Below are 49,670 nucleotides of genomic sequence, written 5' to 3'. Positions count from 1 at the left end.
CCGGACGGGCTGGATTGGCCGCTGCGCGGCGGGTCTGGGGCTGTGCCCCAGGCGGGTCCGGGGCACAGCCCCGGGGAACGGGCGAAGGGCGGGTAGGGGACCTGCCCCGCGCAGCGGCAGCCGGCCCACTCGGCGTTACGCCGGGGCCGACGTCGCCTTCAGGGCGAGCCACAGCTCCATGCGGACGTCCGGGTCGTCCAGGGAGCGGCCGAGGATCTCCTCCACGCGGCGCATGCGGTAGCGCAGGGTGTGGCGGTGGACGCCCAGGTCGGCGGCGGCCGCGTCCCACTGGCCGTGCCGGGAGAGCCAGGCCTGGAGGGAGGCCACCAGGTCGCCCCGGCCCTTCTCGTCGTGCTCGCGCAGCGCCCGCAGCGTGCCGTCCGCGAAGGCCCGTACCGCGTCGTCGGCGAGGAGGGGGAGGACCGAGCCCGCAGCCAGGTCCTCGTGTTCGACCATGGGGCGGCCGCGCCGCCGGGCCACGGCCAGGGCTTGGTCGGCCTGCTTGAACGCCGCCGCCACGCCGGAGGCCGCCGCGGGCGCCGACAGCCCGAGGACCAGCTCGTCCGGCTCCGGTTCGGCCGACTCCCGGCCGCGGCGCGATTCCAGGGCCTCCGCGTGTTCCGCGCAGGCCTGGACCGCCGAGCCCCCGTCGGCCGCCAGGACCACGAGCCGGCCGGGCTCCGGCACCACCAGCAGGGTCTCCCCCGTGCGCGCCGCCGCCGATTCCACGGCGTCGGCCAGCAGCGCCAGTCCCTCCGGCTGGGCCGTGCCCGCCAGGGCGGGTTCCGCCACGAGGATCCGGAACGGTGCGTCGAGCAGGGCCCCGTACAGGTCCCCGGCCACGGCCTGGGCGTGCTCCGCCTGGCCGGCGAGCAGCATGCGCAGCACGGCGGCGCCGAGCCGGGACTCCGCGTCGTGCAGGGAGCGGGAGCGTTCCGTGGTGAGGGTCAGCAGGGCCACCGCGGAGTGGACGGCGTACCGCTCCGCCGTGCCGAGCGGGGCCCCGGTGCCGACCGCGAGGGCTCCGCGCGCCCGCCGCCCCGTGCCCAGCGACTGGAGTTCCACCCGGTCCTCGGAGCCGCCGACCACGGCGCTGGCCGGCGCGGGCCGCTCCCGCAGCCGTTCCACGTCGGGGGTGAGCCGGGCGGCCCGGCGCGCGGCCCAGTCGGGCGCGGCCGCGACGACGGCGCCCGAGGTGTCGTAGAGCGCGGCCCAGCCGTGCACGTGCGCGGCCAGCTTCGTCAGCAGTTCGGCGGGCCCGTCGGCGGACAGCGCGGCCCGGGTCAGCTCGCGCTGCGCCTCGAAGCCGGCGGTGACGGCCCGGTACTGGTCGGCGGCGAGGGCGGCGGAGACGGCCTTGCTGATGGCGAGGAACGGGGTGCGCCGGGGCACCTCCAACAGCGGCAGGTCCTCGGCCGTGGCGGCTTCCACGAGCGCCTCGGGCACGGCGTCGTAGTTCACGCCGATGGCGAAGCCGATGCCGACGACCCCGGCCGCCGCGAGCCGGCGCACGTAGCGCCGCATCTCCTCGGGGTCCTCCGCGTCCAGCTTCATCGCGGTGATGAGGAGGAGCTCCCCGCCCTCCATGTACGGCACGGGGTCGGCGAGCTCACTGACGTGGGCCCAGCGCACGGGGGTGTCGAGGCGGCCCTCCCCGGCCCGGACGCTGAGTTTGAGCGCCGAGTGCTGGACGAGCGAGGCGAGGGTGAGCGGCATGGGTACCGGGGCGCCTTAGGGAGAGGAGGGGGTTCGGCGGCGAGGTGCCGACGGAGGATTCTCGCCGTGGACCACCACCGCGGTTTTCGCCGTGTCGTACGAACGGCTCCCTTGATTCTGCCACCCCGTACGGATTCCCTCCCTCTGGTCGCCTTCCCCCCTCCCCGGCCTTCAGCCCTGCCCCCCGAGCCGCACCAGCAGCGGGGCGGCCCGCTCGCCGCGGACGGAGGTCAGGGAGAGCACGGCGTGGCCGGGAGGCACGGTGTTGGCGAGGGCGGAGGCCGACCAGCGCTCCCGCTCCACCTTCCGCACGGTGACGGCGTCCGTGGTGACCGCCTTGCCGGTGATCACCTTGCGTACCGCGTGCACGGCCCGGGTGAAGGGCTGGTCGGCGTAGACCGTGCGGCTCGTGACGTCCCGCGTCTCGACCAGCTCGGTTCCCCAGGCGTCGGCGAACCACTTGCCGTCCCACGTGGTGACCCCGGAAAAGGCCATCCGGCAGCCGACCGTTCCGAGGAGCGGGGTACGCAGCCCTTCGGGTACGTCGTCCAGGGTGCGCAGCGCCAACAGAACGCCCGCGTTGGCCGACCGGAGACCCTGCATGCTGCGCACGGCCTCGGCGGTGAGGGTGTGCGAAGCGTCGTCGAGGGCCAGGAAGGCGAACAGGGAGCGGTCGCCGCGGGCCGCGGCCGCCGCGTTGAACTGGGCGAGGAGCAGCCGGGCCAGCAGCCGGGAGGCGTCCGGATGGCCGCGTTCGGGGAGGTCCACACGTACCCGGACGGGGTGTCCCAAGGCGCGGAGGGAGAAGGGCCGCCCGCCGCCGGTGGTGTCGAAGAAGCCGTGGAACGCCGGCCGGTCGAGCAGCGCCGCCCTGTCGGCGAGGGCCGGTCCCGGGTCGCCGTGGACGGCGTGCTGCCGTGCCCGGGCATCGAGCTCCCGCAGCATGCCCTGCTGCCCGGAGTTCTCCAGCTCCTGACGCAGCGCCCCGACCGCCGCGGGCAACTGCTCGAGCAGTGCGCGCAGCTCGGGCACGGTCGGGAAGCGGCCGTACGCGGCATGGAACGGCCCGAGGATCTGGGCGAGAGCCGTTGCCGCCCGGCGTACGTCGACGCCCGGCAGGTCGCCCACGAAGGCTTCGGCGAGGAAGGAAGCCGCCTCGTCGGAGTCGCCGGTCCCGCCATAGAGGTCGAGATCGTGCACGGATGCCGGGTCACCCGGGCGCACCACGATGTCGTAGGCGTCGTCGGGTCCGAGCCGGGATCCGGCGGCGCCGACGGCGATCACGGCCGCCTGCCCGGCCAGTGCCTGGAGGGCGAGCGACTCCACGACCGGCCTGACCAGCCCGTGCGTCTTGCCCGAGCCCGAGGGGCCGACGGCGAGGACCGATGTGCCCAGCACGCCGGGGTCGAGGGCCAGCCCGGTCCCGCGGCGTTCGTGGGGGTTCGGCTCGGCACCGGTGACCTTGCCGAGCCAGACCTGGCCGACGGTCAGGTCGTGGGAGGCGGTACGGACGGGCAGATCACGGGCGCCCGAGGGGTGGCCGCAGGCGGCCGCGCCCTTGTTCCGTACGGCTTCCACGAAGGCGGGGCGCCGCGCGGGGTCGGCCTTCACGGACTCCCAGGCCCGCCGGATCCGGGCGTGGTCGACGTCGTTCATCCGCCCCTGCCGGGCTTCTGTCGCCAGCCGGTCCGCGGTCTCCGCCAGCCCGGCGGCACGCAGCTGCGGCCAGCCGGCCGGCGAGTCCGGGCCGTCCGGGTTCGCTGCCTGCGGGGCATCGGCGGGCAGGGCGGAGGACCGGAGGCCGGTCAGCAAGCCGGCCCAGCCGCCGAGGCGGGCGAAGAGAACGACGACCGGGGCGTAGATCAGTACGTAGAGGGCGTTGGTGACCACCGAGCCACCCGTTTCGCCGAGCTCCGCGTACGGCAGGTGACCGAAGACCAGGGGGTAGACCACCAGGGTCTGGCTCTGGATCAGCAGCACCACGGCGAAGGCTCCTGCTGCGGCGCCCAGCGCGCGGTACCAGGGGCCGCGGGCCGCGATCAGCTGGTCGAAGGCGGTCCGCCAGCCGCCCATCTTGGCGAATGCGATGAACAGACCCACGGTGACCAGCAGCACGTAGACCTCGAGGGCCGCCTGGCCGCGGTGGTCGATCGGGCCGTTGGTCAGTCCCCCCTCCCACCAACTGTCGGGGGTGAAGTAGTAGAGCGGAGCTCCGAGAAAGGGGAGGTTCCCGTCGAGGAAGGCTTGCCAGCACACGAAGAAGACGAGGAAGGAGACCACGACCCGCGTGATCAGCGACCGGCCGTTGGTTTCGGGCTTCGGTGCGGCCGGGGTGTAGGCGTAGCGCCAGATGCCGGGCTTCGCCTCCGGTCGCGGGGCGCTCAGCCAAGCGGTGAAGGCAGTCGCTGCGGGAGCCGTGGTCACGCCTGCGACGGGACTTCCCGGGGCGTACGCGGGCGGCGGCGGGGCCGTGACCGGTCGCGGCGGCATGGGCGGAGGGCCGGCCGGCCGGGGGATGTGGGGACCGCCGGCCCCCACATCGGGCGAGCCGCCGTAACTGCTGCGGTCCCCGCCGTGCGTGCCGTCGGTGTCCATGAACCCTCTGCCCCCTGCCCGTTACCGCACTGCGCTGCAACTGCCCTGCACTGGTCCTGCGCGCTCAATCTAGTGGCCGTCGCGGCCCCGCGGCCCGTACCCGGTCATGATCCACAAGACAGGCGCGGATTCCTTCCTATGGCCGTCACGGACAAGGACACGCGGGCATCACTCCCGAACGGAGCATGCAGGACCCCGCCTCCCGGGCCTAGCCTGCGGACAAAGACACAAGTGCGTCCGAAAACACCCCCCAGGAGCCCCCTATGACCGCTGTCCCGCAGGAGCGCCGCATCGTCACCGCGATCCCCGGCCCCAAGTCGCAGGAGCTGCAGGCCCGCCGTCTGTCGACGGTGGCCGGCGGCGTGGGCTCCGTGCTCCCCGTCTTCACGGCCCGCGCGGGCGGCGGCATCATCGAGGACGTCGACGGCAACCGCATGATCGACTTCGGTTCCGGCATCGCCGTGACCTCGGTCGGCGCCTCCGCCGAGGCCGTCGTGCGCCGCGCCGCCGCGCAGCTCGCCGACTTCACCCACACCTGTTTCATGGTGACCCCCTACGAGGGCTACGTGGAGGTCTGCGAGGCCCTCGCCGAGCTCACCCCGGGTGACCACGCGAAGAAGTCGGCGCTGTTCAACTCCGGCGCCGAGGCCGTCGAGAACGCCGTCAAGATCGCCCGTTCGTACACCAAGCGCCAGGCCGTCGTCGTCTTCGACCACGGCTACCACGGCCGTACGAACCTCACGATGGCCCTGACCTCGAAGAACATGCCGTACAAGCAGGGCTTCGGCCCGTTCGCCCCCGAGGTCTACCGCGTCCCGGTCGCCTACGGCTACCGCTGGCCGACCGGCGCCGAGAACTGCGGCCCCGAGGCCGCCGCCCAGGCGATCGACAACATCGTCAAGCAGATCGGCGCCGAGAACGTCGCCGCGATCATCATCGAGCCGGTCCTCGGCGAGGGCGGCTTCATCGAGCCGGCCAAGGGCTTCCTCCCGGCGATCGTGAAGTTCGCCAACGACAACGGCATCGTCTTCGTCGCCGACGAGATCCAGTCCGGCTTCTGCCGCACCGGCCAGTGGTTCGCGTGCGAGGACGAGGGCATCGTCCCCGACCTCATCACGACCGCCAAGGGCATCGCGGGCGGCCTGCCGCTCGCCGCCGTGACCGGCCGCGCCGAGATGATGGACTCCGTGCACGGCGGCGGCCTGGGCGGCACCTACGGCGGCAACCCGGTGGCCTGCGCCGGTGCGCTCGGCTCCATCGAGACCATGAAGGAGCTCGACCTCAACGCCGCGGCGAAGAAGATCGAGTCCATCATGAAGGCCCGCCTGACGGCCATCCAGGAGAAGTACGACATCGTCGGCGACATCCGCGGCCGCGGCGCCATGATCGCGATCGAGCTCGTCAAGACCGACACTCCTGAAAACGTCTCGTCCAAGACCCCGAACCCGGAGGCGGCCGCCGCGCTCGCCAAGGCCTGCCACGCCGAGGGCGTCCTCGTCCTCACCTGCGGCACCTACGGCAACGTGCTCCGCTTCCTGCCGCCGCTCGTCATCGGCGAGGACCTGCTGAACGAGGGCCTGGACGTCATCGAGGCCGCGTTCGCCACCCTCTGATCGAACGTCTGACACAGGCGCTAGAACGCGGGGCCGCGATCCTCGATCACCGCGCGTTCACTACCGGGGGTAACGGTCGGGCACTGTGAAGAAGGTGTGGGGGGCCGATGGCGGGAGCGTTTTCCCGCTGTCGGTCCCCCTTCCGCTGCCGTACGGTTTCTGCAGATGAGTGAGACACCCCGCTCCCGGGAAACCGGAGGCGACACCAGTACCGGGCTTCCCCAGCGCCGCACTGGGCATGCGTTCGCGCACACTCCTCACCGATCGGACGGCCGCACGCCCCAAACCCCCCGGGGCGCCCGGCACCCCGATCCGGGCGGCCGCCCCGGAACCACCCCCCCTGTTCCGGGGCGGCCGGCCACTCTCTTCTCCGGGATCCGGCCGACCGCACCGCTCTCGCCGGTCTCCGCGGCCTACGCGCTCTCCGCACTCTGCGTCGCGCTCTTCGCCCTGACCACCTGGCAGGTCCTCGCGTCCGGGCCCCTGCTGGTCCCGGACACGGCCCTCAGCCGGGCGCTCGTGCGCACCGTCCCCGATGCGGTCACCCAGCGTCTCTCCGACCTCGGCAACGTCCCGGTCGCGGTCCCCGTCCTGCTCCTCGCGGTCGTCTACGCCGCCCGGCGCGGCAACCGACGGGGCGCGGCGGCCGCGGCCCTGGCCATGGCCTTGGTGCCGGCCCTGATCGTCCCGCTGAAGGAGTGGACCGGCCGGTCGGGCCCCCTGGAGCCCTGGGCCTCCGGCTACTACCCCTCCGGCCACACGGCCACCGCGTACGTGGCGTACGCGGGCGCCGCCCTGCTCGTGCGCCCGTACGCCCGGGGCCGCTGGCCCCTCCCCCTCGCGGCCGCCCTCACCGCCCTGACGGCGACGGGACTGATCCTGCGCGGCTACCACTGGCCCCTGGACGTCCTGGCCAGCTTCCTGATGTGCACGCCGCTGCTGCTCGGGGTGCAGTGGGCCACGGGACACCGCCGCCCCGGCTAAGGTCGCGGCATGGCGCAGGAACGGCTGAAGTATTCCGTCACGCACGGCGGGCGGGCTCACGAACTGACCCCGTCGGGGGGCGAGGTGATCCTCCCGCGCAGCGGCGTCAAGATCCACCACAGCGAGTCCTGTTGGCACCTCACCGATTCCGGAGACCTCCCGAGGCATCCCGACCCCGCCGGGGTTCTGTGGCGCCAGCTCCTCGACGCCTCCGATCCCGCCGCGTTCTCCGCTTCCCGCGGGCTGGTCAACGGTGTGGGCAAGCCCCTCACCGGTGTGTGCTCCTGCGCGTTGCGGGCGGTCACCGACGACCACGCCGACAGCCTCCCCTACTGGCCCCTCGACGCCGCGTTCGCGGCCTTCGACCCGGACGCGCACCGCTCCGCGGTGGAGGCCGCCGACCGCGAGGCCGCGCGGTTCCGCGAGCGGTTCCCGTGGGAGGAGTGGCCGGCGCTGTCCCTGGACCGGTACGCGCTGGGGCAGCAGCCCGGGCTCCCCGGGCCCTTCTACAGCCGGGACCTGGAGTACGGCAGCAAGCCGCTCGGCAGCATCACCGGCGGGTCGGCGTACAAGCACTTCGTCTTCCGTCGCAGGGACGGCAGCTGGTGGCACGATGCCAAGTACCCCGATGCCGCGACGGCGTGGGAGGCGGTCCGGGCCGGCATCCTCGAGGCGGTCGAGGCGGCGCGGGCGGGCCGGGTCGCGGAGATCGACGACATCGCGGCGGTCGCCTCCGGCGTCACGGTCGTCGCCAAGACGCTGCGGATCTACGCACCGGACGCCATCCTGCCGGTGTACGCCGACCACCTCACGCGGCACTACCTGTCGCTCGCGGGCGGCGACGCGTACGGCGGGCTCAGGCCGTTCGCCCGCAAGCAGGCCCTGCGCCGGCTGTTCCAGGACCGGGAGGGGTCCAAGGACTGGCCGCCGCAGCTGGTCCTGCGGTTCCTCCTCTGGTGGGCGCCCCCGCGGGTGGCCCCCCGCATCGTCCGCATCGGGATCGAGGACGGCGTCCGGAGGTGGCCGCAGTGCCTGGCGGGCGGCTACCTGGCCGTCGGCCACGACACGCTCGGCGATCTGCACGGCTTCGCCGGCTCGGAGGAGTTCACCGAGGCATCCGGCTCCGACGGCGCCCCCGGCACCCCCGGGTCCGGCGCCTCCCTCGACGACCTCGGCCTGTGGGACCTGATCGGGCTGCGCGCGGGCGACCGGATCGTGGCGATGGCCGGCCGCGACACCGTGCTCGGGGTCGGCCAGGTCACCGGCGAGGGATACCGCTGGCGCCCCGACCTCACCGGCCATCGGCACACCGTCTCCGTGGACTGGGCCGGCACCTACGCCGGAGTGCTCGACCCCTCGGCCGGCGACTGGGGCCCGTGGCTCGTCACCGACGTACGGCCCAAGCTCTGGTCGCGGATCCAGGCCCTGCGCACCGGGAGCGCCCCGGAGGCCGTGGAGGTGGAAGCCGACCTGCTCCCGCCCCTCGGTGCCGGGCTCCAACGGATCTCCGACGCCCTGGACCGGCGCGGCCAGGCCGTCCTCTACGGTCCGCCCGGAACCGGCAAGACCCGGCAGGCCCTGCGCTTCGCGGTCCGCCGGCTCGGCGAGCTGTCCGACGACCTGCCCGGCCTGTACCCGGCCGCCGAGCCGGGCGACGAAAACTTCGACCACACCGTGCGGGCCCTCACCGCCGCCGGCCGGCTGACCCTGGTCACCTTCCACCCCGGCTACGGCTACGAGGACTTCATCGAAGGCCTGCGCCCGCGGCCGGGCAGCGCCGGCCTCTCGCTCGAAACGACCGCCGGCGTGTTCAAGGAGGTGTGCGCCAGGGCGGCCGCCGACCCCGGCCACCCGTACCTGGTCGTCGTCGACGAACTCAACCGGGCCGACCTCCCCAAGGTCCTCGGAGAGCTGATCACGGTGATCGAGAAGGACAAGCGGGGCATGGCCGTCACCCTCCCCCTGTCCAAGGAGGCGTTCTGCGTCCCGCGCAACGTCCAGCTGCTCGGCACCATGAACACCGCCGACCGCTCGATCCGGCAGCTCGACTCGGCCGTCCGGCGCCGCTTCGCCTTCCTGGAACTGCTCCCCGACGCGGGACCGCTGCGCGGTTCCCCGGTGGACGAACTCGACCTCGGCGTGTTCCTGGACGCGCTCAACCACCGGATCCGGCGGGAGCTGGACCGGGAGAAGCAGATAGGCCAGGCCTTCTTCCTGCCCGGCGGCAAGCCCCTCGCGACCGCCGCGGAACTGGCCTCCGTGATCAGGGACGAGATCTGGCCGCTGCTCCAGGAGTACGCCTACGACGACTACGGGCTGCTCACGGGCTTCCTCGGGGAGGCCCTGGTCGACCCCGTGTCGCACACGCTGCGGGCGCTGCCCGACGAGGATCTGGTGGCCGCCCTGTACGAGGAGTTCCAGGACTGCGCCGATGCCCAGCCTGCGTGAGTACGACAGGGCGGTCCTGCCCGGTGTCCGGCTGACCGACGCCGACCGCCGGCTGCTCGCGGACGGCGCCCTGGACCCGGTGCTGCGGATCCGGGAGCTGGCCGGCGACTGCCTGGAAGTCGAGGCGAGGGCGTACGTGGGAGTCGTGCGGCTGGACACGTGCGAGATCCGGGTCCTGCCGAAACACCTCGGCGACGGCCTGGACGTGCTGCGGATGCTGGAGTACGCAGCGGGCGGCCGGGTGCGGATGCCGGCGGCCGGCCGGTGGCTCGAGCAGGGCGACGCGGACCTGCGCGACCTCGTCGCGCTGATGGTCACCGAGCACTGCGAGCGGCTGCTGCGGCACGGGGTCCGGAAGGACTACGCCACCCGCGAGGAGGATCTGCCGGTCGTCCGGGGCCGGCTGCTGGCCGACCGGCAGGTGCTGCGCCACCACGGACGCCTGGACCGGCTCGCGTGCCGCTTCGACGAGCACGACACGGACGTCGTCGACAACCGGCTGTGCGCCGCGGCCGTGGAACGGGCCGCCCGCACGGCCGGTTCTCCCCAGGTGCGGGCCCGGGCGCGGCGGGCCGCCGCACAGTTCGGAACGCTGGCGCCGACCCCGCTCGGGGATCTGCGCCAGGCCGTTTCCACGCTGGCCTACCACCGGCACAACGAGCACTACCGGCCCGCTCACCGGTGGGCCCGGCTGCTGTTGTCGGGCGGCGGGATCGACGGGCTGTTCACCACAGGCCCGCTGGCCTCCCGGGCGTTCTTCGTCGACATGAACGGGCTGTTCGAGGATTTCGTGACGCGGCTGCTCAGGGACGGCGCGGCGGGCAGCGGGCTGACGGTGACCGGCCAGTCGGCGCAGCGGCGGGTGCTCGTCGACGAAGACACGCAGAAGCACTACAGCGAGGTGCGGCCCGACGTCCTGGTCCGCGGGGTGCGCGGCGGGGTGCCGTTCCGGCTGCCGGTGGACGCGAAGTACAAGCTGTACGAGGGGAAGAAGCTCTCGACACAGGACATCTACCAGGCGTTCCTCTACGCCCACGCGCTGGGCAGTCCTGCCGAGTGCGTGCTGGTCCATCCCGCCGGACCGGACGCCTCGGGGGCGCGCGTCGCCGTACGGAACCACGCGGGCACCACCTCGGCACGCGTCCGGTCCGTTCCGCTGGACCTCCGGTCGGTCCTGGGCCGGCTGACCGGGCCGCAGCCCCTGGAGGCTGCGGCCCGGGTGTGGCGCGAGGTCGTCGGTCAGCCGCCGAAGTAGGCGTCGAAGTTCTTCGAGAACTCCCAGCTGCCGAAGCGGTCCCAGTTGATCGACCAGGTCATCAGCCCGCGCAGGGCGGGCCAGGTGCCGTGGGTCTGGTAGGTGCCACAGGTCGTGCCGGACTTCTTCGTCAGGCAGTCCAGCGCCTTGGTGACCTCCGCCGGGGAGGTGTGGCCGTTGCCCGCGTTGGTCGTGGCCGGCAGGCCGATGGCGACCTGGTCGGCGCGCAGCGGCGGGAAGACCCGGGCGGTGTTGCCGGCCACGGGGAAGCCCGTGAGCAGCATGTCCGTCATGGCGATGTGGAAGTCGGCTCCGCCCATGGAGTGGTACTGGTTGTCGAGGCCCATGATCGAGCCCGAGTTGTAGTCCTGGACGTGGAGCAGGGTGAGGTCGTCGCGCAGGGCGTGGATGACCGGGAGGTAGGCGCCGGCGCGCGGGTCCTGGCCGCCCCAGGGACCGGATCCGTAGTACTGGTAGCCGAGCTGTACGAAGAAGGTCTCGGGGGCCATCGTCAGGATGAAGTCCGGGCCGTACTTGGCCTTCAGGGTCTTCACGGCCGAGATCAGGTTGACGATCACCGGGGTGGTGGGGGCGCGGAAGTCGGTGTCGCCCGTGGCCAGGGAGAGGGAGTGGCCCTCGAAGTCGATGTCGAGGCCGTTGAGCCCGTACTCGTCGATGATCTTGCCGACCGAGGAGACGAAGGTGTCGCGGGCCGCCGTGGTGCCGAGCTGGACCTGGCCGTTCTGGCCGCCGATCGAGATCAGGACCTTCTTGCCCGCGGCCTGCTTGGCCTTGATGGCCGCCTTGAACTCCGCGGCCGATTCGACGGTCGGGCATTCGCTGATCGGGCAGAGCTGGAAGCGGATGTCGCCCGAGGTCACCGAGGTGGGCTCGCCGAAGGCCAGGTTGATGACGTCCCACGAGGCGGGTACGTCGGCCATCCGAACGTAGCCGGAGCCGTTGGCGAAGCTGGCGTGCAGGTAGCCGACCAGGGCGTGGGCGGGCAGGCCGGGGTTGCCCGGGTTGCCGCCCCCGCTCGGGGTGGTCACGGGGACGGCGGCGCTCTTGGGGGATTCGCCGGCCGCGTTCACGGCGCTGACCTGGAAGGAGTACGCGGTGGAGGCGGTGAGTCCGGTGACCGTCGCCGACGTGCCGCTGACGGCGGTCGGGTTCGCGCCGTCCCGGTAGACCTTGTACGAGGTGGCCCCGGTCGCGGCCGCCCAGGAGAGGCCGACGGTGGTGGCGGAGGAGGCGGACGCGGTGAGCCCGGCGGGGGCGGCCGGGACCTGGGGGCCGGGTCCGGAGCCGCCGGGGTCCGGGCCGACGAGGGTCACGTCGTCGGTGAACTGCGGCGGCTGGCCGTACCAGCCCTGCGTGTAGACGGTCACCGAGGTGGTGGCCGCGCCGGTACGGAAGCTCGTGCTCAGCTGCTTCCAGGCACCCGGGGTCTGGGTCCAGGTCTGCGGGTCCGTGGTCCCGGTGCCGGTCGCGCCGAGGTAGACGTACGCGCCCTGCACCCAGGCGCTCAGCGTGTACGCGGAGTCGGGCTTGACGGTGACGGTCTGGGAGCAGCGGGCGTTGTCCTGCCCGGCCGGGGTGCCCTTGAGGGCGGAAGCGCCGCCGTGCACGGGGGTGCTGACGGCGGCTCCGCTGCCGGCCGAGCAGCTCCAGCCGTCGAGGCCGGCTTCGAAGCCGCCGTTGCGGATGAGGTCGGCGTCGGCCGCGGCGGCCGGTTGTCCGACGGCGAGGAGGCCGGCCGCCGCGAGGGCGGCGGCGGTAAGGAGGGACAGCGCGGAGCGTATGACGGTGGGTCTGGCGGGGCGGGTGGGGCGAGCAGGACGGGTGGGGCGCACAACTGCCTCCGGTACATGGGGGGATGGAGCCGGGCCGCGCACGGGGAAGCGGTGGGGGAAGGCGCAGCGGCGCCCAAGATGGTCCAGACCAATGTCCTTGTCAAGACTTCCCGCCTCCCCGCCCCACGACGCGCGCCGCCGCCTCGTGCATCGCGAGCTCCAGCACCACCGGATCGGTGAGCGTGCCCTGCCCGTCCGGGACCACCAGCCAGCGGACCCCGCCCGTGGCCCGGCCGGGGTACGGGACCACGATCCAGGTCCCGTGCCCGGCCCCCCGCACTCCCGTGCCGACCCAGCGGGACGCCGTCCCCGGGGGCACGAAGAAGCCCAGCCTGGAGTCGCCGAAATCGGCGAGCACCGGGCCGGGCCGGTCGAGCAGCGCGTCCAGTACTTCGAGGGTGGCGTGTCCCAGCTCCCCCGGCAGGATCAGCACGTCCCACCGCCGGCCGGCGGGCAGCAGGGCGACCCCGAGGGGGTTGCGCTCCCACTCCCACCGGCAGGCGTCCGGATCGGGCGCCACCGAGACGAGCCATTCCACTGCCGTCTTGTCCCCCGGGATCGTCATCGCCCGGCCTCCGCTCTCTGTGGGTGAGGTGAAGCGTTCTCACAGGAGAGAGCGGGGCCGGGCGCAGGTATGACGCGGGTTTCGTTACTCCATGGTAGTGAAGCAGGTCACACTGCCCGGGGCGATGTGCGCCCGGGGCGTGCGGAGGTCGCTTACCCGATCAGCGCACCGGCGCGCCGGCGCACCGTCATCGGGGCTCAGCTGTCGGGCTCAGCTGTCGGGGCTCAGCTGTCGAAGCCGAGACCGAAGCGGTCCAGCGTCTTCAGCCACAGGTTGCGGTGCCCGCCCAGCCGGTCCGCCCGGGCCAGCGACCACTTCGTCATCGTGATGCCGGTCCACGCGAAGGGCTCCGGCGGGAAGGGCATCGGCTTGGAGCGAACCATCTCCAGCTCCGTGCGCTCGGTCTTCTCCCCCGCCAGGAGGTCGAGCATCACGTCGGCGCCGAAGCGGGTGGCTCCGACGCCCAGTCCGGTGTAGCCGGCCGCGTAGGCCACCTTGCCCGCGTGCGCGGTGCCGAAGAAGGCGGAGAAGCGCGAGCAGGTGTCGATCGCCCCGCCCCAGGCGTGGCTGAATTTCACCCCTTCCAGCTGCGGGAAGCAGGTGAAGAAGTGCTCGGCGAGCTTGAGGTAGGTCTCGGGCCGGTGGTCGTGCTCGGCGTCGAGCTTGCCGCCGTACGGGTAGATCGCGTCGTAGCCGCCCCACAGGATCCGCCGGTCGGGGGTGATCCGGAAGTAGTGGAACTGGTTGGCGCTGTCGCCCAGTCCCTGCCGGTTCTTCCAGCCGATCGAGGCGAGCTGCTCCTCGGTGAGCTGCTCGGTCATCAGCGCGTAGTCGTAGACCGGAACGGTCAGCGGGCGCACCCGCTTGACCAGCGACGGGAAGATGTTGGTGCCCAGCGCCACCCGGCGGGCGAAGACCCGCCCGTACGGGGTGCGCACGGCCATCCCGGCTCCCGAGCCGACCAGGTCCAGCCCGCGCGTGTTCTCGTAGATCCGTACGCCCAGCTCCAGGCAGGCGCGCTTCAGGCCCCAGGCGAGCTTCGCCGGGTTGAGCATGGCGACGCCGTCGCGGTCCCAGACCCCGCCGAGGAAGGTCGGGGAGTCGACCTCCGCGCGCACCGCGTCCGCATCCAGCCATTCGGAGCGGCCTGCTAGGCCGAGCCGCTCGGCCTCCGCGTGGAACTCGCGGAGCTCCGCGACCTGGTGCGGCTCGGTGGCCACGTCGATCTCGCCGCTGCGCTCGAAGTCGCAGTCGATGCCGTAGCGGGCGACCGCCTCCTCGATGGCGTCGAGGTTGCGGGCGCCGAGGTCCTCCAGCTTGGCGAGCTCGTCCGGCCAGCGGGCCATCCCGTTCGCCAGGCCGTGGGTGAGGGAGGCGGCGCAGAAGCCGCCGTTGCGGCCCGAGGCGGCCCAGCCCGCCTCGTGGCCCTCGATGAGTACGACGTCCCGGGCGGGGTCGCGCTCCTTGGCGAGCAGCGCGGTCCACAGGCCGCTGTAGCCGCCGCCGATGACGAGCAGGTCGCAGTGCTCGTCCCCGGTGAGGGCGGGCTCGGCGGCGGGCTTGCCGGGGTCGTCCAGCCAGTACGAGACCGGCTTCGCTTCGGAAAGAGATCGTGCAGCGGTGCGCATGGCGTCTGGGGCCATGTCTTCCAACTCCCTACAGGTGTTACTTGGGCTGTGCTTTCTTGCGGCGGTTGGCGACCATCTGGCCGCCCAGCACCACCAGGACCGCGATGACGAACATCGCGGTGCCGATGACGTTGATCTGCACAGGCGTACCGCGCTGGGCCGATCCCCACACGAACATGGGGAAGGTGACGGTGTTGCCCGAGTTGAAGTTGGTGATGATGAAGTCGTCGAAGGAGAGCGCGAAGGAGAGCAGCGCGCCCGCCGCGATGCCGGGGGCCGCGATCGGCAGGGTGACGCGCAGGAAGGTCTGCACGGGTCCGGCGTAGAGATCGCGGGCGGCTTCCTCCAGGCGGGGGTCCATGGAGAGCACCCGGGCCTTGACGGCGGCGACGACGAAGCTGAGGCAGAACATGACGTGGGCGATCAGGATCGTCCAGAAGCCGAGCTGGATGCCCATGTTGAGGAAGAGTGCGAGCAGCGAGGCCGCCATCACGATCTCGGGCATGGCCATCGGCAGGAAGATCAGCGAGTTGACCGCGCCGCGCCCCCGGAACCGGTAGCGGACCATCGCGAAGGCGATCGCGGTGCCCAGCACCGTCGCGCCGATGGTGGCCCACAGGGCGATCTGGAGCGAGAGGGACAGGGACTCGCACATGTCGGCGACCCCGCAGGGGTCCTTCCACGCGTCGAGGGAGAACTCCTGCCAGGCGTAGTTGAAGCGCCCGGTGGGGTTGTTGAAGGAGAAGACCGTGACGACGACGTTCGGCAGGATCAGGTACGCGAGCGTGCCGAGCCCCGCGATCACGACGAGATTGCGGCGCAGCCAGGTGGTGGTGCTCTTCATCAGACCAGGTCCTCCGTCCCCGCTCGGCGGATGTAGATGGTGACCATGACGAGCACGATGGCCATGAGGATGAAGGACAGCGCGGCCGCCGTCGGATAGTCGAGGATGCGCAGGTACTGCGACTGGATGACGTTGCCGATCATGCGGGTGTCCGTGGAGCCGAGCAGTTCGGCGTTGACGTAGTCACCGCTCGCCGGGATGAAGGTGAGCAGGGTCCCGGAGACCACGCCCGGCATGGACAGCGGGAAGGTCACCTTGCGGAAGACCGTGGCGGGACGGGCGTACAGGTCCCCGGCCGCCTCGTGGAGGCGGGTGTCGATGCGCTCCAGCGAGGTGTAGAGCGGAAGGATCATGAAGGGGAGGAAGTTGTACGTCAGACCGCAGACGACCGCGAGCGGCGTGGCGAGGACGCGGTCGCCCTCGGTCATGCCGAGCCAGCTGGTGACGTCCAGGAAGCCGACCGTGTTGAGGACGCCGACCACCGGGCCGCCGTCGGCCAGGATCGTCTTCCAGGCGAGGGTGCGGATCAGGAAGCTGGTGAAGAACGGGGCGATGACCAGCACCAGGAGCAGATTGCGCCAGCGGCCCGCCTTGAAGGCGATCAGGTAGGCCAGCGGATAGCCCAGCAGCAGGCACAGCGCGGTCGCGGTGCCGGCGTAGAGCAGGGAGCGCAGGAACTGCGGGTAGTACTCGGTGAAGGCGTCCCAGTAGGTCTGGAAGTGCCAGGTGACCTTGAACCCCTCTTCGAGGGAGCCGGTCTGCACCGAGGTCGAGGCCTGGTAGATCATCGGCAGCACGAAGAAGACGAACAGCCACAGGATGCCCGGGAGCAGCAGCCAGTACGGGACCAGGCGCTTCTTCAGGGACGGCCTGTGCACCGGGGGCTCGGCGGAAACGGCGACCTCGGGGAGGGTCGCGGGGGCGGTCACGCGCTCTCCTCGACCGTCTCGATGCCGGCGTCGATGTCCTGAGCGGCGTCCAAGCCGAAGGTGTGGTCCGGGTTCCAGTGCAGTATCACGTCGGCGCCGGGGACCAGGCGGGCGTCGCGCTCGATGTTCTGCACGTACACCTCCAGCTCCGGGCAGACCGGGCTGTCGATGACGAACTGGGTGGAGACTCCGATGAAGGAGGTGGCCGCGATCTTGCCGGCGATCTTGTTGCGGCCGGCCTCGACGGTGTCCACCGCGTCCGCGTGGACCAGGGAGATCTTCTCCGGGCGCACCCCGACCAGCAGCTTGCCGCCGGCGCGGGGTGTGGTCGAACATCGCGCCGCCGGGACGCGCAGCTTCGTACCGGCCGAGGACACGACGACGTCGGACGCGCCGGCTTCCAGGACCTCGGCCTCGATGAGGTTGGAGGTGCCGAGGAAGTTCGCCACGAAGGTCGTCTTCGGGTTCTCGTAGAGGTCGGCGGGGGCGCCGAGCTGCTCGACGCGGCCGCCGTTCATCACGGCGACCGTGTCGGCCATGGTCATGGCCTCTTCCTGGTCGTGCGTGACGTGCACGAAGGTGATGCCGACCTCGGTCTGGATCCGCTTCAGCTCCAGCTGCATCTGGCGGCGCAGCTTGAGGTCGAGCGCGCCGAGCGGCTCGTCGAGGAGCAGGACCTGCGGGTGGTTGATGAGCGCGCGGGCGACGGCGACGCGCTGCTGCTGGCCGCCGGAGAGCTGGTGCGGCTTGCGCTGGGCGAACTGGCCGAGCTGGACCAGCTCCAGCATGTCGTCGACCTGCTTCTTGACCGACTTGATGCCGCGGCGGCGCAGCCCGAAGGCGATGTTCTCCGAGACGTCGAGGTGCGGGAAGAGGGCGTAGCTCTGGAAGACGGTGTTGACCGGGCGCTTGTACGGCGGCAGGTGCGTGACCTCGCGGTCGCCGAGGCTGACGGTGCCGGTGGAGGGCTCCTCCAGGCCGGCGATCATGCGCAGGGTGGTGGTCTTCCCGCAGCCCGAGGCGCCGAGCAGGGCGAAGAAGGAGCCCTGGGGGATGGTGAGGTCCAGCGGGTGCACGGCGGTGAAGGATCCGTAGTGCTTGCTGATCCCGGCGAGGCGGACGTCGCCGCCTTCGGTCTTGTCAGTCATGGGCCTGGGCCTTCGGTGGTGTGTCGTGGAAGGGGCAGGTGCCGGTACGGGTGTCGTCGCCGGTGGGACGCGGCGGGACCCGTCAGGCTCCGATGAGCTTGGCGAACTTCTCCTCGTACGCCGTCTCTTCCTCGCTGGTGAGGGAGCGGAAGGCGTGCGACTTGGCGGCCATCGCCTTGTCGGGGACGATCAGGACGTTGTCCGCGAGCGCCGGGTCGATCTTGGCCAGCTCGTCCTTGACGCCCTCGACGGGGCAGACGTAGCTGATGTAGGCGGCCAGCTGCGCCGCCACCTCGGGCTCGTAGTAGTAGTCGATGAGCCGCTCCGCGTTGGCCTTGTGCCGGGCCTTCACGGGGACCAGCAGGTTGTCGCTGGAGGTGATGTAGCCGGGTGCCGGGATCGCGTACTGGATGTCCGGGTTGCCGGCCTGGAGCTGGATGACGTCGCCGGCCCAGGCCAGGCAGGCTGCGAGGTCGCCCTTGTCGAGGTCCGCGGTGTAGTCGTTGCCCGTGAAGCGGCGGATCTGCTTCTTGTCCACGCCCTTCTGGAGCCGGCCGATCGCCTCGTCGTAGTCGGCGTCGGTGAAGTTGGCCGGGTCCTTGCCCTGGTCGAGCAGGGTCATGCCGACGCTGTCGCGCATCTCGGTGAGGAAGCCGACGCGGCCCTTGAGGGAGGGGTCGTCGAGCATCTGCGTGACGGAGTCGACCTTCTTCCCGCCGGTCGCCTTGGTGTTGTAGGCGATCACGGTGTTGATGCCGGTCCAGGGGTAGCTGTACGCGCGGCCCGGGTCCCAGTCGGGGCTGCGGAACTGGGGGATCAGGTTGGCGTAGGCGTGCGGGAGGTGGGAGGGGTCCAGCTTCTGGGCCCAGCCGAGCCGGATGATGCGCGAAGCGAGCCAGTCGGTGACGACGATCAGGTCGCGGCCGGTGTCTTGGCCGGCCGCGAGCTGGGGCTTGATCTTGCCGAAGAACTCGACGTTGTCGTTGATGTCCTCGGTGTACTTGACCTTGATACCGGTCCGCTTGGTGAACTCCTCCAGCGTGGGACGCGACTTCTCGTCCTCGCTGGTGTCCATGTACTCGGTCCAGTTGGAGAAGTTGATCTCCTTCTCCTGCTCCGAGTGGTCGTCGGAGGCCGCGGCGGTGCCCTCCGCGCGCTTGGCCGGCGGGATGCCGCAGCCGGCCAGCGCGGACAGGCCGCCGAGGGTGAGCGCTCCGACTCCGGAGGCGCGCAGCACGGAGCGGCGGGTGAGGGCGCCGCGCCCGGTGGTGAGGCTGCGCCGCATGGCGGCGAGTTGCGCCGCCGAGAGGCGGTCGGGCTCGAACTGCTCCATGGGAGGTGCCCTTTCGGGATGGGTGCGGGCCGCTGGTCGGGCGGCTACTGGTTATCTGTCCCCGAAGATCGTGCGGTGCCAGTCCTTCGCCGCCACCGCGGTGTTGTCGTACATCACGTGCTTGACCTGCGTGTACTCCTCGAAGGAGTAGGTGCTCATGTCCTTTCCGAAGCCACTGGCCTTGTAGCCCCCGTGCGGCATCTCGCTGATGATCGGGATGTGGTCGTTGACCCAGACGCAGCCCGCCTGGATCTCACGGGTGGCGCGGTTCGCCCGGTACACGTCACGGCTCCATGCGGAGGCGGCGAGACCGTACGGGGTGTCGTTGGCCAGCGCGATGCCCTCGTCGTCGGTGTCGAAGGGCAGGACCACGAGGACCGGCCCGAAGATCTCGGACTGGACCACCTCGCTGTCCTGGGCGGCGCCGGAGATCAGCGTGGGACGGTAGTACGCACCGTCCGCGAGGCTACTTTCCCCCTCCCTGGCGCCGGGGATCTCGCCTCCGGTGACGACCGTGGCGTACGCGCGGGCGCGCTCGACGAAACCGGCGACCCGGTCGCGGTGCGCGTGCGAGACCAGCGGGCCGAGGTCGGTGGACGGGTCGAAGGGGTCGCCGACGCGGACGGTCTCCATCAGCTCGGCGACCCGGGCGACGAAGGCGTCGTGGAGGGGGCGCTGGACGTAGGCACGGGTGGCTGCCGTGCAGTCCTGGCCGCTGTTGATCAGGGAGGCGGCGACGGCGCCGTTGGCCGCGGCCTCCAGGTCGGCGTCGTCGAAGACGAGGAAGGGGGCCTTGCCGCCCAGCTCCAGGTGGAGCCGCTTGACAGTGGCGGTGGCGATCTCGGCGACCCGCTTGCCGATGGCGGTGGACCCGGTGAAGGAGGTCATGACCACGTCCGGGTGGCCGACCAGGTGCTCGCCCGCGTCCCGGCCGGCGCCGGTGACGATGTTGACCACGCCGTCGGGCAGGCCCGCTTCCTTGGCCGCCTGGGCGAACATCAGGGAGGTCAGCGGGGTGAGCTCGGCGGGCTTGAGGACGATGGTGTTGCCCGCGGCGATCGCCGGAAGGATCTTCCAGGCGGCCATCTGCAGCGGATAGTTCCACGGCGCGATGGAGCCCACGACCCCGATCGCCTCGCGGCGCACGTACGAGGTGTGGTCCCCGGAGTACTCCCCGGCGGCCTGCCCCTGGAGGTGGCGCGCGGCGCCCGCGAAGAAGGCGGTGTTGTCGATGGTCCCCGGCACGTCGAACTCCGTCGACAGCTTGACCGGCTTGCCGCACTGCAGGGACTCCGCGTACGCGAACTCCTCGGCCCGCTCGGACAGGACGCCGGCCAGCCGGTGCAGCGCGTCGGAGCGCTCCCCTGGGGTGGCTCCGGACCAGCCCGGGAAGGCCCGCTTGGCGGCGGCGACGGCGGCATCCACGTCGGCGGTGGAGGCCAGCTCGTAGGTGAGCACCTCCTCGCCCGTGGCAGGGTCGACCACGGTGTGTGACCGGCCCGAGGTGCCGGGCCGCAGCTGCCCGTCGATGTACTGCGCGCCTTCGGCGAATCGGTCCTTGACCTGGACCTTGACCTGGAAGCGGTTGCCCATCACGCTCTCACGCTCTCCGTAGCTACAGTTCGAGCTACAGCTCGAATTGAGTGCCGATCCTGGCAGAGGTACACCCCTCGGCCAAGTGATTCCGTTGTTGCCTTTTGATTACGCGACGGAATCGGTCGACCATGTGTCGAGGCGCGCCCGAAATCCCGTACGAAGTGTCCGGTGCTCCTGCGAGACTCGCATGCATGGAGAAGATCGAGGAACTGATCGGGCAGGTCAGCCGGGGTGAGAGGCTGAAGTTCCTGCCGTTCTGGGGACACCGTCCGCGGCCCGACGGGACGCTCGGACCGAGCTGCCTCAGTCAGTGGTGGCCGTCCGAGTTCACCGTGGGTGACGTGCGGTACGCCACCGCCGAGCACTGGATGATGGCCGGAAAGGCGCGCCTGTTCGAGGACGCCGAGGCGGAGCGCGCGGCCCTGGAGGCGAAGACACCGGCGGAGGCGAAGAAGGCCGGGCGGCTGGTGCGCGGCTTCGACGACGCGGTGTGGGTGCGGGAGCGGTTCGCGCTGGTGGTGGAGGGCAGCGTGCACAAGTTCGGCTCGGATCCGGCGCTGACCTCGTACCTGCTCTCGACCGGCAAGCGGGTCCTGGTGGAGGCCAGCCCGATGGACCGGATCTGGGGCATCGGGCTCGCAGCCGACGACGAGCGGGCCCTGGACCCGGCGCGCTGGCAGGGCCTGAACCTGCTGGGCTTCGCGCTCATGGAGGCGCGCGAGCGGCTGCGGGCGGAGCTGTAGCAACGCGTAGGCGGAGCTGTGGTACCGCGTTGGCGGAGCTGTGGTACCGCGTTAATCGGGTGCGCGCGCCGGGGCGGACGTCTAGCGTGATCCTTGTCCAGGTGCGCAGGTGAGACCTACTTCCACTGTTAATGGGGCGGCCGCGGGTTCGAGTCCCGTCACCGGCTTCGGGCCGGTGTAGCTCAGTTGGTAGAGCACCACGTGGTTTCGCCGACCTCGATCTCTGGACACCACGTTCGCACCTCCCGGTGCGCCGGCCACGGCTACTTCCTCCACGAAACAACGCCGCGGCCACTTCTTCCTCGGGAGGCGCACGTGCGGAGTGCCCGGTGCGCAGGCAACGGTTACTTCCGGATCAACAGGTCGCGGGTTCGAGTCCCGCCCGGCTCCGGCCGGTAGCTCAGTTGGATAGAGCAGTCGACATAGTCCGTCGCCGACTTCGATCTCGGGCATTCCGTACGTCACGCCTCCCCCGGTTTCCACTGAATTCGGGGGGATTCACATGGCTCGTTTCAACCTGCTCCGCTCCAAGGCGGCGCCCACCGCACCCGCTTCGCCCAGCGCACCCGCCTCACCGGTCCGCTCCACCGGCCACCGCGCCGCCAACGCGCACCGCAGCACCGGCTTCCTCCGCGATCCGCGCTCGGAGCTGTTCCTGCTCGCCGTCGCCAACTTCGTGACGCAGCAGACCGCTTACGAGTCCGGCGAGGCCCGCGACGACCGCTACGGCGCGCTCGTGCGCACCCTTGCCGTGGAGGATCCCGAGTGGACCGCCGGCCTGCTCGGCTGGCTGCGGCGCGACGGCAACATGCGGACGGCTTCGCTCGTCGGAGCCGCCGAGTACGTCAAGGCGCGGCTCGACGCCGGAGCGACCGGGGGGCCGTCGAACCGGCAGGTCGTGGACTCCGTACTGCTGCGCGCGGACGAGCCCGGCGAGCTGCTCGCCTACTGGACGGCCGCGTACGGGCGGAACGTGCCCAAGCCCGTCAAGCGCGGGATCGCCGACGCCGTGCGCCGCCTCTATTCCGGCAACTCGCTGCTGAAGTACGACACGGCTACCCGGGGATACCGCTTCGGCGACGTCCTCAACCTGGTGCACGCCTCCCCCGACCCCGCCAAGCCCTGGCAGGGCGAGCTGTTCCGGCACGCCCTCGACCGCCGGCACAACCCGGAGACCGCCGAGGTCCCGCCGGGCAACCGCACCCTGCTCGCGCACCGGGCCCTGATGGAGCTGCCGGTGGCGGAGCGCCGGGCCGTGGTCACCGCGGCGGACGGCCCCGAGCGGCTCGCCGCGGCGGGCATGACCTGGGAGGCGCTGGCCGGCTGGCTGCAGGGGCCGATGGACGCGGCAGCCTGGGAGGCGGTCATCCCGTCCATGGGCGCGATGGCGCTGCTGCGCAACCTGCGCAACTTCGACCAGGCCGGAGTCTCGGACGAGGTCGCCGCGCAGGTCGCGGCGAAGATCTCCGACCCGGAGACCGTCGCCCGGGCCCGGCAGTTCCCCTTCCGCTACCTCGCCGCCTACCAGCACGCGCCCTCGCTGCGGTGGGCGTACCCGCTGGAGCGGGCGCTGGGCCACTCCCTGGCCCACGTACCGGCGCTGCCCGGGCGGACGCTGGTCCTGGTGGACCGGTCCGGGTCGATGTGGTCGCCGCTGTCGGACCGCTCGCAGCTCAACAGGGCGGACGCGGCAGCCGTTTTCGGGACGGCGCTGGCGCTGCGCGCCGAGGACGCCGACCTGGTGCAGTTCGGCTCCACCAGCAAGGCGGTCGATTACCGGCGCGGGGAGTCGGTGCTGAAGGTCCTGGAGCGGTTCGAGGACCTCGGCGGCACGTACACGGCGGAGGCGGTGCGCACGCACTACGCGGGCCACGACCGGGTCCTGATCGTCACCGACGAGCAGGCCACGTACGCCTACGGCGGCGATCCCACGGCCCTGGTACCGGACACGGTCCCGGTGTACACGTGGAACCTCGCCGGATACCGGGTGGGCCACGCACCCTCCGGGTCCGCGCACCGGCACACCTTCGGCGGGCTCACCGACGCGGCCTTCCGCATGGTGTCCCTGATCGAGGACGGCCTGGACGCCAGGTGGCCCTGGGAGACCGGGCAGGCGGACGCGGCCCGCTGACAGCACGGCCGAGGGCCGGGCGGGGACAGTGGATGTCCCCGCCCGGCCCTTCCGCTGTTCCCGCCGTGCGGATCAACCGCGGTGCAGGACCTGCGTGTTCTCGTACGGAGACGAGTAGTCCGAGTCGTAGTCGGAGTCGGAGCCCTCGTCCCCGAGCAGGACACCGAAGATCATGAGGGCGATGAACAGGCAGCTGATCACGATGCCGACCGCGCCGGTGATGATGCCGGCCAGCGCCATGCCCCCGTTGTCGGCCTCGCCGCGCTTGGCCTTGCCGCGGGCCAGTACGCCGAAGATGACGGCCGGGACGCCGAACAGCAGGCCCAGGTAACAGCTGACCACGGCGATGATCCCGAGGACGAGCGCGGTGACGCCGAAGCCGTTGCTCATGGGCCGGTACCCCGGGTATCCGGGGTATCCCGGATACCCGGGATAGGCCGGCTGGCCGCCGTACGACGGCTGCGGGGCGCCCTGGTGGGCGGGGTAGCCGCCGTACGGGGCCTGCGGCGCGCCCGGCTGGGCCGGGTAGCCGTACCCGGCCGGATCCGGCTGCGCCGGGTAGCCGTAGGCGGGCGTCGCGCCGGGCGCCTGCCCGGGCTGGGGTGCGGGCACGGGCGTGCCCGGGGGTATCCCTCCGCCGCCGGGCATCCCCGTGACGGTCTGCTGGTCGTGCACCCCCGGCGCGCTCGGCGCCCCCGTCCCACCCTGCTGTTTGCCCAGATCGACCGCGGGCTGCTCCAGCGGCGCCCAGGGGTCTCGCGACTCGGGGCTCTGATCGGTCATACGGCGCCCCCCTCTCGTACGGCCATGCTAAGCGCTCCCTCCGACAGGCCCCTTCGGCGGTGCGGATCCTGCCTACGATGAAGCCCGTTCCATCCGCACGCGCCCTTCGGAGGCACCCTCATGCCCGACCTGCACCCCTTCATCGCGGGGCTGCCCAAGGCCGAACTGCACGTCCACCACGTCGGCTCGGCCTCCCCCCGCATCGTCGCCGAACTCGCCTCCCGGCACCCCGACTCCAGGGTCCCCACGGACCCCGAGGCCCTCGCCGACTACTTCACCTTCACCGACTTCGCGCACTTCATCGAGGTCTACCTCTCCGTCGTCGACCTGGTCCGCACCCCTGACGACGTGCGCCACCTCACCTTCGAGATCGCCCGCGACATGGCCCGGCAGAACATCCGGTACGCCGAGCTCACGATCACCCCGTACTCCTCCACCCGCCGCGGGATCGACGAGAAGGCCTTCATGGAGGCCATCGAGGACGCCCGCAAGGCCGCCGAGGCCGAGCTCGGCGTGATCCTGCGCTGGTGCTTCGACATCCCCGGCGAAGCCGGCGAGGAAGCCGCCGCGGAGACCGCACGCCTCGCCCTGGACCTGCGCCCCGAAGGCCTGGTCTCCTTCGGCCTGGGCGGCCCGGAGGTCGGGGTCCCGCGCCCGCAGTTCAAGCCGTACTTCGACGCCGCCCGCGCCGCCGGACTGCACAGCGTGCCGCACGCCGGCGAGACCACCGGTCCCGAGACCATCTGGGACGCGATCCGCGAGCTGGGCGCCGAGCGCATCGGCCACGGCACCAGCGCCACCCGGGACCCGGAGCTGCTCGCCTACCTCGCCGAACACCGCATCGCGCTGGAGGTCTGCCCCACCTCCAACATCGCCACCCGCGCCGTCGCCACCCTCGACGAGCACCCCGTCAAGGAGATGGTGGCGGCCGGCGTGCTCGTCACCATCAACAGCGACGACCCGCCGATGTTCGGCTCCGACCTCAACAACGAGTACGCGGTGGCCGCCCGCCTGCTGGACCTCGACGAGCGCGGCCTCGCCCAGCTCGCGAAGAACGCCGTCGAGGCCTCCTTCCTCGACCCGGCCGGCAAGGCGAAGCTCACCGCCGAGATCGACACGTACACCTCCGCCTGGCTGGCTTCCTGACGGCTGCGCAGAATGGGTGCATGCGCACCCTGACTGCCGTAGGCCACCGCGGGGATCCCTACCGCGTCCGCGAGAACACCCTGCCCTCGATCCGCTCCGCCTTCGACCGGGGCGCGGACGCGGTGGAGATCGACGTACGGATGACCCGCGACGGGGTTCCCGTACTGCTCCACGACGAGGACCTCCAGCGGCTGTGGGGCCATGACGTACGGCTCGAAGGCGTCACGGCCCCGCAGCTGAAGGAGCTGACGGAGGGCGGGATCCCGACCCTGCGCGACGCCCTCATGGCCGCCGGTGCGGGCCGGGTCATGGTCGACCTGCCGGGTGCGAGCGCCGGGACCGTGCGGACCGTCGTCGGCCAGGTCCGCGAGTGCGGGGCCCGTGACCGTACGTACTACTGCGCGGGTCCGGCCACCATGCTGGCGGTGCGCGCCGCCGATCCGGGCGCCGAGATCGCGCTGACGTGGACCACCCTGGCTCCCCCGCGCCGGGTGCTGATCGACGCGGTGGCCCCGACCTGGCTCAACTACCGCTTCGGGCTGGTCGGCCCGGAGCTGGTGGACGCCCTGCACCGGGACGGCCTGCTGGTGTCGGCCTGGACCCCGGACACCAAGCGTGCGATGCGCGCGCTGGTCAGGGCCGGGGTGGACTCGATCACCACGAACCGGTTGGACGCTCTGGGAGCCGTACGGGCCGAGCTCGGCCGGTGATACGGGCCTGGGGGGAGCTCGGAGCGTGGATCCGGCGGGCCGGTCCGCGCCGGCAGGACCTGGGGCTGATGCTGCTGGTGCAACTGGCCGTCACGATGCCCTTCGTGGTGCCCCGGCCGGCCGATGCGCCGCCCGCGGACTGGATCTCGTACGCGATGACCACGCTCGGCGTGCTGCCGCTGGTGTGGCGGCGGCGGGCTCCGGTGACGGTGCTGGTCGCGATCCTGGCGGCCGGCGGCGTGTACAACCTGGCGGGGGACGGCCCGGGGCAGCCGCTTCCGTACGCGGGGCTGCTCGCCTTCTACACGGTCGCCCTGCAGTGCACGGCCCGGGTGCGGCTGACGGTGGGCGGGCTGACGGTCCTCACGGTCGCCCTGTCGGTGTACTGGAACACCGGGACCGCACGCGAACTGCTCTTCACCTTCTTCGTCTCCGGCGCCGCGTACGCGCTGGGGCGCCTGCAGCACACCCGGCAGGCGTACACGGCCGCCCTCGTGGACCGGGCCGCCCAGCTGGAGCGGGCCAACCGGATCGAGGCGGAGCAGGCGGCCGCCCGCGAACGGGCCCGGATCGCACGGGAGATGCACGACATCCTCTCGCACGCGGTCAGCATCATGATCGTGCAGGCGGAGGCCGGTCCGGTGGCCGTACGCAGGGCCCCCGAGCGGGCCGAGGCCGCGTTCGAGGCGATCGCCGAGACGGGCCGGGACGCGATGGCCCAGCTGCGCACGATGCTGGGGGTGCTGCGCACGGACGAGGCGGCGCCGCGCTCCCCGCAGCCCGGAATCGGGGAGCTGGCAGGGCTGCTGGAGCGGGTCCGGGGCAGCGGGCCGGAGGTGCTCTACGAGCGCACGGGCTCGGTGCGCGCCCTGCCGGCGGCGCTGGAGGCGACGGTGCACCGGGTGGTGCAGGAGGCCCTGACCAATGTGGTCAAGCACGCCGGGGCATCGGCGGTGGCCGTGCGCCTGGAGTACGGGGAGCGGGAGCTCACGGTGACGGTCACGGACGACGGGCGGGGTCCGGACGCGGGGGCGGATGCGGGGATGGATGCGGGGGCGGGTCCGGGTTCCGTGCCGCGGGCTCGACCGGGTGGGCACGGCCTGATCGGGATCCGGGAGCGGGCCGCCGCCCACGGGGGCACGGCGCGGACGGGGCCCGGGCCGGACGGCACCGGCTTCGAGGTGCGGGTGGTGCTTGTAACGTCGGGCGCGGAGGTGGGGAAGTGACGATCCGTGTGGTGGTGGCCGACGACCAGGAACTGGTGCGCAGCGGCTTCGCGATGATCCTGGACGTCCAGGAGGACATCGAGGTGGTGGCGGAGGTCGGGGACGGTGCGGCGGCGGTCGCGGCGGTACGGTCCCTCGCGCCCGACGTGGCGCTGCTGGACGTCCGGATGCCGGTGCTGGACGGGATCGAGGCGTGCCGGGAGATCTCGGGGACGAGTTCCTGCCGGACGGTGATGCTGACGACCTTCGACTCGGACGAGTACGTGTACGAGGCGCTGCACGCCGGGGCCAGCGGGTTCCTGCTCAAGGACGTGCGGCGGGACGATCTGGTGCACGCGGTACGGGTGGTGGCGGCGGGCGAGTCCCTGCTGGCGCCTTCGGTGGCCCGGCGGCTGATCGCGGAGTACACGGCGGCGACGGCCCGGCCGGCGGCCGGGGAGGCGCTGTCCGCGCAGCGGTTGGAGGTGCTGACGGCCCGGGAGCGGGAGACGCTGCTGCACCTGGGGCGGGGGCTGTCGAACGCGGAGCTCGCGGTGGAGCTGATGGTCAGCGAGCACACGGTCAAATCGCATGTGGGCAACGTGCTGTCGAAGCTGGGGCTGCGGGACCGGATCCAGGCGGTGATCTGCGCGTACGAGACGGGTCTGATCGCGGCCGGCTCTCCGGTATCTCCCTCTGGGGAGTGAGACGAGGGGTATCTCCTCGCTCTCGGTGGTGAGTTGTCGTACCGGCAAAGACCCCTCTCGGTGGTGATCCGCAACTACCCCTGTGACCAGCAGCATTGAGGTCATCGGGGCGGAAGTCGCCCGGAGAGCCGACAGGGGGATCCCACCATGAACCGAGCGACCCGCACACTCATCGCCACCGCCCTGGTCCTGGGCGTCGCGGCCGGTCCGGCCGTCGCCCACACCGGGTCGGGGGTCTCGTCGGCCCCGGCCCCGAGCTCCGCGACGCAGGGGCCCGCACCGCTGGTCTCGACCCCGCCGAACGCCACGGCGCTGGAGCGGGCGATCGCGGGGCTCGGGGCGGATCACGAGGACGCCACGGCCGCGCTGGTACGGGTGGGCGGCACGAGCGGTGGCTGGCAGGGCAGTTCCGGTGTCGCGGACATCCGCACCGGGCGCCCGGCGATCGAGCAGGGCCGGTTCCGGGCCGGGTCGGTGACCAAGGCCTTCACCTCGGCGGTGGTGCTCCAGCTCGCCGCCGAGGGCAGGCTGGACCTCGACGGGCCGGTCCGCCGGTACCTGCCCGAGACCGTCCCGGAGGCGTACGGCACGGTCACCGTCCGGCAGCTGCTCAACCACACCAGCGGGATTCAGGCGGCCGACGGTCCGGGCGACTCCTTCGAGGCGCAGTGGGAGCACCGCTTCGACGTGACCGATCCGCACGACCAGATCGCCGACGCAGTGACCAAGAGCCCGGAGTTCGTCCCGGGCACGGCCCAGCACTACCTGAACATCAACTACACCGTGCTGGGCGTGCTGATCGAGAAGGTGACGGGCACGACGTACGAGAAGGCGGTCGCGGCGCGGGTCCTGAGGCCGTTGGGGCTGCGGGACACCTCGTTCCCGGGCCGGTTCCAGACCCGCATACCGGGTCGCCACAACCACGGGTACCAGGCGGTGGCGCGGGAGGACGGTTCCACCGAGCTGCGGGACGTGACGGAGTGGAACTCCTCGGACCGGTGGGCGGCGGGCGACATCATCTCCACCACGGCCGATCTGGAGCGGTTCACCGTGGCCCTGTTCAGCGGACGCCTCGTACCGGCGGCGCAGTTGGAGGAGATGTTCACGGTTCCCGGGGTGAAGGACTTCGTCACGGGCAAGTCCGCGACGATGACGGCCGGGATGTCGCGGATCACCCTGCCGGACGGCACGGTCGCCTGGGGCAAGACGGGCGGCCGGCACGGCTACAACACGGCGATAGGCGGGACCCGCGACCTGTCCCGCACCCTCGTGTACTCGGTCAACTCGACCGATGCCAAGGGCCAGGACATGAACCCGGTGACCCTCGGCATCGTCATGGCCGCCTTCGCCAAGTAGCGCGGACTCAGCCCCGGGCCTCGGCCAGGTCCGCGGCCAGGTCCTCGGCCGGGGCCGGGGCCGGCACCGGGGCCCGAGTGGCGTCCGTCGGCATGGCCTCCAGCCGCTTGATCATGCGCCGCAGGATGAGCAGCGGAATCACCCCGAAGACGCCGAACGACATGTCGATCACCGACCACCAGACCGGGATGCCGCGGATGGGCCCGCAGATCAGGGCCAGCGGAATGATGCCGGCGCAGGCGATCATTCCGGCCTCGACGATCCAGACGTTGCGGACGGGATCGCGGTGGACCCCGTAGAAGAACACCGCGATCACCAGATGGGCGAAGGCGAGCCAGTCCGTGCCGTAGAGGAGGAAGGGGTACTCGGAGTCCGCCCGCTCCAGCCCGTCGCCGACACGGCGCAGCCACTCGTTGTCCACCAGGGCATTGGCCCAGTGGAGTTCGCTCACCAGGGGGAAGGCGGTGAGTCCGCTCAGCACCAGGCAGACGAGGAACAGGGCAAGCCAGGCACGGATCCGCCGCAGAAGGGCGCTTCTCTCGCTCATGGAAGGAAGCCTACGCGGGTTTCTGAACATGTTCAGCACAATTGCTGAACATGTTCAGTTCCGCCGCCGGACCGAGATCAGAGCCCCCACCCTCAAAGACCGACGATGCCGTTCCAGCGCTTGGCGAAGGAGGGGCGCTCGGCGGAGGAGATGTCGCGGGCCACGACGAGCCGCTTGCGCATGTCCTCGTCGGGGAAGATCAGCGGGTTCTCGGCCAGCTCGGCGGTCTCCCGGTCGTCCGAGGCGGCCAGCACCTCGCGGGCGGCCGGGACCGGGCAGACGTAGTTGACGGAGGCGGCGAGCAGCGCGGCCATCTCCGGGTCGTAGTAGAAGTCGATCAGCGCCTCGGCGTTGGCCTTGCGAGGAGCCAGGTTGGGGATGAGCAGACTCTCCGCCCAGAGTTCGCCCCCTTCCTCGGGGACCACGAACTCGATGTCGGGGTTGTCGGCCTGGAGCTGGATCGCGTCCCCCGAATAGGCCTGGCAGGCCAGCACGTCGCCCTTGCTCAGATCGGAGGTGTAGTCGTTGCCGGTGAAGCGGCGGATGTGCTTCTTCTTCACCATGCTCTCCACCCGGTCGCACATCCGGTGGAAGTCGGTTTCGGTCCACTTGGTCACGTCGGCCCCGTTGCCCTGCATCAGCAGGGAGAAGGACTCGTCCAGACCGGAGAAGAGCGTGACCTTGCCGGCCAGGTCCGGGTGCCACAGGTCCTGGACGGACTTGATCTCCCGGCCGAGCGCCTTGCGGTTGTAGGCGATGCCGGTGATCCCCGACTGCCAGGGCACGGTGTGCAGCCGGCCCTCGTCGAAGGCGGGCGAGCGCAACTGCGGGTCCAGGTACTTCGACACGTTCGCCTGCGCCGAGCGGTCCATCTTCTGGGCCCAGCCCAGGTGGACGAAGCGGGCGGCCATCCAGTCGCTGACCACGACCACGTCGTGGCCGGTCTGCTGGTGATTCATCAGAGCCGGACTGATCTTGCCGAAGAACTCGTCGTTGTCGTTGATCTCCTCGGTGTACCGGACCTCGATGCCGGTCTTCTCCGCGAAGGCGTCCAGCGTCGGACGCCTGCTCTCGTCCTCTTCGTCGGTGTCGATGTAGAGGGGCCAGTTGGAGAAGGAGACGCTCCGATCGCTCTCGGACCGGTCCCGCCCCTCCCGCCGACTCTCGGGGACGTACGCGGCCGGGACACCACAGCCGGTGAGGCCGGCCAGCAGGCCCGCGGCACCGAGGCCGCGCAGCGCCGCGCGGCGGGAAAAGGCGAGTTCAGGCATGGGAGGAGCCTTGTGGAACGCCGAAGGGCGGGCAATAGACATGTTGTCTACTACCCGCCCCGTCAAGGCTGTGACCTGGTCGATGCGGCGGCCGACCGGCCGCCCGCCCGGCCTACGGTCAGCCGTCGAGCGAGGTCATGACGTGCTTGATGCGCGTGTAGTCCTCGAAGCCGTAGGCGGAGAGGTCCTTGCCGTAGCCGGACTTCTTGTATCCGCCGTGGGGCATCTCGGCGACGAGCGGGATGTGGGTGTTGATCCACACGCAGCCGAAGTCGAGGTTCTTGGACATCCGCATCGCGCGGCCGTGGTCCTTGGTCCACACGGACGAGGCGAGGGCGAACTCGACGTCGTTCGCGTACGCCAGGGCCTGGTCCTCGTCCGTGAAGGACTGGACCGTGATGACGGGGCCGAAGACCTCGTTCTGGATGATCTCGTCGTCCTGCTTGAGGCCGGAGACCACGGTCGGGGCGTAGAAGTAGCCCTTCTCGCCGACCTGGTGGCCGCCCGCCTCGACCTTGGCGTGGGCGGGGAGCCGCTCGATGAAGCCCGCGACCTGCTTCAGCTGGTTCGGGTTGTTCAGCGGGCCGTAGAGCACGTCCTCGTCGTCCGGCTGCCCGGTCTTGGTGTCGGCCGCGTTCTTGGCCAGCGCCGCGACGAACTCGTCGTGGATCGACTCGTGGACCAGTACGCGGCAGGCCGCGGTGCAGTCCTGGCCGGCGTTGAAGAAGCCCGCGACCGCGATGTCCTCGGCGGCCTTGGCGATGTCGGCGTCCTCGAAGACCACGACGGGAGCCTTGCCACCGAGCTCCAGGTGGACGCGCTTGACGTCCTTGGAGGCGCTCTCGGCGACCTGCATGCCCGCGCGCACCGAGCCGGTGATGGAGGCCATCGCCGGAGTGCGGTGCTCGACCATGGCCCGGCCGGTTTCGCGGTCGCCGCAGACGACGTTGAAGACGCCCTTGGGCAGGATCTCGCCGATGATCTCCGCCATCAGGATGGTGGAGGCCGGGGTGGTGTCCGAGGGCTTGAGGACCACGGTGTTGCCCGCGGCCAGGGCCGGGGCGAACTTCCAGACGGCCATCATCATCGGGTAGTTCCACGGCGCGACCTGGGCACAGACGCCGACCGGCTCACGGCGGACGATCGAGGTCATCCCCTCCATGTACTCGCCGGCCGAACGGCCCTCGAGCAGGCGGGCGGCACCGGCGAAGAAGCGGATCTGGTCCACCATCGGCGGCAGCTCCTCGCTGGCCGTGAGGCCGAGCGGCTTGCCGGTGTTCTCCGATTCGGTGGCGACCAGCTCGTCCGCGCGGGCCTCGAGGGCGTCCGCGATCTTCAGCAGGGCCTTCTGGCGCGCGGAGGGGGTCGCGTCGCGCCAGGCCGGGAAGGCTGCCGCGGCCGCGGCCATGGCGGCGTCGACGTCCGCCTGGCCGGAGAGGGGAGCAGTCGCGTACGCCTCGCCCGTGGCGGGGTTGACCACCTCGGTGGTCCGCCCGTCGGCGGCGTCCTTGAACTCCCCGCCGATGTAGTTGCGCAGACGACGCAGTTCGGTGGTCACTACAGCCACACTCCTGTGATCACATGTCCAATGGTTGAGACAGCTACTCAGCCTAGCCCCTCGGACACCGTTTTCGACAGGCCCACACAGCACGAACTACGGAATCGGTGAGATCCTGCTCCCGAAACAACGAATTACATCGTTCTCGCCTTGCGGAACAGACGACTCCTCGTGCACAGTGAGGTCGTGGTCAGTCGAAGCGCAGATTCCAGGAACAGACAACCGTCCCCTTCGGTCGATGCTGTGTCCCTGGCGATCATCGAGCAACTGCAAGAGGACGGTCGTCGTCCTTACGCGGCGATCGGCAAGGCCGTCGGCCTGTCCGAAGCAGCGGTGCGCCAGCGGGTACAGAAGCTGCTCGACCAGGGCGTCATGCAGATCGTCGCCGTCACCGACCCGCTCACCGTGGGGCTCCGGCGCCAGGCGATGGTCGGCATCAACGTCGAGGGAGACCTCGACCCGGTGGCCGACGCGCTGACCGCGATGGCCGAGTGCGAGTACGTGGTGATGACCGCGGGCTCGTTCGACCTGATGGTGGAAATCGTCTGCGAGGACGACGACCACCTGCTGGAAACGATCAACAAGAAGATCCGCGCGCTCCCCGGCGTGCGATCAACCGAAAGCTTCGTTTACCTGAAGCTGAAGAAGCAGACCTACATGTGGGGAACGCGATAGCCGTGAGCCAGGACCTCTCCAAGACCGCCTACGACCACCTGTGGATGCACTTCACCCGCATGTCGTCGTACGAGAACTCGCCCGTACCTACCATCGTCCGCGGCGAGGGCACCTACATCTTCGACGACAAGGGCAAGCGCTACCTGGACGGCCTCGCCGGACTGTTCGTGGTCAACGCCGGTCACGGCCGCAAGGAACTGGCCGAGGTCGCGTACAAGCAGGCCCAGGAACTCGCGTTCTTCCCCATCTGGTCGTACGCGCACCCCAAGGCCGTCGAGCTCGCCGAGCGCCTCGCGCACTACGCCCCGGGCGACCTGAACAAGGTCTTCTTCACCACCGGTGGCGGCGAGGCCGTCGAGACCGCCTGGAAGCTTGCCAAGCAGTACTTCAAGCTTCAGGGCAAGCACACCAAGTACAAGGTCATCTCGCGTGCGGTCGCCTACCACGGCACCCCGCAGGGCGCCCTGTCCATCACCGGCCTGCCGGCCCTCAAGGCCCCCTTCGAGCCGCTGGTCCCCGGCGCGCACAAGGTGGTCAACACCAACATCTACCGCGCCCCGATCTACGGCGACGACCCCGAGGCCTACGGCCGCTGGTGCGCCGACCAGATCGAGCAGGAGATCCTGTTCGAGGGCGCCGACACCGTCGCCGCCGTCTTCCTGGAGCCGGTGCAGAACGCCGGTGGCTGCTTCCCGCCGCCGCCCGGGTACTTCCAGCGGGTCCGCGAGATCTGCGACGAGTACGACGTGCTCCTCGTCTCCGACGAGACGATCTGCGCGTTCGGCCGTCTGGGCACGATGTTCGCCTGTGACAAGTTCGACTACATCCCGGACATGATCACCTGTGCGAAGGGCATGACCTCGGGCTACTCCCCGATCGGTGCCTGCATCATCTCGGACCGGCTCGCCGAGCCGTTCTACAAGGGTGACAACACCTTCCTGCACGGCTACACCTTCGGCGGACACCCGGTGTCCTCCGCGGTGGCGCTCGCCAACCTCGACATCTTCGACAAGGAAGGCCTCAACCAGCACGTGCTGGACAACGAGGACGCCTTCCGCTCGACGCTGGAGAAGCTGCACGACCTGCCGATCGTCGGCGACGTCCGCGGCAACGGCTACTTCTACGGCATCGAGCTCGTCAAGGACAAGGTCACCAAGGAGTCCTTCACGGACGAGGAGACCGAGCGCGTGCTCTACGGCTTCCTCTCCAAGGCGCTCTTCGAGAACGGCCTGTACTGCCGCGCCGACGACCGTGGCGACCCGGTCATCCAGCTGGCCCCGCCGCTGATCGCCGACCAGGGCACCTTCGACGAGATCGAAGGCATCCTGCGCCGCGTGCTCACCGAGGCCTGGACCAAGCTCTAACCAGCCCGCGTCCTCCCACCGTCCCGCAGGCGGCAAACTGCCGGACCACACGGCCCGGATCCTCCGTTCGAGTGAGAACGCGGGGGTCCGGGCCGTGTGCTGTCACCATCCAAGACGTTCATCTCTTTACATCTCATTGCGGCGCCAGTGACCAAGCGGGCTCCGCTTCGTTCCCCCGGACGGAGGTGTACGCCATGGTGGCTCCACGGGACGACGCTCCGCCGGACAACGCTCCGTCGGACACGATCCTGCCCCAGGACGATCTGCTCTGGGCACGGTCCCTTCACTACTCCCACAGCGGATCACCGGGCCTCATCGGGGTCTCGGTCGGCGTCCGCGCGGGAGAGATCCTCGCCGTGACCGGCCCCAGGGGCAGCGGCAAGACGACGCTGCTGCGCTGCCTGTCCGGACAGCTGCGGCCCGAACAGGGCGAGGTCTGGTTCAACAGCGTCCCCGTGCACACCATGGGGACCCTGGCCCGCGAGCGGCTGCGCCGCGACCGCTTCGGCTGGATCGGCCCCGAGCCGCGACTGCTGCCCGAGCTGCGGGTCTGGGAGAACGCCGCCCTGCCGCTGCTGATCGCGGGCGCCGGACACCGCACCGCCAAACGGGCCGCCTGCGAATGGCTCGACCGCCTCGACATCGGGGCCTTCGCCCGCAAGCACCCCGGCTCACTCAACCGGGCCGAGGCCCAGCGCGTCGCCCTCGCCCGCGCCCTCGCGCACCTGCCCGCCGTGGTCTTCGCCGACGAACCCACGGCCCCGCTGCACCGCGCCGAGCGCTCCCTGCTGCTGCGCACCCTCACCACGGCCGCCCGCTCCCACGGCATCACCGTGCTGCTGGCCACCCACGACGAGGAGACCGCAGCCGTCGCCGACCGGCGGTTCCCCCTGCTCGACGGCCGCCCGGCCGCCACGGCAGCCGCGGCCGGGCTCTCCCCGACCTCCTTCCCCCAGCCCCCGGAGGACCAGGCCGCGTGCTCGCTCTCCGCCTAGCCCGCGGCTCCCGGCCGCTGGTACAGCTGCGCCGGCTGCTCGTCGCCGCCGCCTCGGCCGGCAGCGGCTTCCTGCTGCTGTACGTGCTCGCCCAGGCCACCGCCCGGCCCGCCGGATCGTTCCCTCAGCTGCTGTGGGCCCTGGTCCCCCTCGCCGTCACCGTCCAGTTCGCCGTCGCCGTGGCCCGTACCGACCCCGCGACCCGGCCCCCGGAAGGACTGGACGCCGCCGGGCTGGGACCCGTACGGCTCACCCTGGTCGCGACGATCTCCACGGCCGTGGCCTGCGCCCTCGGCAGCGCCGTGGCCCTGGCCGTCTTCCTCCATCTGCGCGGGGACGTGACCGGGCTGCCCTTCGACGGCGCCGGGGCCGAGCTGCTCCACGCCGACCAGCCCCTGCCCGTGGCGGCCGCCCTCACCCTGTTGGCCCTGCTGCCGCTGGCCGCCTCGATCGCCACCGCCCTCGCCCTGCGCCCGCACCCCCGGCCCGCACCGCAGACCGCACTGCCCTGGGGCATCGCCCTCACCGCCTGCGGACTCGCCGTGCTGGCCTACTCCCGCCCCGGCGGAGCCGGCATGCCCGCGGGCTGGGCGCTGACCGCCCTCGGGCTCGCCCTCGCCGGACCGGGCCTGGCCTACGCCTGCGGGGCGCTGGTCCAGTCCGTCCGCCCGGGCGCGCTCAGGCTGCTGGCCGGGCGGGCCCTCCAGGAGGAGGCCCCCCGCCTGGGCGCACCCCTCGGTGTCCTGTGCGCCGTCGGGGCGGGCGCCCTCAGCGCCGTGGCCCTGCGCGATCACGGCGGGCTCCAAGTCCCGCTCGGCCCGCTGACCGCCCCCGCCGCCGCTTTGGTGGCCCTGTGCGCGGCCGCCACCCTGCTCACCTCCGCGGTCGAGGTCCACCAGGCCCGGGCCGCCGACCGCGAGACCCTGACCGGGCTCGGCGCCCCGGGCAAGGTCCTCCGTACGGCCGCGACCGTACGGGCCACCGCGCTGGTGGCGGTGTGCCTGCCGCTCAGCTGGGGTGTGTCACAGCTGACGTCGCTGGCATTGACCCGCTGAGGCGGGCAGCCCTTAGGGTGGGCCGAATGGTCAACCCCTACATCGAGTCCGATACCGAGATCGAGACCCTCGCCGAATTCGACCGGGTCGTGGCCCGCGGTTCGCTCAGCGGGTACCGGATCCAGTCGGTCAACCTGCTGGAGCGGACCTTCGCCCTGCTGTCCGCCGACACCTCGTCCGCGGTCTTCTTGGGCTGCGCGATGGAACCGGACGCCTCGGTCAAGGTGCGCGCGGACGGCGCCCTGGTCTTCCCGCCCGTCCCCGACCTGCCCTTCAACCCGTACCGGGGCCTGCTCTACACGGCCGAGGAGCTCTTCGCCGGGCTGTCAGCCGGCTACGAGGCCACCCCGGACGCCGAGGCTTACGCCTGGTTGCAGGAGACCAAAGCGGACGGGGACATCTACTCCTCGATGCTGCGGTCCATCCACGACGACGCCATCTCCGACGCCCTCGACGAGCACCTCGCCGGCGCCCGCGTGGTCGGTGTGATGGGCGGCCACGCCATGGCCCGCGGCGGCGACGCCTACCGGGGCGCGGCCGAACTCGGCCGGACCCTGACCCGCTCCGGGCTGACCGTGGCCACCGGCGGCGGCCCCGGCGCGATGGAGGCGGCCAACCTCGGCGCGTACCTCGCCCCGGCCCCCGACGAGGCCCTGCCCGAAGCCCTGCGGATGCTGGCCAAGGCCCCGTCCTTCACCCCGTCCGTCTCCGACTGGGCGCGCGCGGCCTTCGCCGTACGGGAACGCTGGCCGGCGGTCACGGGCGGCGACTCGGTGGGCATCCCGACCTGGTTTTACGGGCACGAGCCGCCGAACCCCTTCGCCGGGCACATCGCGAAGTACTTCGCGAACGCCACCCGGGAGGACGGGCTGCTCGCCCGGTCCAACGCGGGCGTGGTGTTCCTGCCGGGCGCGGCGGGCACGGTCCAGGAGATATTCGACAACGCGACGCCCAATTACTACGCGTCCCGGGGCGAGCCCACCCCGATGGTCCTCGTCGACCGCGCCCACTGGACCGAACGGCTGCCCGCCTGGCCGCTGCTCCAGGCGCTGGCCCTCGGCCGGGCGATGGAGTCCCGGATCGCCCTGGTCGACTCGGTGTCCGAGGTCCCGGCGGCCCTCGCCGCAATGAGCTGACCTCGACGACCTGACCCGGTCAGGCAACTTCTCTCGCCTTTTCCACGTCTGGAAGAGGTACGCACTACGTAAAACCTGCCAGACGTGAACGGAGCCCTCGGGTGCTCATAGGCCTGCTCACCGCCATCGCGGCGTCCATCTGCTACGGCACGGGATCCGTCCTGCAAGCCGTGGGCTCACGGCGGGCGGCCCGGATGTCGCCGGCCGCCGCGGGGGTCACCCAGCACGGCGGCCCGAACCTCACCTCCACGGCGAAGGCCGCGATGACCTGGGAGTTCATCGTCGGCACGATCCTGGACTTCGTGGGCTTCGGCCTGGGCGCCCTGGCCGCCCGGCTCCTGCCGCTCTTCCTCTCTCAGACCGTCATCAGCGCCAACCTGGTGATCACGGCCGTGCTGAGCGTGAAGATGCTCGGCATCCGGCTGACCCGGAAGGAATGGACCTCCATCGGGGTCGTCTGCGCGGCCCTGGTCCTGCTGGCGACGGCCGCGGGCCACGAGGGCGGCCACTACGCTCCGGCCGCCACGCACTGGTGGCTCCTTGCGGTGACCGTGCTGATCATCGTGGGCGGCACGGTGGCGGTACGTTTCCTCGGCGCCCGGGCCGCGATCCTGGCGGGCCTGCTGTCGGGTCTGGCGTTCGGCGCGCTGGGCGTCGGGGTCCGCATCCTGAACGGCGTGGAGCCGTTCTCGCTCCCCTCCCTCCTCTCCGACCCGGCCCTGTACGCCATCGTCCTGGCGGGGGTCGGCGGCATGTACCTGCACACCGTGGCGCTCCAGATCGGCTCGGTGAACGGCGCCACCGCCGCCCTGGTGGTCGGTGAAACCGTGCTCCCCGGAGCGATCGGCGTGCTCTGGCTGGGCGACGCGTCCCGCCCCGGCATGGCCTGGCTGGCAGTCCTCGGCTTCGTCCTGGCGGTGACCGGCGCGGTCGCAGTCGCCTGGTACGGCAACCACGAGGGCACGGAGACCCAGTCTCCCGACCCGGAGCCCGACAAATCCAGCCTCGCCGGCGTTTGAGGGCGCAGCGGGGACTCGGCCCCGCGCAGCGGCAAAGGGCGCAGCGGCCCTACTCCCCCGCCAGCACGACCACCTCGGCCGGGGCGAACGTCACCGCAACCCGGTCCCCGACCGCCGGCGCCCCGGCCAAGTCACACTCCGCCTCCAACACCGGCCCCACCCCAGGCCGCAGCAGCAGCGCGACATGCGTCCCCCGAAAGGTCCGCGACACCACCTCGCACCCCAGCCCCCCCTCGGGTGACAGCACGACCCCCGCAGGCCGGATCAGCACCCGATGATCCCCCTCCGGTGACCCGGCCGGAACCGGAACCTTGCCCCACGGGGTCACGGCCACTCCGGCCGAAAGCGCAGCAGGCACCACGTTCTCGAAGCCCAGGAACCGCGCGACGAACTCCGACGCCGGCCGCTGCCACACCTCCAGCGGGGTCCCCGCCTGCGCGATCCGCCCGTCCCGCATGACGACCACCCGGTCGGCCAGCGCGAACGCCTCGCCCTGGTCGTGCGTGACGGCCAGCACGGTCGTGCCGAGCCGCGAGAACAGCCCCTGCAGCTCCACCACGAGCCGCTCCCGCAGCCCGCGGTCCAGCTGCCCGAGCGGCTCGTCCAGCATCAGCAGCCGCGGCGAAGGCGCGAGCGCCCGCGCCAGCGCGACCCGCTGCTGCTCGCCGCCGGACAGCGAGGCCACCGCCCGGCCCTGCGCCCCGGGGAGCCCGACCAGCTCCAGGAGCTCGGTGACCCGGACCTCGGAGGACTGCTTCGAAGCACCCCGCATCCGCAGGCCGAAGGCGACGTTCCCGCCCACGTCCCGGTGCGGAAACAGCTGGTGGTCCTGGAACATCAGGCCCACCCCCCGCCGGTGTACGGGCACTGCGGCCTGGTCGGCGCCGCCCAGCAGCACCCTCCCGCCGGCGACGGGTTGGAGCCCGGCCACCACCCGGAGCAGGGTGGACTTGCCGCTCCCGCTCGGCCCGAGCACGCACACGATCTCGTGCTCGGCGACGGCCAGGTCCACGGCGTCCACGACCGCGCGCTCACCGAAGCGGACCGACACCCCTTCCAGCTGAAGCAGGGTCATCAGAATTCTCCGGAGGTCTTGTCGGGTCGCAGTCGCTCCAGCGCCAGCAGGGACACCGCGCACACCAGCATCAGGATCGTGCTCAGGGCCATCGCCTGCCCGTAGTTCATCTCCCCGGCCCGGCCCAGCAGCCGCGCCACGGCGACCGGCAGCGTCGGATGGTCGGGCCGCGCGATGAAGACGGTCGCCCCGAACTCCCCGAGGGACACGGCGAAGGCGAAGCCCGCCGCGATCAGCAGGGCCCGCCGCACCATCGGCAGGTCCACCTCCCGCCAGGCCCGCAGCGGTGAGGCGCCGAGCACGGCGGCGGCCTCCCGCAGCCGCCCGTCCACCGCGCGCAGCACCGGCAGCATGGTCCGTACGACGAAGGGAACGCCCACCAGCGCCTGCGCCAGCGGCACCAGGATCCACGAGGTCCGCAGGTCCAGCGGCGGCTTGTCGAGGGTGATGAGGAAGCCGAAGCCGACGGTCACGGCCGACACCCCCAGCGGGAGCATCAGCAGCGCGTCGAAGCCCCGTACGAAGCGGCCCGCGCGCCGGGTCAGCGCCGCGGCCGCGAGCCCGCCGACGACCAGCGCGATGGCGGTGGCGGCGAGCGCGTACTGCAGGGAGTTCCAGATCGCCTCCAGCGGCGGCACCAGGAAGGTACCGCCGCCGGCGCCGACTTCCTGGAGCGCCCGGTAGAAGCCGAACCCGTACCCGCCGGGGGCGTCGAGCGAACGTTCGACGAGCACGGCGAGCGGCGCCACGATCAGGAGCGCCACCGTGAGCAGCACCCCGCCGAGCAGGGTGCGCTGGGCCCCGCCGCGCGGCCGGTGCGTGGTCCGCCCCGGGTCCACCAGCCGCAGTGCGGTCTCCCGCTTGCGCACGGTCCAGGCGTGCACGCCGAGGATCGCTCCGATGGCCGCGAACTGCACCATCGTCAGCACGGCGGCCGTCGGCAGGTCCAGGAGCTGCGCGGTCTGCCGGTAGACCTCCACCTCCAGGGTGGAGTACGCGGGCCCGCCCAGGATCTGCACGACGCCGAAGGAGGAGAACGTGAACAGGAACACCATTAGCGAGGCGGCCGCGACGGCCGGGCCCAGCGCGGGCAGCGTCACGCGCCGCCAGGCGGCGAACCGCCCGGCGCCCAACACCCGGGCGGCCTCCTCCTGGCGCGGGTCCAGCTGCGCCCACAGCCCGCCGACCGTGCGGATGACGACGGCGTAGTTGAAGAAGACGTGCGCGAGCAGGATCGCCCAGACGGTCGTGTCGAGGCGGATCCCCCACACCTCGTCCAGCAGACCGTTCCGCCCGACGAGCGCGAGGAACGCGGTGCCGACCACGACGGTCGGCAGCACGAACGGCACCGTCACGAGCGCCCGCAGCAGCTGTTTGCCGGGGAACTCGAAGCGCGCGAAGACGTACGCGCCGGGGAGCGCGATCAGGAGCGTGAGCGCCGTGGACGCGAGCGCCTGCCAGGTGGTGAACCAGAGCACGTCGCCGATGTCGGGCCGGGCCAGCACCTCGCCGATCCGGCCGAACTGCCAGCCGTCGTCCGTCTTGAGCCCGCGCCCGACGATCGCGGCGACGGGGTACGCGAAGAACAGCCCGAAGAAGACGAGCGGCACGGCCATCAGACCGAGCCTGACGGCCGTGGCCCGCCCGCTCTCCTTCGGAACCCTGCTCACTCGTCCTACTTCACGACGAGGGCGGACCAAGCCTTGACCCACTGGTCACGGTTCTTGGCGATGGCCTCCGGGGCGACCGTCTCGGGCTTCTCGATGACCACGCCGTGCTTGGTGAACAGCTCCGGCAGCGCCGCGTCCTTGGCCACCGGGTTCACGAACATCTGGAGCGGCATGTCCTCCTGGAACTTCTTGGAGATCAGGAAGTCCAGGAGCGCCTTGCCGCCCTCCTCGTTCTTCGCCCCCTTGAGCAGACCCGCGAACTCGGTCTGCCGGAAGCACGTGCCCGTCGCGACGCCCGTCGGGGCCTCGGCCGGCTGCGGCTCGCCGTAGAGGACCTCGACCGGCGGGCTGGAGGCGTAGGAGACGACCAGCGGGCGGTCGCCCTTGGCCTTCTTGCCGCCGGCCGAGCCGGAGAAGCGCTCGTTGTAGGCCTGCTCCCAGCCGTCGACGACCTCGACGCCGTTCGCCTTGAGCTTGCTCCAGTAGTCCTTCCAGCCCGCGTCCCCGTACTTGCCGACGGAGGCGAGGAGGAAGCCGAGGCCGGGCGAGGAGGTCGCGGCGTTCTCGGTGACCAGCAGGTTCTTGTACTCCGGCTTGATCAGGTCGTCCAGCGTCTGCGGCGGGGCGAGCTTCTTGTCGGCGAAGTAGGCCTTGTCGTAGTTCACGCAGATGTCGCCGGAGTCCACGGGGGTGACCCGGTGCTCCTTGTCGAGCACGAACTCGGGCTTCACGCCGGCCAGCCCCTTGGCCTCGTACGGCGTGAAGATGCCGTTGTCGAGGGCACGGGAGAGGAGCGTGTTGTCCACGCCGAAGAACACGTCGCCGCGCGGGGATCCCTTGGTGAGGATCTCCTGGTTCAGCGCCGCGCCCGCGTCACCGGACTTCAGGACCTTGACGGTGTAGCCGCTCTGCTGCTCGAACTCCTTGAGGACCGAGTCGGTCACGTTGAAGGAGTCGTGCGAGACGAGGGTGATCGTCTTGGACTTCGGGGCGTCGCTCGCCCCGGCGGACTTGTCCTTGGCGTCGCCGCCGCCGCATGCGCTGAGCGTGGTGACGCCGAGCGCGGCAGCGAGCGCGACACCCGCCATCTTCTTGGTGGTGCTCATTGGTGCATTCCTCCTGGGATGTCCAGGAGAAGACGCGGCCCTGCCCGGCGCTCTGTGGAGCGGACGCCGGGCAGGGCGCAACAGCTTGAGTGATGACCGAACTTCCTACCCCGAATGACCGGGGCGAGGTTCAGAGGGTCTGCGGTGACGGATACCGCACTCTCAGCGCTGTGGCGCTCCCCTGTCGGAATATGAAATTGGTTTCGGCCACAGGGTACCCCGCGGCCGAAAGCACACCTCAACCGGCGAAAATCAGCGCTCCGAGGCGGCGAGCTGGCCGCACGCGCCGTCGATCTCCTGACCGCGGGTGTCGCGGACGGTCACCGGCACGCCGTGGCGGGCGATGGCGTCCACGAAGGCCTTCTCGTCCTCGGGCCGCGAGGCGGTCCACTTCGAGCCCGGAGTCGGGTTCAGCGGGATCAGGTTGACGTGCACGCGCTTGCCCTTGAGCAGCTTGCCGAGCAGGTCACCGCGCCAGGCCTGGTCGTTGATGTCGCGGATCAGGGCGTACTCGATGGAGATCCGGCGGCCGGACTTCTCCGCGTACTCCCAGGCCGCGCCGAGCACCTCGCGGACGTTCCAGCGGGTGTTCACGGGGACCAGGGTGTCGCGCAGCTCGTCGTCCGGGGCGTGCAGGGAGACGGCCAGGCGGCACTTGAAGCCCTCGTCGGCGAAGCGGAGCATCGCCGGGACCAGGCCCACGGTGGAGACGGTGATACCGCGCTGGGACAGGCCCAGGCCGTCGGGCTCCGGGTCGGTGAGGCGGCGGATGGCGCCGACGACGCGGTTGTAGTTGGCGAGCGGCTCGCCCATGCCCATGAAGACGATGTTCGACAGCCGGGCGGGCCCGCCGGGGACCTCGCCGTCGCGCAGGGCGCGCATGCCGTCGACGATCTGGTGCACGATCTCGGCCGTCGACAGGTTCCGGTCGAGACCGGCCTGGCCGGTGGCGCAGAACGGGCAGTTCATGCCGCAGCCGGCCTGCGAGGAGATGCACATGGTGACCCGGTCCGGGTAGCGCATCAGCACGGACTCGACGAGCGTGCCGTCGTGCAGCTTCCACAGGGTCTTGCGGGTGGTGTCGTCATCGCAGGAGATGTGGCGGATGACGTTCATCAGGTCCGGCAGCAGCTCCTGCTGGAGCTTCTCGCGGGACCCGGCGGGGATGTCGGTCCACTCGGCCGGGTCGTGGGCGTACCGGGCGAAGTAGTGCTGGGAGAGCTGCTTGGCCCGGAAGGGCTTCTCACCGATCGCGGCGACCGCCTCCCGGCGCTCCTCGGGGGTGAGGTCGGCGAGGTGCCGGGGCGGCTTCTTCGCTCCGCGAGGGGCGACGAAAGTGAGCTCTCCCGGGACAGGGCGGGCCATGGCAGGTACTCCTTGTAAGACGAAAGGCGCGCCGCAGAAGCAGCGCGCCTTCCAAGAGTAACCGCCCCGCCTGTACGGGCGCCTTTTCGCAGGTCAGCCGGTGCCGACGAACAGCGCCAGCAGCAGCCAGACCACCGGGGCCGTCGGAAGCAGGGAGTCCAGCCGGTCCATGATGCCGCCGTGACCCGGCAGCAGGGTGCCCATGTCCTTGATCCCGAGATCCCGCTTGATCATGGATTCCCCGAGGTCACCGAGCGTGGCGCTGACCGCGACGGCGAGGCCGAGCACGAGGCCCTGCCACCAGACGCCACCGTCGATCAGGAATTCCATGCACAGCGCGCCGGCCGCCATCGCGAAGGCCACCGCTCCGAGGAGCCCCTCGCGGGTCTTTCCGGGGCTGATGCGCGGGGCGAGCTTGGTCTTGCCGAAGCGCCACCCCACCGCGTAGGCGCCGGTGTCGCTGACCACGGTCAGGAGCAGGAAGGTGATCACCCGCTGCGGTCCGTCGTCGGCGGTGAGCAGCATCGCGACGAAGGTGGCCAGGAACGGTACGTAGAACGCCGCGAAGGCACCCGCCGTGACGTCCTTGAGGTAGTCCTCGGGCGGCTCGGTCATCCGCCAGACGAGGACGGCCAGCACCGTGAGCGCCATGGCCACCCAAGCACCCTCGGCACCGCGGACGTATCCGGCGATGACCATGGCCGCGCCGCCGATGGCGAGCGGGACCAGCGGGGCCTTGATGCCCTTCTTCTCCTGGAGCCGGGAGGTGAGCTCCCACAGGCCGACGACGACCGCCACGACGACGACGCCGACGAAGACCGCCTTGACGATGAGCAGCGAGGCGAAGATCACCGCGCCGAGACCCACTCCGACCCCTATGGCGGCACGCAGGTCCCGCCCGGCGCGCTTCTTCTGAGGCGGGGGCGAGGCGTCCTGCGGTGCCGGCGAAGGCGGGGTCGGCGGGGGGCTGGGCATGGGCTCCTGCGGCGGCGTCTCGGCGCGGAAAAGGGAGCCGCCGTCAGCGGCGGCCCCCCGATCGCGTGCATCCCGGTCGTCGAAGTCACGGCCGGCGGCATCGGGCACGATGGGCATGGGCCGAGTGTGCGGGCCCACCAGCGCATCGTAGGCGGGACCCGCCGGAACCGGCTCCGGCTGCCAGGAAGTGTCGTTCATCAGACTTCGAGGAGCTCGGCTTCCTTGTGCTTCAGGAGCTCGTCCACCTGCGCGACGTACTTCGCGGTGGTGTCGTCGAGCTCCTTCTCGGCGCGGCGCACCTCGTCCTCGCCGGCTTCCTTGTCCTTGACGAGCTTGTCGAGGGCGTCCTTCGCCTTGCGGCGAATGGCGCGGATCGACACCTTGGAGTCCTCGGCCTTGGTGCGCGCGACCTTGATGTACTCCTTGCGGCGGTCCTGCGTCAGCTCGGGGAAGGTCACCCGGATGATGCTGCCGTCGTTGCTGGGGTTGACGCCCAGGTCGGAGTCGCGGATGGCCGTCTCGATGTTGCGCAGGGCGCTCTTGTCGAACGGGGTCACGATCGCCATGCGCGGCTCGGGGACCGAGAAGGAGGCGAGCTGGTTGATGGGCGTGATGGCGCCGTAGTACTCCGCCACGATCTTGTTGAACATCGCCGGGTGCGCACGACCGGTGCGAATCGCGGCGAAGTCTTCCTTGGCGACGACGACGGCCTTTTCCATCTTCTCCTCGGCCTCGAGGAGGATCTCTTCGGTCACCACGTGCTCCTGCATGTCAGAAATGGATGGTTCAGGCGGACGGGGCCTGCTCAGGCCCGGGTGCCCTGGTCGCTCACGAGCGTGCCGATCTTCTCACCCTTGACGGCTCGCGCGATATTGCCCTCGGCGAGCATCTCGAAGACCAGGATCGGCAGCTTGTTGTCGCGGCACAGCGTGATGGCCGTGGCATCGGCGACCTTGAGGTCGCGCGACAGCACCTCGCTGTACTCCAGCGCGTCGAACTTCACCGCGTCCGGGTTCTTCTTGGGGTCGGAGTCGTAGACCCCGTCGACGCCGTTCTTGCCCATGAGAAGGGCTTCCGCGTCGATTTCCAGGGCGCGCTGGGCGGCCGTGGTGTCGGTGGAGAAGTAGGGCATGCCCATGCCGGCGCCGAAGATGACGACGCGGCCCTTCTCCAGGTGTCGCACGGCGCGGAGCGGGATGTACGGCTCGGCGACCTGGCCCATGGTGATGGCCGTCTGGACGCGGGAGTCGATGCCTTCCTTCTCCAGGAAGTCCTGGAGGGCAAGGCAGTTCATGACCGTGCCGAGCATGCCCATGTAGTCGGACCGGGCCCGGTCCATGCCGCGCTGCTGGAGTTCGGCGCCGCGGAAGAAGTTGCCGCCGCCGATCACCACGGCGATCTCCGCGCCGTCGCGGACCACCGCGGCGATCTCGCGGGCGATGGCGTGGACTACGTCGGGGTCGACGCCCAGTCCTCCGCCACCGGAGAAGGCCTCGCCCGACAGCTTCAGCATGAAGCGGCGGCCCTTCTTGTCCTGGTCGCTCTTGTCGTCGGAAGCGGTGTGGGTGTCCACGCCCTGATTCATGGAGATCTCCTCGTGCACATACGAAGAAGGCCATTGCCGGTGGGTCCTCGCGGTTCCCTCTACGGCAATGGCCTCCTCGTCAGATCTGCGGTCGCCCTGCGCGAACGCGGGCGACTGCTTCAGACCCTACCGGGGTCCGGTGTCCGTCGCGTACGGACGGACTCAGATGCCGACCTTGATGCGCGAGAAGCGCACCAGGGTGACACCGGCCTCGTCCAGAACCTTCTGGACGGACTTCTTGTTGTCCAGGGCGTAGTCCTGGCCGAGCAGCGTGTTGTCGCGGAAGAAGCCGTTGACACGACCCTCGACGATCTTCGGCAGCGCGGCTTCGGGCTTGCCCTCGGCGCGGGTGACCTCTTCGGCCACACGACGCTCGGACTCGACCACGTCGGCCGGCACGTCTTCCTTGGAGAGCCACTTCGGCGCGAACGCGGCGATGTGCTGCGCGACGCCGCGGGCGACCTCGGCGTTCTCCTTGTCCAGCTCGACGAGGACGCCGATCTGGAACGGCAGGTCGGGCATGGTGCGGTGCATGTACGCCGAGACGTAACCGCCGGTGAACTGCGCGAAGCGGTCCAGGACGATCTTCTCGCCGAGGTTGGCGTTGGCCTCGTCCACGAACGCCTGCACGGTCTTGCCGGGCTCGATCTCGGACGCGAGCAGCGCCTCGACGTCGGCCGGAGAGGTCGCGGCGATGTGGGCGGCCAGCTGGTTGGTGACGGCCTGGAACTTCTCGCCCTTGGCGACGAAGTCCGTCTCGCACTTCAGCTCGACGATGACACCGGAGGTGTTGTCGTCGGCGATGACCGAGGCGACGGCACCGTTCTCGGCAGAACGGCCTTCGCGCTTGGCGACGCCCTTCTGACCCTTGATGCGGAGGGCCTCGATGGCCTTGTCGACGTCACCGTCGGACTCGACCAGCGCGTTCTTGCAGTCCATCATGCCGACGCCGGTGAGCTCGCGGAGCTTCTTGACGTCAGCGGCGGTGTAGTTCGCCATGAGTCTGGGATTCTCTCTCGAAGTCGTAGATCTACGGGTGAACGGCGGAGGAGACGCGCTCGTGGCGCGGCTCCCCCGCCGTCATCGTCCGTGCTGCGAGTGCCCGGCGCATGAACGCCGGGCGCTCTCAGTGGGTCAGGCCTGCTCGGCGTCGGCGGCCGGAGCCTCGACGACGGCCTCGGCGACGACCTCGGCCTCGGCCTCGGCGGCCGGAGCAGCCTCAGCTTCGACGGCGGGGGCCTCGACAGCGGCCTCGGCCGGAGCGGCCTCAGCGTCGTCGGCCTTCTTCTCGCCCTCGAGCAGGTCGCGCTCCCACTCGGCGAGCGGCTCGGCGGCGGCCTTCTCGCCCGGCTTCGAGTCGCCAGTGGCGGCACCGGAACGGGCGATGAGGCCCTCGGCGACGGCGTCGGCGATCACGCGGGTGAGCAGGGTGACGGAGCGGATCGCGTCGTCGTTGCCCGGGATCTTGTAGTCGACCTCGTCGGGGTCGCAGTTGGTGTCGAGGATCGCGACGACCGGGATGTGGAGCTTGCGCGCCTCACCGACGGCGATGTGCTCCTTCTTCGTGTCGACGATCCAGACGGCGCTGGGGACCTTCGACATCTCGCGGATACCACCGAGGGTCTTCTCCAGCTTGATCTTCTCGCGAGAGAGGACCAGGAGCTCCTTCTTGGTGAGACCCGAGGCGGCGACGTCCTCGAAGTCGATCGCCTCAAGCTCCTTCAGACGCTGAAGGCGCTTGTAGACGGTGGAGAAGTTGGTGAGCATGCCACCCAGCCACCGCTGGTTGACGTAGGGCATACCAACGCGCGTCGCCTGCTCGGCGATGGCCTCCTGGGCCTGCTTCTTGGTACCGACGAACATGATGGAACCGCCGTGGGCGACGGTCTCCTTCACGAACTCGTAGGCGCGGTCGATGTACGACAGCGACTGCAGCAGGTCGATGATGTAGATGCCGTTGCGCTCCGTGAAGATGAAGCGCTTCATCTTCGGGTTCCAACGGCGGGTCTGGTGACCGAAGTGGACGCCGCTTTCCAGCAGCTCCCGCATCGTTACGACGGCCATGGCCATCTCCTTGTTTTCTCGGTTTGGTTCCTGACGCCCCTGTCGCGCCCTGCCCCCGTAGAGGGGACCGAGAGACGCTGTCACCTGGCCCTGAGGGGCCGGTGCTGGGGCGTGCGAAGTCGACCCGGTGACCCGGATCGCCACAAGAAGTGTACGGGACCCGGTGGTATGCCGGATGACGCGGTTGTCCACAGCTCCCCGCCCGTCCACAGGCCCGGCGGGACCGGTCCCGGGGGCGGAACCCTGACCCCCATGACAAAGCTGCTGCTCACCCTGCTCCTGCCCCTGAGCCTCGCTCTGGGCCTCGCCCCGGGCCCGCCGCGCGCTCCGGACGTCACGGGGGTCACGGGCGGGCGCCCGCTCCCCTCACCACTGACGGTGGTCCGCTGGTGGGACCCGCCCCCGACCCCGTACGCGGCGGGCCACCGCGGGGTGGACCTGGCGGCCCCGGTGGGCGCGGAGGTCCGCGCGCTCGGTCCGGGCCGCGTCCACTTCGCCGGCCAGGTCGCGGGCCGCGGGGTCCTCTCGCTGACCCTGCCGAACGGGCTGCGCACGACGTACGAGCCGGTCCGCCCCCTGGTGGCGGAGGGTGCCGAGGTCACGGCGGGCCAGGTGGTGGCCCTCCTCACGGACGGCCCGCACTGCCCCCGCCCCTGCCTCCACTGGGGCCTCCTCCACGAGGAGACCTACCTCAACCCCCTGACCCTCCTCCCCCACCCAACCCCCCGCCTGCTCCCCCTACTCAGCCGCCCGACACCCAAGACCCGGGTCCTGCCTTTCCAGCCGTCCGGCGCCTGAGGCCTACTTTCAGCCGTCCAGCGCCCGAGGCCCGGGGCCTGCCTTTCAGCCGTCCGGCGTTTGAGGACCGGGGTCTGGGGCGCAGCCCCGGGGGGTGGGGGGGGTGGGGGGGGGCCGGGATCGT

41 protein-coding genes, 1 tRNA gene and 1 riboswitch are annotated in these 49,670 nt (G+C 71.1%); of the genes, 19 read left to right on the top strand and 23 right to left on the bottom strand.

Annotated elements, in window-relative coordinates; translation table 11 throughout:
* Positions 1 to 135 precede the first annotated feature (135 nt).
* The gene (locus ACFVX6_RS29125; RefSeq protein WP_389696407.1) at positions 136 to 1,716 is read right to left on the bottom strand and encodes a PucR family transcriptional regulator; all 1,581 of its coding nucleotides are present in this window, start codon (positions 1,714 to 1,716) and stop codon (positions 136 to 138) included.
* A 171-nt stretch (positions 1,717 to 1,887) separates the two neighbouring features.
* A complete protein-coding gene (locus ACFVX6_RS29120) occupies positions 1,888 to 4,140 on the bottom strand; it encodes an ATP/GTP-binding protein (RefSeq protein ID WP_389696405.1) in 2,253 nt (750 codons plus the stop codon).
* Between the two features lie 434 nt (positions 4,141 to 4,574).
* Between ACFVX6_RS29120 and gabT the strand changes: the two genes are divergently transcribed.
* From gabT to ACFVX6_RS29100, 4 genes are all read left to right on the top strand, one after another.
* Positions 4,575 to 5,924: a 4-aminobutyrate--2-oxoglutarate transaminase gene (gene gabT, locus ACFVX6_RS29115; protein WP_389696403.1), complete on the top strand. Its 1,350-nt coding sequence runs from the start codon at positions 4,575 to 4,577 to the stop codon at positions 5,922 to 5,924.
* Between the two features lie 165 nt (positions 5,925 to 6,089).
* Positions 6,090 to 6,908: a phosphatase PAP2 family protein gene (locus ACFVX6_RS29110; protein ID WP_389696401.1), complete on the top strand. Its 819-nt coding sequence runs from the start codon at positions 6,090 to 6,092 to the stop codon at positions 6,906 to 6,908.
* Positions 6,909 to 6,917: 9 nt separating this feature from the next.
* Entirely contained in the window at positions 6,918 to 9,356 is a 2,439-nt protein-coding gene (locus ACFVX6_RS29105; RefSeq protein ID WP_389696399.1) for an AAA family ATPase, read from the top strand.
* Positions 9,340 to 10,611 (top strand): McrC family protein, encoded by a 1,272-nt coding sequence (locus tag ACFVX6_RS29100; protein WP_389696397.1) that lies wholly within the window; start codon positions 9,340 to 9,342, stop codon positions 10,609 to 10,611. Before ACFVX6_RS29105 ends, ACFVX6_RS29100 begins: the two co-directional genes overlap by 17 nt.
* Here the strand turns inward: ACFVX6_RS29100 and ACFVX6_RS29095 are convergent.
* The 8 genes from ACFVX6_RS29095 to ACFVX6_RS29060 all read right to left on the bottom strand — a co-directional run bounded on the left by ACFVX6_RS29095 (position 10,596) and on the right by ACFVX6_RS29060 (position 20,504).
* Positions 10,596 to 12,413 (bottom strand): chitinase, encoded by a 1,818-nt coding sequence (locus ACFVX6_RS29095; protein WP_389696413.1) that lies wholly within the window; start codon positions 12,411 to 12,413, stop codon positions 10,596 to 10,598. The genes ACFVX6_RS29100 and ACFVX6_RS29095 overlap by 16 nt on opposite strands.
* Before the next feature lie 151 nt (positions 12,414 to 12,564).
* Positions 12,565 to 13,029, bottom strand: coding sequence for a hypothetical protein (locus ACFVX6_RS29090; protein ID WP_389696395.1), 465 nt, complete (start codon positions 13,027 to 13,029; stop codon positions 12,565 to 12,567).
* Between the two features lie 224 nt (positions 13,030 to 13,253).
* The gene (locus tag ACFVX6_RS29085) at positions 13,254 to 14,672 is read right to left on the bottom strand and encodes an NAD(P)/FAD-dependent oxidoreductase (RefSeq protein WP_389696393.1); all 1,419 of its coding nucleotides are present in this window, start codon (positions 14,670 to 14,672) and stop codon (positions 13,254 to 13,256) included.
* A gap of 22 nt (positions 14,673 to 14,694) precedes the next feature.
* Entirely contained in the window at positions 14,695 to 15,501 is an 807-nt protein-coding gene (locus ACFVX6_RS29080) for an ABC transporter permease (protein ID WP_389696391.1), read from the bottom strand.
* Entirely contained in the window at positions 15,501 to 16,430 is a 930-nt protein-coding gene (locus ACFVX6_RS29075; protein ID WP_389696389.1) for an ABC transporter permease, read from the bottom strand. Before ACFVX6_RS29075 ends, ACFVX6_RS29080 begins: the two co-directional genes overlap by 1 nt.
* Complete coding sequence (locus ACFVX6_RS29070) at positions 16,427 to 17,578, bottom strand: ABC transporter ATP-binding protein (protein WP_389696387.1); 1,152 nt, start codon at positions 17,576 to 17,578, stop codon at positions 16,427 to 16,429. Before ACFVX6_RS29070 ends, ACFVX6_RS29075 begins: the two co-directional genes overlap by 4 nt.
* 82 nt (positions 17,579 to 17,660) lie before the next feature.
* Positions 17,661 to 18,911 carry a spermidine/putrescine ABC transporter substrate-binding protein gene (locus tag ACFVX6_RS29065; protein WP_389696385.1) on the bottom strand — a complete coding sequence of 417 codons (1,251 nt, stop codon included), beginning with the start codon at positions 18,909 to 18,911 and terminating at the stop codon, positions 17,661 to 17,663.
* A gap of 51 nt (positions 18,912 to 18,962) precedes the next feature.
* Positions 18,963 to 20,504 (bottom strand): gamma-aminobutyraldehyde dehydrogenase, encoded by a 1,542-nt coding sequence (locus tag ACFVX6_RS29060; RefSeq protein WP_389696411.1) that lies wholly within the window; start codon positions 20,502 to 20,504, stop codon positions 18,963 to 18,965.
* Positions 20,505 to 20,698: 194 nt separating this feature from the next.
* Here ACFVX6_RS29060 and ACFVX6_RS29055 point away from each other — a divergent pair, with 194 nt between their 5' ends.
* From ACFVX6_RS29055 to ACFVX6_RS29045, 3 genes are all read left to right on the top strand, one after another.
* Entirely contained in the window at positions 20,699 to 21,250 is a 552-nt protein-coding gene (locus ACFVX6_RS29055) for an NADAR family protein (RefSeq protein WP_389696383.1), read from the top strand.
* A 105-nt stretch (positions 21,251 to 21,355) separates the two neighbouring features.
* Positions 21,356 to 21,417: transfer RNA gene (locus ACFVX6_RS29050), tRNA-Ser, on the top strand.
* 335 nt (positions 21,418 to 21,752) lie between these two features.
* Positions 21,753 to 23,381, top strand: a complete 1,629-nt coding sequence (locus tag ACFVX6_RS29045) for a TROVE domain-containing protein (protein ID WP_389696381.1) — start codon at positions 21,753 to 21,755, stop codon at positions 23,379 to 23,381.
* Between the two features lie 72 nt (positions 23,382 to 23,453).
* On the opposite strand, the gene ACFVX6_RS29040 is transcribed toward ACFVX6_RS29045, so the two are convergent.
* Entirely contained in the window at positions 23,454 to 24,164 is a 711-nt protein-coding gene (locus ACFVX6_RS29040) for a DUF4190 domain-containing protein (protein WP_389696379.1), read from the bottom strand.
* A gap of 120 nt (positions 24,165 to 24,284) precedes the next feature.
* On the opposite strand from ACFVX6_RS29040, the gene ACFVX6_RS29035 reads away from it, so the two are divergent.
* From ACFVX6_RS29035 to ACFVX6_RS29015, 5 genes are all read left to right on the top strand, one after another.
* The gene (locus ACFVX6_RS29035) at positions 24,285 to 25,310 is read left to right on the top strand and encodes an adenosine deaminase (protein WP_389696377.1); all 1,026 of its coding nucleotides are present in this window, start codon (positions 24,285 to 24,287) and stop codon (positions 25,308 to 25,310) included.
* 20 nt (positions 25,311 to 25,330) lie between these two features.
* Positions 25,331 to 26,020 (top strand): glycerophosphodiester phosphodiesterase, encoded by a 690-nt coding sequence (locus ACFVX6_RS29030; RefSeq protein ID WP_389696375.1) that lies wholly within the window; start codon positions 25,331 to 25,333, stop codon positions 26,018 to 26,020.
* Positions 26,021 to 26,088: 68 nt separating this feature from the next.
* The gene (locus tag ACFVX6_RS29025; protein ID WP_389696373.1) at positions 26,089 to 27,246 is read left to right on the top strand and encodes a sensor histidine kinase; all 1,158 of its coding nucleotides are present in this window, start codon (positions 26,089 to 26,091) and stop codon (positions 27,244 to 27,246) included.
* The gene (locus tag ACFVX6_RS29020; protein ID WP_389696371.1) at positions 27,243 to 27,932 is read left to right on the top strand and encodes a response regulator; all 690 of its coding nucleotides are present in this window, start codon (positions 27,243 to 27,245) and stop codon (positions 27,930 to 27,932) included. Before ACFVX6_RS29025 ends, ACFVX6_RS29020 begins: the two co-directional genes overlap by 4 nt.
* Positions 27,933 to 28,079: 147 nt before the next feature.
* Positions 28,080 to 29,288, top strand: a complete 1,209-nt coding sequence (locus ACFVX6_RS29015; protein WP_389696369.1) for a serine hydrolase domain-containing protein — start codon at positions 28,080 to 28,082, stop codon at positions 29,286 to 29,288.
* A gap of 7 nt (positions 29,289 to 29,295) precedes the next feature.
* Here the strand turns inward: ACFVX6_RS29015 and ACFVX6_RS29010 are convergent, their stop codons facing one another.
* The 3 genes from ACFVX6_RS29010 to ACFVX6_RS29000 all read right to left on the bottom strand — a co-directional run bounded on the left by ACFVX6_RS29010 (position 29,296) and on the right by ACFVX6_RS29000 (position 32,664).
* On the bottom strand, positions 29,296 to 29,835 hold the full coding sequence (locus ACFVX6_RS29010) for a hypothetical protein (protein WP_389696367.1): 540 nt from the start codon (positions 29,833 to 29,835) through the stop codon (positions 29,296 to 29,298).
* 92 nt (positions 29,836 to 29,927) lie between these two features.
* On the bottom strand, positions 29,928 to 31,106 hold the full coding sequence (locus tag ACFVX6_RS29005) for a spermidine/putrescine ABC transporter substrate-binding protein (RefSeq protein ID WP_389696365.1): 1,179 nt from the start codon (positions 31,104 to 31,106) through the stop codon (positions 29,928 to 29,930).
* A gap of 118 nt (positions 31,107 to 31,224) precedes the next feature.
* Positions 31,225 to 32,664: a gamma-aminobutyraldehyde dehydrogenase gene (locus tag ACFVX6_RS29000; RefSeq protein ID WP_389696363.1), complete on the bottom strand. Its 1,440-nt coding sequence runs from the start codon at positions 32,662 to 32,664 to the stop codon at positions 31,225 to 31,227.
* Positions 32,665 to 32,835: 171 nt separating this feature from the next.
* On the opposite strand from ACFVX6_RS29000, the gene ACFVX6_RS28995 reads away from it, so the two are divergent.
* From ACFVX6_RS28995 to ACFVX6_RS28970, 6 genes are all read left to right on the top strand, one after another.
* Positions 32,836 to 33,339 (top strand): Lrp/AsnC family transcriptional regulator, encoded by a 504-nt coding sequence (locus tag ACFVX6_RS28995; RefSeq protein ID WP_073910973.1) that lies wholly within the window; start codon positions 32,836 to 32,838, stop codon positions 33,337 to 33,339.
* Positions 33,324 to 34,703 (top strand): aspartate aminotransferase family protein, encoded by a 1,380-nt coding sequence (locus tag ACFVX6_RS28990; protein ID WP_274549774.1) that lies wholly within the window; start codon positions 33,324 to 33,326, stop codon positions 34,701 to 34,703. The genes ACFVX6_RS28995 and ACFVX6_RS28990 overlap by 16 nt, the downstream gene beginning before the upstream one ends.
* A 194-nt stretch (positions 34,704 to 34,897) precedes the next feature.
* Entirely contained in the window at positions 34,898 to 35,698 is an 801-nt protein-coding gene (locus ACFVX6_RS28985) for an ABC transporter ATP-binding protein (RefSeq protein ID WP_389696360.1), read from the top strand.
* Positions 35,680 to 36,753, top strand: a complete 1,074-nt coding sequence (locus ACFVX6_RS28980) for a hypothetical protein (protein ID WP_389696358.1) — start codon at positions 35,680 to 35,682, stop codon at positions 36,751 to 36,753. Before ACFVX6_RS28985 ends, ACFVX6_RS28980 begins: the two co-directional genes overlap by 19 nt.
* A gap of 26 nt (positions 36,754 to 36,779) precedes the next feature.
* Positions 36,780 to 37,889 (top strand): LOG family protein, encoded by a 1,110-nt coding sequence (locus tag ACFVX6_RS28975; RefSeq protein ID WP_389696356.1) that lies wholly within the window; start codon positions 36,780 to 36,782, stop codon positions 37,887 to 37,889.
* Positions 37,890 to 37,990: 101 nt separating this feature from the next.
* Positions 37,991 to 38,908: a hypothetical protein gene (locus ACFVX6_RS28970; protein ID WP_389696354.1), complete on the top strand. Its 918-nt coding sequence runs from the start codon at positions 37,991 to 37,993 to the stop codon at positions 38,906 to 38,908.
* 49 nt (positions 38,909 to 38,957) lie between these two features.
* Here ACFVX6_RS28970 and ACFVX6_RS28965 read toward each other — a convergent pair whose 3' ends face one another.
* The 9 genes from ACFVX6_RS28965 to rpsB all read right to left on the bottom strand — a co-directional run bounded on the left by ACFVX6_RS28965 (position 38,958) and on the right by rpsB (position 48,748).
* Positions 38,958 to 39,983, bottom strand: coding sequence for an ABC transporter ATP-binding protein (locus tag ACFVX6_RS28965; RefSeq protein WP_389696352.1), 1,026 nt, complete (start codon positions 39,981 to 39,983; stop codon positions 38,958 to 38,960).
* Positions 39,983 to 41,599 carry an ABC transporter permease gene (locus ACFVX6_RS28960; RefSeq protein WP_389696409.1) on the bottom strand — a complete coding sequence of 539 codons (1,617 nt, stop codon included), beginning with the start codon at positions 41,597 to 41,599 and terminating at the stop codon, positions 39,983 to 39,985. Before ACFVX6_RS28960 ends, ACFVX6_RS28965 begins: the two co-directional genes overlap by 1 nt.
* A gap of 59 nt (positions 41,600 to 41,658) precedes the next feature.
* Positions 41,659 to 42,759 carry a thiamine ABC transporter substrate binding subunit gene (locus tag ACFVX6_RS28955; RefSeq protein ID WP_389696350.1) on the bottom strand — a complete coding sequence of 367 codons (1,101 nt, stop codon included), beginning with the start codon at positions 42,757 to 42,759 and terminating at the stop codon, positions 41,659 to 41,661.
* Between the two features lie 84 nt (positions 42,760 to 42,843).
* A riboswitch (TPP riboswitch) is annotated at positions 42,844 to 42,952 on the bottom strand.
* Between the two features lie 59 nt (positions 42,953 to 43,011).
* Positions 43,012 to 44,124: a 23S rRNA (adenine(2503)-C(2))-methyltransferase RlmN gene (gene rlmN / locus ACFVX6_RS28950; RefSeq protein WP_389696349.1), complete on the bottom strand. Its 1,113-nt coding sequence runs from the start codon at positions 44,122 to 44,124 to the stop codon at positions 43,012 to 43,014.
* Between the two features lie 93 nt (positions 44,125 to 44,217).
* Complete coding sequence (locus ACFVX6_RS28945) at positions 44,218 to 45,297, bottom strand: phosphatidate cytidylyltransferase (protein WP_389696347.1); 1,080 nt, start codon at positions 45,295 to 45,297, stop codon at positions 44,218 to 44,220.
* Positions 45,297 to 45,854 (bottom strand): ribosome recycling factor, encoded by a 558-nt coding sequence (gene frr / locus ACFVX6_RS28940; protein WP_112453867.1) that lies wholly within the window; start codon positions 45,852 to 45,854, stop codon positions 45,297 to 45,299. Before frr ends, ACFVX6_RS28945 begins: the two co-directional genes overlap by 1 nt.
* Before the next feature lie 50 nt (positions 45,855 to 45,904).
* Positions 45,905 to 46,684, bottom strand: coding sequence for a UMP kinase (gene pyrH / locus ACFVX6_RS28935; RefSeq protein ID WP_389696345.1), 780 nt, complete (start codon positions 46,682 to 46,684; stop codon positions 45,905 to 45,907).
* Between the two features lie 162 nt (positions 46,685 to 46,846).
* Complete coding sequence (gene tsf / locus ACFVX6_RS28930; protein ID WP_389696343.1) at positions 46,847 to 47,683, bottom strand: translation elongation factor Ts; 837 nt, start codon at positions 47,681 to 47,683, stop codon at positions 46,847 to 46,849.
* A gap of 135 nt (positions 47,684 to 47,818) precedes the next feature.
* Positions 47,819 to 48,748, bottom strand: coding sequence for a 30S ribosomal protein S2 (rpsB, locus tag ACFVX6_RS28925; RefSeq protein WP_389696341.1), 930 nt, complete (start codon positions 48,746 to 48,748; stop codon positions 47,819 to 47,821).
* A 252-nt stretch (positions 48,749 to 49,000) separates the two neighbouring features.
* Between rpsB and ACFVX6_RS28920 the strand changes: the two genes are divergently transcribed.
* The gene (locus ACFVX6_RS28920) at positions 49,001 to 49,546 is read left to right on the top strand and encodes a M23 family metallopeptidase (RefSeq protein ID WP_389696339.1); all 546 of its coding nucleotides are present in this window, start codon (positions 49,001 to 49,003) and stop codon (positions 49,544 to 49,546) included.
* Positions 49,547 to 49,670: the final 124 nt, after the last annotated feature.

This window comes from Streptomyces sp. NPDC058289 (assembly GCF_042880975.1).
Classification (GTDB): domain Bacteria; phylum Actinomycetota; class Actinomycetes; order Streptomycetales; family Streptomycetaceae; genus Streptomyces; species Streptomyces stoeckheimensis.
Note: the sequence above shows the minus strand (reverse complement) of the source record. Positions and strands in the feature narration are given on the sequence as shown.

Excerpts from the sequence above, each read along its gene's own strand:
- ACFVX6_RS29010 (WP_389696367.1), bottom strand. The coding sequence starts at position 29,835 with ATGAGCGAGAGAAGCGCCCTTCTGCGGCGGATCCGTGCCTGGCTTGCC.
- ACFVX6_RS28985 (WP_389696360.1), top strand. The coding sequence starts at position 34,898 with ATGGTGGCTCCACGGGACGACGCTCCGCCGGACAACGCTCCGTCGGAC.
- ACFVX6_RS29105 (WP_389696399.1), top strand. The coding sequence starts at position 6,918 with ATGGCGCAGGAACGGCTGAAGTATTCCGTCACGCACGGCGGGCGGGCT.
- ACFVX6_RS29070 (WP_389696387.1), bottom strand. The coding sequence starts at position 17,578 with ATGACTGACAAGACCGAAGGCGGCGACGTCCGCCTCGCCGGGATCAGC.
- ACFVX6_RS29060 (WP_389696411.1), bottom strand. The coding sequence starts at position 20,504 with ATGGGCAACCGCTTCCAGGTCAAGGTCCAGGTCAAGGACCGATTCGCC.
- ACFVX6_RS29065 (WP_389696385.1), bottom strand. The coding sequence starts at position 18,911 with ATGGAGCAGTTCGAGCCCGACCGCCTCTCGGCGGCGCAACTCGCCGCC.
- ACFVX6_RS28965 (WP_389696352.1), bottom strand. The coding sequence starts at position 39,983 with ATGACCCTGCTTCAGCTGGAAGGGGTGTCGGTCCGCTTCGGTGAGCGC.
- ACFVX6_RS29055 (WP_389696383.1), top strand. The coding sequence starts at position 20,699 with ATGGAGAAGATCGAGGAACTGATCGGGCAGGTCAGCCGGGGTGAGAGG.
- ACFVX6_RS29080 (WP_389696391.1), bottom strand. The coding sequence starts at position 15,501 with ATGAAGAGCACCACCACCTGGCTGCGCCGCAATCTCGTCGTGATCGCG.
- ACFVX6_RS29110 (WP_389696401.1), top strand. The coding sequence starts at position 6,090 with ATGAGTGAGACACCCCGCTCCCGGGAAACCGGAGGCGACACCAGTACC.
- ACFVX6_RS29045 (WP_389696381.1), top strand. The coding sequence starts at position 21,753 with ATGGCTCGTTTCAACCTGCTCCGCTCCAAGGCGGCGCCCACCGCACCC.
- gabT (WP_389696403.1), top strand. The coding sequence starts at position 4,575 with ATGACCGCTGTCCCGCAGGAGCGCCGCATCGTCACCGCGATCCCCGGC.
- ACFVX6_RS28960 (WP_389696409.1), bottom strand. The coding sequence starts at position 41,599 with ATGGCCGTGCCGCTCGTCTTCTTCGGGCTGTTCTTCGCGTACCCCGTC.
- ACFVX6_RS29005 (WP_389696365.1), bottom strand. The coding sequence starts at position 31,106 with ATGCCTGAACTCGCCTTTTCCCGCCGCGCGGCGCTGCGCGGCCTCGGT.
- ACFVX6_RS29035 (WP_389696377.1), top strand. The coding sequence starts at position 24,285 with ATGCCCGACCTGCACCCCTTCATCGCGGGGCTGCCCAAGGCCGAACTG.
- rpsB (WP_389696341.1), bottom strand. The coding sequence starts at position 48,748 with ATGGCCGTCGTAACGATGCGGGAGCTGCTGGAAAGCGGCGTCCACTTC.
- rlmN (WP_389696349.1), bottom strand. The coding sequence starts at position 44,124 with ATGGCCCGCCCTGTCCCGGGAGAGCTCACTTTCGTCGCCCCTCGCGGA.
- ACFVX6_RS29090 (WP_389696395.1), bottom strand. The coding sequence starts at position 13,029 with ATGACGATCCCGGGGGACAAGACGGCAGTGGAATGGCTCGTCTCGGTG.
- tsf (WP_389696343.1), bottom strand. The coding sequence starts at position 47,683 with ATGGCGAACTACACCGCCGCTGACGTCAAGAAGCTCCGCGAGCTCACC.
- ACFVX6_RS28955 (WP_389696350.1), bottom strand. The coding sequence starts at position 42,759 with ATGAGCACCACCAAGAAGATGGCGGGTGTCGCGCTCGCTGCCGCGCTC.
- ACFVX6_RS29025 (WP_389696373.1), top strand. The coding sequence starts at position 26,089 with ATGCTGCTGGTGCAACTGGCCGTCACGATGCCCTTCGTGGTGCCCCGG.
- pyrH (WP_389696345.1), bottom strand. The coding sequence starts at position 46,684 with ATGAATCAGGGCGTGGACACCCACACCGCTTCCGACGACAAGAGCGAC.
- ACFVX6_RS29015 (WP_389696369.1), top strand. The coding sequence starts at position 28,080 with ATGAACCGAGCGACCCGCACACTCATCGCCACCGCCCTGGTCCTGGGC.
- ACFVX6_RS29125 (WP_389696407.1), bottom strand. The coding sequence starts at position 1,716 with ATGCCGCTCACCCTCGCCTCGCTCGTCCAGCACTCGGCGCTCAAACTC.
- ACFVX6_RS28920 (WP_389696339.1), top strand. The coding sequence starts at position 49,001 with ATGACAAAGCTGCTGCTCACCCTGCTCCTGCCCCTGAGCCTCGCTCTG.
- ACFVX6_RS29100 (WP_389696397.1), top strand. The coding sequence starts at position 9,340 with ATGCCCAGCCTGCGTGAGTACGACAGGGCGGTCCTGCCCGGTGTCCGG.
- ACFVX6_RS29040 (WP_389696379.1), bottom strand. The coding sequence starts at position 24,164 with ATGACCGATCAGAGCCCCGAGTCGCGAGACCCCTGGGCGCCGCTGGAG.
- ACFVX6_RS29030 (WP_389696375.1), top strand. The coding sequence starts at position 25,331 with ATGCGCACCCTGACTGCCGTAGGCCACCGCGGGGATCCCTACCGCGTC.
- ACFVX6_RS28975 (WP_389696356.1), top strand. The coding sequence starts at position 36,780 with ATGGTCAACCCCTACATCGAGTCCGATACCGAGATCGAGACCCTCGCC.
- ACFVX6_RS28945 (WP_389696347.1), bottom strand. The coding sequence starts at position 45,297 with ATGAACGACACTTCCTGGCAGCCGGAGCCGGTTCCGGCGGGTCCCGCC.
- ACFVX6_RS29085 (WP_389696393.1), bottom strand. The coding sequence starts at position 14,672 with ATGGCCCCAGACGCCATGCGCACCGCTGCACGATCTCTTTCCGAAGCG.